Source organism: Clostridium pasteurianum DSM 525 = ATCC 6013, from assembly GCF_000807255.1.
Taxonomy (GTDB): Bacteria; Bacillota; Clostridia; order Clostridiales; family Clostridiaceae; genus Clostridium_I; species Clostridium_I pasteurianum.
The window spans coordinates 4,267,522-4,325,192 of sequence record NZ_CP009268.1 but is presented as its reverse complement, the minus strand read 5'-3'; the positions used below and the strand labels follow the sequence as shown (position 1 = coordinate 4,325,192).

Here is a 57,671-nt window from a genome sequence, read left to right as displayed (position 1 = left end):
ATCTACTAAAATAAAAGTGCTTATAGTTGAACAGTAGGGAGGATAAAATATTGAAGTTGCAGTTTGATTCCAATAGTAAAGATGAAAATAAAATAGATGATATGCAATTAGATACAGAAGTAAATATAATGTTAAAGACATTAAAAAGCGTATTTGATGAAAGTACAATTAATTCTAGAGTAGTTAAATATAAACTTGAAAAGTTTATGAAAAGTGATAAGTTATATGAAAAATTATATGCATTGAATAAAATAGTTTGTGATGATGATGGAGTAGATACTATTCCATCAGAGAAAAATGCTAAAGAAGTTTTAGAAACTACCAATAAACATATTTCTGAATATGTAGCAAAAAGGTATATAGAGAATAGATTACAAGCTGAAGTTGAACAAGTTTTAATGGATAAACAAGAAAAGTATATAGAAGAAGTAAAGATGGGTATAATTAAAAAAAAGAAGGGACCTGAAAATGCTAAGACTTTAGAAAGATTTGAGTATTTAAAAAAATTAGATTCAAAAAAGATTAATAAAAATATACAATCAATATTAAGGCCAGAAACATTTTCAGAAATCATAGGACAGGAGAGAGCAATAAAAGCTATATTATCAAAAATTGCTTCTAATTATCCTCAGCATATTATTCTATACGGGCCACCTGGAGTTGGTAAGACAACTGCAGCCAGAATTGCTCTTAATGAGGCAAAAAAGTTAAAATATACACCTTTTGGGGAAGATTCAAAATTTATAGAAGTTGATGGTACTACCTTAAGATGGGATCCAAGAGAAATTACCAATCCTCTTTTAGGATCAGTTCACGATCCAATATATCAAGGAAGTAAAAGAGAATTAGCTGAAATAGGTGTTCCAGAACCTAAGACCGGACTGGTTACAGATGCCCATGGAGGGGTATTATTTATAGATGAGATTGGAGAACTAGATAATATTCTTCAAAATAAATTGTTAAAGGTATTAGAAGATAAGAGAGTAGAATTTTCATCATCTTATTATGATCCAGACGATGAAAATGTACCTAAATATATAAAATATCTTTTTGAAAAAGGAGCTCCTGCAGATTTTGTTTTAATTGGAGCTACTACAAGACAGCCTTCTGAAATTAATCCTGCACTTAGATCAAGATGTACAGAAGTTTATTTTGAGCCTTTGTCTTCAAAAGATATACAGAATATAGTAATTAATGCTAGTAAAAAACTGAATGTAGATTTAGAAGAAGGAGTACCTGAACTTATAAGTACTTATACTATAGAGGGAAGAAGAGCAATTAATATCTTATCAGATGTATATGGTTATGTTTTATATAATAATAGAAATTTGGATTCAAAAGATAAAATAAATATAACTAAAAAGGATTTGGAAGAAGTAATATCTATAAGTAGACTTATTCCTTATGAGACTATCGATAAAAATAATAATTCTGAATTAGGTCATGTTTATGGCTTAGGAGTAAGTGGATATGTAGGGTCTACAATTGAAATAGAAGCATCAGTATTTTCAGCTAAGAAAAAAGGAAATGGTGTAGTTAGGTTTAATGATACTGCAGGAAGTATGGCGAAAGATTCTGTATTTAATGCAGCTTCTGTTATAAGAAAAATCACTAATAAAGATATAAAGGATTATGATATACATGTAAATTTTATTGGTGGTGGAAAAATAGACGGTCCATCAGCAGGTGCTGCTATTACTGTTTGTATAATAAGCGCTCTTTTAGAGAGACCTATAAGACAGGATATAGCAATAACTGGAGAAATATCATTAAGAGGCAAGATTAAGCCTGTAGGTGGAATATTCGAAAAGATATATGGTGCAAGAAGAAAAGGCGTAAAACTTGTTATAGTACCAAGTTGTAATTTTAAAGAAGTACCAAAAGGATTAAATGACATTGAAGTAAGACCGGTAGAAACTATAGAAGAACTTATGGATATAGTATTTTGAAAAATTTAGGAGAGATGAGATAAATGGCAGCACCTCTTAGAAGTTTACCACAGAATATAGAAGCAGAACAATCTGTACTAGGATCAATGATACTGGATAAAAACGCTATAGCTGAAGCAGCTGAAATTTTAAGAGGAGATGACTTTTATAGAGAAAATCATAAATTAATTTTTAATTCTATAATAGATCTTTATCAAAGAGATATACCTGTAGATATGATAACTCTTATTGAACATTTAAGGTCTACAGAAAAGCTAGAGGGGGCAGGTGGTATTACTTATATCACAGAAATTTGTAATTCAGTGCCTTCTACAGCAAATTTAACTTCGTATACCAATATCGTTAAGGAAAAATCAATTTTAAGAAGGCTCATTAAATCCTCAACAGAAATTATTGAGGAAAGTTATAATCAACAAGACGATGTTCCAAAGGTTTTAGATTCTGCTGAAAAGAGAATATTTGATATAGCACAAAATACAGTGAGCAGTGATTTTGAGTCATTAAGTACAGTTCTAGAAAGAGGATTTTTAGAAATTGAAAGACTTTATAATAATAAAGGAGAAGTAACAGGTGTGCCTTCTGGTTTTCCTGAATTGGATGCAAAGACATCAGGTTTTCAAAAGGGTGATATGATTCTTATTGCAGCGAGACCATCTATGGGAAAAACAACCTTTGCTCTTAATTTAGCTGAATATGCAGCGCTTAGAGCTTCAAAAAGTATAGTGGTATTTTCTCTTGAAATGTCAAAGGAACAATTAGCCTATAAACTTTTGTGTTCTGAGGCCAATGTGGATATGTTGAAACTTAGAACCGGAAATCTTGAAGATAGTGATTGGGATAATATAGCTAGGGCATCTGGACCTTTAGCGGAAGCAAAAGTTTATATAGATGATACTGCAGGTATATCTGTTATGGAAATGCGTTCTAAATGCAGAAGAATAAAAATAGAACATGGTATAGATATGATAATAATAGATTATCTTCAGCTTATGTCAGGAAGTGGTGAAAGCAGACAGCAGGAAGTATCAGAAATATCAAGATCTATTAAGGCATTAGCAAAAGAAATGCAGTGTCCTGTTATAGCACTTTCACAGCTTTCTCGTGCACCTGAACAGAGAACAGATCACAGGCCTATGTTGTCAGATCTTAGAGAATCTGGATCAATAGAGCAGGATGCAGATCTTGTTATGTTTTTATATAGAGATGAATATTATAATAAGGAAACCGAGGATAAAAATGTAGCAGAATGTATTATTGCAAAACAGAGAAATGGTCCTACTGGGACAGTGAAACTTGCTTGGCTTGGTCAATTTAGTAAATTTGGAAGACTTGATATTATCCACAGAGAGGAATAAGAAAAATTTTAGAACTATACACATATCAATGCTTTACGAGATTTTAAATTATAAAGCGTACCAAAAACGTACTAATATAGATCATCAAGTTTATTAGCAATATCTTTACCTTTATTAGGGTACAGGTGTGAATAAGTGTTCAGTGTTGTTTCTACTTTTTCATGCCCAAGTCTTTCAGCAATTAACAGTGGGGTAAAACCGAGTTCGATAAGTAAAGAGGCATGAGAGTGTCTTAAGTCATGCAATCGAATTCTTTTTACTTCACTTTTTTTACTTATTCTTCTCATTTCATATGTTAAAAAAGATTTTGTAAAATTGAAAATCCTATCTTCTTCCTTAATACCATATATGTTATCCTTATATTCTTTTATATCTTTACATAGAGATTCAGATATTGATATCTTGCGTTTACTCCTAGGGGTTTTGGGCTCGCTTATAATATCTTTTCTATTAAGCCTTGTACATGTCTTATTGATATTTATAGTTTTATTATTTAAATCCACATCTTTAAATGTAAGAGCCATAAGTTCACCGCTTCTCATTCCTGTCCAAAATAAAATTTTAAAAGCCAATTCAGAAGCTGATTTATCATCAAATTGAATAAACTTTTTGAATTCTTCTACTGTCCAAAATTTCATGCTTTCAGCATCTTTTTTCCCCATTGGTCCAGCCTTTAGAGCAGGACTACTATCTAAATTATAATATTTGATAGCAAAATTAAAAATCGCACGTATCTGATTGTTTATTGTTTTTAAATATGTTTGTGAATACCCTTTTTTTATCATCTCATTTTGCCACTTCCTTACACTATTAGGGGTTACCTCATTTACTTTTATTTTATTAAAATAGGGACTTATGATAGTATCTATTATAAATTTTTTAGTTTTCATAGTAGTTGGTCTTACTCTAGTTGTAACATCTTCTAGATATAAATCAGCAAGAGTTTCAAAGCTCATATCACAATTATTTTGTTGCTTTTCTAAAAACTTTCTTTCAAAAGCTTTTGCTTCACTTTCTTTTTTGAATCCTTCTTTCTTCTTTCTTTTTTTAGCTCCTGTCCAATCAGTGTAATAGAAAGAACAGTACCAGGTACCTCTTTTCTCATCTTTGTAGGTTGGCATAAAATCATCTCCTTAAAGCTCAATACAAACATATGTTCTGATAAAAAGTAAAAAAATATACATACTACATATGTACCACCTCCTTTTGTTATTATTTAAATGCTTTCATAATATATAAGCTTGGCTCAAAATAAACTATGTAATTATCTATCTCATAATACAGACCATATTTTTCCTTATAGTATAGGATAGCATTTTCTAAATAATCTTCTGTTACTTCTAGATATTCAGCTAATTCATATCTTCCCTGTATGCCTTTTTCAAATGCACTTATTAACTGAACTATTCCTGCTGAATTTTTATATCCCCAATTCCTAGCACGTTTTTCTTGTTTTCTATTTCTTATATCTTTTTGATCTGTTATATCCCCATAGGTAGTATAATAATGTCCAAGTTCTTCAAGTAGAACACAATATTTATGTTTATCCGACTTTAATCCTCTTCTTATAGCTATTCTATTTCCATAGCACATTCCATCTCTAGCTCTAAGATCTTTCTCTTTAACATTTAAATTTAAATTATCACATTTTTTAAGTAAGTTTTCATATTTCAAGTAACATCTTCCCTTCAAACGAACATATATATTTTACCACTCATTATCATTTTTCATGATATCTATATCATGTTGCTTGTCTTGTTCAGAGACTTTTATATCTTCTCTGTCATGTGCTGCAAGAGGGGTAGATTGGTCTTCTTTACATCTGTTATATTCCATATCTAAAATGGTGTTAACTGTATGTTTACCTTTGGTATCTAAAATTCTATATTTACTTATTATTGTATTTTCTTCAGGTGAAAATTTGGTTTTGATTGTATTAATTTTATTATTATCTAATCCTAATAAATGTGCAGGGGTTGTTTCTAAAATTATGGCCAAAGGCTCAAGTATGGTTATTGGTAAGTTTTCTATATCGTTGCTTTCATATCTATATATAGTAGCCCTATTTTTCCCTAGCTTACTTGCAATATCATCAACGGATAAATCCAGCTCTTTTCTTCTTTGTTTTATTCTATCGCCTATATTCATGTTTTTTCTCCTTTTTCTGTTATAAGTATATTATATATTATTTTCGCAAATATGCAACTATAAATATAATAAAAAATAAAAAAATCGCTTAAAATGCAAAAAAAGTATTGACTATTAAGAAAAGCAGATGTATTATTAAATCAATAAATCGCATTAAATGCGACAAAGAAAAGAGGTGTGAAGTATATGCCTAATATTAATAAATTAAAAGGCAAAATAGTAGAAAAGGGAAGAAATGTTGAAGATTTAGCAAAAGCTATTGGAGTAAACAAATCAACCTTATACAGAAAGTTTAGAAATGACGGAGAAAATATTTCCATTAAAGAAGCTATTCAGATAATTAATGAATTGAATTTATCCATAGAGGAAGCAAATGCAATTTTTTTTAATCACTTTGTCGCATATAATGCGAAAAAAATCAAAATGAGGAATTAGGAAAGGAGGACATTGAATGTCAAGCTTTTACAGAGTTGATGATGTTCAAAAGATTTTAGATGTATCTTCAACTAAAGCTTATAAAATTATCCAACAGCTAAACAAAGAACTTAAAGAAAAAGGCTATATTACTATCGCTGGGAGGGTGCCTATCAAGTATTTCAAAGAAAAATATTATTGCTAATTTTATTTAAGGCTGAAAAGCCTTTTATAAAAACTTCTTTTAAGACAGGCATAAACACTTCTCAATATATTCTATGTTCTATATGGAATATTATTACAAAAAATATTAAATTCATTTCTTAGAGTGCCGCCAATGGCAAAAAAGTAAAAGGAAGGTGAGAAATAAATGATAGATGTTTATAAAAATGAAGATAAAAAATGTGAGTGCTGGAAGTGTGAATTAAAAGATAAATGTAATTTTAAAGACAAGTATCAAAGACTTCCGAGAACAGCTCCAGGAGCATTGGGCTTGTGCAAAAAATTGTAGAAACCGTTAGTAAAAATGTAATGAGGTGATAACTTGAACAAATACCAAAAGGTTATTAATCAAATTGCTAAAGATGATCTTAAGGCAAGTTTTAGAAAAGTATCTTTCAAAGTAGTTAGACAAGAAATAAGAGCTTTTGCTAAAGAGCTTAATTACAACTTAAAGGAATTAATTGAGCACAAAAATTATTGTAAGGGCATTAATCAATTAATATTTACTCATAAAAAACAGATTATAGAATCCAATAGGCTACTAGATTCACTTGAAAGGAGGTGAGATTAATGAAATATGAGGTTGGTGAAGTAATAACTTTAGGCGCTGCAATGGTATTTAATGATGATGGTTTAGCTTTGGTTGTTACAGATGGAAGATATGTTGAACCTAGTTTAGATGAGGAGGATTAAATATGATTAATGAAAATTATGCAGATCACATTAGAAGCAGAGCTTTAGAAGTAGCAGAGTATATGCTTAAGTCAAAATCTACTATTAGAGAAGCTGCAAAGAAATTTTTTATAAGTAAAAGTACAGTACACAATGATCTTGTAAAAAGATTACCCGTAATAAACCCTAAAATTGCCGCTGAGGTACATGAGATTTTGGCTATAAATAAAGCAGAAAGGCATATAAGGGGGGGGTTAAGAACAAAGGAGAAATACAATGCCATGCACTAAGATGATTAAACTTACTACTAAAATTAGTAAACCTATGACATTAGAAGAAGTTTTCAAGCAGTATGAGAGGTTTCTTCACAGATTAGTGCAGAAATGGGATAACACCTATGAACATGAAGAGTTATTCCAGGTTGCTAGTGTAGGGCTTATTAAAACCTATAAAAGCTATGATATCAACAAAGGGTTTATCTTTATGACGTACCTTGGCAGAGTTGTTAATAATGAGATTCTAATGTTTAACCGTAGACAAAGAAAGTATAACAGTAATAAAAGTATGGAAACAGTTATACATGTTGATTTTGACGGTAATGATTTAACACTAAGTGAGGTTATAACTGATGAAATAAATTATGAAGAAATGATACTGGATAAGATTGATAGAGAGAATTTACCAGGAAAGATAAGAATACTTCTTAATTCTTTAAATGAAAGAGAAAAAGATGTAATAACTTGTATGTTTTTTAAAGGGTTAAATCAAGGACAGATTAGTAAAAGACTTGGAATATCTCAATCTTACATCAGCAGACTTATACAAAGAAGTCTTAAGAAAATGAAGAATAATTATGAACAAAAAAAGAGCTACAAAAGTAGCCAATAAATAAAAATCGTCAGACCTATCTTAATATAAAGTAGGTCAAAAGTCAAATTTTAATAGGGGGGTCAAAATTGAAAGATAAAGTAGCATTAATTAAATTTCAAGGCTACCAGGAATACATGGAATACTCATATTTCACTGATATAGAAGATTTAAAAGAAGGTGATGTATTAGTAGTACCAACTAACAAGTCCTATTCCATAGGTTATTTTTCAAGGTACTCAAATAATAAGCAACATGTTAAAAATGCATCTAAGTGAATTGTTCAGAAAGTAGATGTTGAAGCTTATGAGGAAAAATTATTTTTAGGAGGTTTTGATTAAATGAACACTACTGAAATACCATTAAAAAAGGTTACTGTAGCACAAGTTGTTAAGGCACACTATAGGGGTCTAAGAACAAAGATTAATGGCGTTAATTTTATAGGAACTGAATACCTCTTTCTAAAAGAAGTATTTGCAACCAAAGGTTTTAAAAATAGAATTAATAAGCTATCAGAAATCAAGGAAATAAAGGAAAATACTTTTGAACATTTGAAAGACTCAGACCAATATAAATGCTCTGATGATGGTGTGAAATATCAGCTATTAGCTAAAGATTCAATAATAGTTTTAAACACTAAAATAGGGGATATTGGTATTAACTATAACTATTACAGCTATTTTAAAAAGCTTGGGACAGAGTTGAGATTTACCAGTAATACTACACCCATAGGAATATTTAAAGATGATGAGTTTATAGGAGTAGTATTACCAATAAGAATAAAAAAGGATTTTACGTATTAAAGAGTTGTGTCCAATGGGGGAAAATTTAAAAATAGTTCAAGAAATTATGTTTAAGGGTATTAAAATTACAACTACCCAGGAACAAGATGTATCTTTTGAGTTTCTACCACTAACAACTAACTTAACAATATCAATTTATTTCAGTGGTAAAAGTGGTAGAAATAATGGATTAACCAAGAGCTGGTCCGTAGATGTAAAGGAAAGTGATCTTTTACATGAAGTATTAAAAGATTTACAGTCTATAGAAATTGTAGAGGATGATTTCTTAGGATAAAACAGAAAATTAAAAATTTAGGAGGAATAGAAAATATGAAAATTGTAGCAGAGTTCAATTCAAACGAGGAATTATTAAGCTTTATAAGTACTTTTGGTACTAAAACAGTATCACAAATAACTAAAGGTGCAGGATCACAGCAAGTTGGAGCTAGTAAAAAGGTAGAAAACAAAGTAGCTAATGATGATGTGGAATTAACTAATCCAGTTCAATTACATTCACCTGAAAAGGAAGATGATAAAAAAGATGTTACCCCAAAGGTAGATGCAAAAGAAGATAAAGCGCCTACAGAAAATACAAAAGAAGATTCTAAAGAGCCTAAGATTACAAAGGAAATGGTTAGGGGTATATTTGGAAAATTAGTTAAGTCTGGTAAAGCTAGTAAAGCTAAAGAATTAACTAAGAAGTATGGTGCTAGTAAAGTACCTGATATAAAAGAAGAAGATTATGCAGCAGTTTATAAAGAAGCGGAGGGATTATTATAATATGGCACAGCATGCAATATTAAGTGCAAGCTCTGCATCAAGGTGGATGGCATGTCCTCCTTGTGCGAGACTTGAACAGAAATTTGAAAATAGGACCAGTCCATATGCAGCAGAAGGAACTCTTGCACATGAACTTGGGGAAATTAATTTAAAGCACAGCTTAGGTGAAATAAATAAAAGGAAATTAAACTCAGAAATTAAAAAGATAGAATCACATGAACTTTATACAGCTGATATGCCTGACTATGTAGAAACTTATGTTAATACATGTTTAGAGAAGGTATCCGAAGCTAAGGCAAAGACAAAAGATGCATTATTTAAGATAGAACAAAGACTTGATTTTAGTGAATGGGTACCTGAAGGATTTGGAACTGGTGATTTTGTAATAATTGCAGATGGAACTATGGAAATATGTGACTTGAAGTATGGAAAAGGTGTTCCAGTATCAGCTATAGGGAATAAACAAATGAGATTATACGCTTTAGGAGCTATAGCAGAGTTTGGTTTCTTGTATGATATTGAGAATGTAAAAATGACTATTATCCAACCTAGACTTGATTCTATAAGTACTGATGAAATATCAGCAGATGAACTTATAGAATGGGCAGAAGAATTTGTAAAACCTACTGCACAACTTGCATTTAATGGTGAAGGAGAATTTTGTGCCGGAGAACACTGCGGATTTTGCAGAGCTAAAACAGTATGCAAGGCCAGAGCTGATAAGAACCTGGAATTAGCTAAGTATGAATTTAGAACTAGTGATACCTTAAGTGACAAAGATATTGCAGATATCTTAGGTAAAGCTGAAGAACTATCTAAGTGGGCAAAAGATATACAAGAATATGCTTTAGACCAAGCTTTACAGGGGGCCAATTATGAAGGCTGGAAGATAGTTGAGGGTAGAAGTAATAGAAAGTATACAGATACTGAAAAGGTAGCTGAAATACTTCTCAATAATGAGTATAAAGAAGATAAAATTTATAAACCAAAGGAACTTCAAGGACTAACCAATATGGAGAAATTAGTTGGTAAGAAAAAACTTACAGAGCTTGTAGGTGAGTTTATTGTAAAGCCACCAGGAAAACCAGTGCTTGTGAATGAAGACGATAAAAGACCAGTATTTAATTCTGCCAAGGCAGATTTTCAAGAAGTTAAAGAAAAGTGAAAGATTAATTTTAAAGCTTGTGAAGAATGTAATGACCCTACATGTTTCTTTTTTCACAATAACAGATGTACGTATATAGACTAAGAAGTTAAATAATTCAAATATAAAGGAGAAGATAATTATGTCAAATATTAAAGCAACTAGAAATGGAACAAAAGTAACTACAGGAAAGGTTAGATTAAGCTATGCACACCTATTTGAGCCTCATGCTATAGAAGGAAATGAACCAAAGTACAGTGTAAGTGTAATTATACCTAAGACTGATACAGAAACATTAAAAGCTATCAAGGAAGCTGTAGCAGAAGTTAAGGAGCAAGGAAAAGTTAAATGGGGAGGAAAAGTACCGCCTAATCTTAAAACACCTCTTAGAGATGGGGATAGTGAAAGACCTGATGATGAAGCTTATACAGGTTGCTACTTCTTAAATGCTAACAGCAAAAATAAACCGGGTGTAGTAGATGCAAGTGTACAACCAATACTTGATGCTACAGAAGTATATAGTGGCTGCTATGGTAGATTAACACTTAACTTTTACCCATACAGTGCTTCAGGAAATAAAGGGGTAGCTTGCGGACTTGGGAATGTTCAAAAATTAGCTGATGGAGATCCATTAGGAGGATTCACTAGAGCCGAAGATGATTTTGACGCTGTAGAATCTGCTGAAGATGATTTCTTAGGTTAATATGATGGATACGTTAGCTATAGACGTTGAAACATATAGTGATTTAGATATTAAGAATGTTGGGGCTTACAAATATTGTGAGTCCCCAGCTTTTGAAATAATGCTATTTGCTTATGCTTTCAATGATGAACCAGTTCAACTTGTAGATTTAATGAGTGGTGAAGATTTACCGGATAGGGTAATAGAAGCTCTTGAGAATCCGGATATTATAAAGACTGCTTTTAATGCTAATTTTGAAAGAAACGCTATTAGTAATGATTTTATACTAATAAATTGTCTGCCGGAGCAATGGCAATGTACTATGGTAAAAGCCTATACTATGGGATTACCTGGTTCACTTGATATGGTAGGTAAGGCAATGCATTTTCCAGAAGATAAGCAGAAAATGAAAGAAGGTAAAGCTTTAATACAATATTTCTGTAAACCATGTAAGCCAACTAAGTCTAATGGTGGAAGAACTAGAAACCTTCCAGAACATGCACCGGAGAAGTGGGAAACTTTTAAATTATATTGTAAACAAGACGTTGAAGTTGAAAGGGGTATAAGAAATAAACTATCTAGGTATAAAACACTAGATAAGGAACAGAAATTATGGGAACTGGACCAAAAGATTAATGACCGAGGTGTTGGCACTGATTTAGTATTGATAGAAAAAGCTATAGAATGTGACACAAAATACACTGAAAAACTTAAAATTGAAGCTATAGAATTAACAGGGCTTAGAAACCCCAATAGTGCAGCTCAATTAAAAAAATGGATTGGTGATAGAGTTGGCCATGAAATTACAAGTCTTACAAAAGACAGTATTCCAGGACTTTTAGAAGAATCTAATGATGAAAAAGTAAAGAGAATTTTAGAGTTAAGGCAGCTTATGGCCAAAACAAGTATTAAAAAATATGAAACTATGCAGAGAGCTAGGTGTAAAGATGGTAGAGCTCATGGTTTATTGCAATTTTATGGTGCTAATAGAACAGGAAGATGGGCAGGAAGATTAGTTCAAGTACAGAATCTACCGCAGAACCATTTACCGGATTTAGATGATGCCAGAAACTGCATAAGGGAAGGTAGATTTGATGATGTAGAGTTTTTATATGATAGTATTCCAGATACTCTTTCACAGCTTATAAGAACAGCTTTTGTGCCTAGAGAAGGAAATAGATTCATGGTAGCTGACTTTAGTGCTATTGAAGCTAGAGTTATAGCATGGCTTGCAGGAGAACAATGGAGACTTGAAGTTTTCAAAACTCATGGGAAGATATATGAAGCTTCAGCAAGTCAAATGTTTAAAGTACCCATAGATAGCATCAAGAAAGGTTCTGACCTTAGACAAAAGGGAAAAATAGCAGAACTTGCACTTGGGTATGGTGGAAGTGTAGGAGCTCTCACATCTATGGATAAGAAAAAGAGTATTCCTGAAGAAGAACTTCCAGAGCTTGTGCGGCATTGGAGAAATGCTAATACTCATATAACTACCTTTTGGTGGGATTGTGACAAAGCAGCTAAAAAGGCTATCAAAGAGAGAACTACAGTAACTTTACAGCATGGAATTAAGTTTATATATGATCCAGGGGTTTTATTTATACAGTTACCTTCTGGTAGAAGATTATCTTATATAAGACCTAAGATAGAACCTCATGAAAAGTTTAGTGGGGATAAGATAACTTATGAAGGTATGGAACAAACAAGTAAACAGTGGAAAAGAATAGATACCTATGGCCCTAAGTTAGTGGAAAATATAGTTCAGGCTACTGCAAGAGATTGTCTTGCTGAAGCTATGTTTAAAGTTGAAAAAGCAGGATATCCAATAGTAATGCATGTACATGATGAAATTATAATGGATGTACCTAAGGACTATGGAGCTATAGAAGAAGTCAATAAGATATTTGGAGAACCAATAGACTGGGCTCCAGGACTTCCACTTAAAGCTGATGGATATGAATGTAGTTATTATATGAAAGATTAAAAGGAGAGTGTAAAATGGATAAAATTAGAGATATAAGTATAAATGAAGCAGTGCTTCACGTGTTAGATAATAATGCAGATGAACCTATCTTGAATAATTATCAGCTGGATATTAATGAGGATTCATATAGATTTATTCTAAGTCATATAGAGAGAGTACTTAAAGATGATAATTTAAGATATGCTAAATTTATGGATAAAAAAAACATAATAAAAGATACATGTCAACGTTATTTAGACGGGAGAGTTAATATATTACCTTCATCATCTATTATAGCAAAAAGCTTATTTCATTTTATGAATCAAATAAATACTATTCCCTCATGTGACCTTTTAGTAGTTTCTTTTAGTACTGAATATGGCCCAATGATTGGGATACTAAAAATAGATTATATCAAACAATACACACATCATATTGATTTAGTAGATGATAATGTTGGAGTACAACTAACATCTATAAAAACAGTTCTTCCGGATAAAAAGAAGATACAAAAGGCTGCATTTATTAAACCTGTAAGAGAAAACCAGGAATATGATTTGTTAGTATTTGATAAAGAATACCTTAAGGATTCAGACGAATATGATAAAAATTATTTTGTAGATAAATTTCTAAAAGGCTATTTAGTTGAAAATGATAGAGATAAAACAAAGCAATTTTTAAATGCTGTAGAGATCTGGACCAGGAGTAACTTTAAAAATGAAGCAGTAAAAGCTGAAAAATTAAGAAGCAATATAAAGTTTGCATTAAACACTAATGATGAAATAGATATTTATGAATTGGCAAAGAAATTACTACCTTTTAAAGAAAATCAAGAAAACTTTATAGCTTATATGCAGGATAGGGACTTAGAAAATATTGAAATTGATAAAGAATACTTGGAGAAAAAGCTTAGTAAATTAAAAATCAAAGTAAGCAGTGATATAGATTTAAGCATAACAGATGATGCCTATAAGGATATCAATAAATTTGAAATCAAAGATAATGGTGATGGTAGCATTAATATGATAATCAAGAATATAGAAAATTACGTTGAAAAATAATTGATTATACCACAAATGAAATGGCGGAATGATTATGAAAGAATTTTACGGTGGTGTAAGTTTAGCCGCAAGAATTAGTTTTATGGTTAAATCTGAGAATGAAGAAAAAGCAACAGATATAGTATTTGATGATATCGAAGGTATGCAGCTTGTATTATAAGATGGTAGTAAATTAGAGATAACGGAAATAGATTGGGGCTTAATTGAAGAAGCAAACCGAGGCAATGTAAGTCAATCGCATATAAGTGATTTTGATATAGAAGAAGAAAGGTGAATGCCATGGAAACATTTTTTAATGCCGCAGTAATCAGTTTTATAATTATAGGACTTGATTTACAGGTTACTTATAAAGGAGAAGAAGTATTTAGACTATGCTGGGGCATTCAATGGATTATTAAAGGAGTATTGCCTAAATATAAAGATTAGCAAAATAAACACTCATGTGTGAGGGGGGGGTAATGTGGAATATAAAAAAGAAGATACACTAATAATTACAAAAATTAAACATGATGGATCTATTACTCTAGCCACCGGAAAAAGTAAAAAAGAAACCCATTGGAAGAACAAAACCATTATGTATTCTGACTTAATTAAAAAGCTTTCAACCACTACAAGAACACCTGAGACTTATGCAGAATATAAGAAGCTTCCTAAGACAGAGAGGGATAATCTTAAAGATGTTGGTGGCTTTGTAGGTGGAAGCTTAAAGAATGGCCGCAGAAAAGCTGAGAACGTTGCTAACAGAACTTTATTAACATTAGACTTGGATTATGTTAAAGGTGATATATGGAGCTCTATAGAGCTTCTATGGGACTTCTCGGTTACAATGTATTCAACTCATACACATGCACCGGATAATCAAAGATTAAGACTAGTTATTCCATTAAGTAGACCAGTACTTCCGGACGAATATCAGGCAGTAAGTAGAATGGTTGCAGATGATTTAGGAATAGATCAGTTTGACGATACAACTTATGAACCATCAAGACTTATGTATTGGCCATCAACTTCAAGTGATGGAGAATATGTTTTTAAAGTACAGGACCTGCAATGGCTTAATCCGGATGAAGTACTCGCAAGATATACTTTTGGTTGGCAAGATGTTAGTTATTGGCCAGAGAGTAGCAGAGCTAGGGCAAAGATTACAAGTGCAATAAAGAAGCAGGAAGATCCTTTAGAAAAGAAGGGGGTCATTGGTGCATTCTGCAGGACCTACACAATAACTGAAGCTATAGGAGAATTTTTAAATGAAATATATGTACCTGGTACTGATGAAACCAGATATACCTATTCAGAAGGAAGTACCACTGGTGGAGTTGTAGTTTATGAAGATAAATTTAGTTTTAGCCATCATGGTACGGATCCTACAAGCGGAATTTTGTGTAATGCCTTTGATTTAGTAAGAATTCATAAATTTAGTTCTTTAGATGATGAAGCCAAGGCAGATACACCAGTTAATAGACTACCGTCATTTACTAGAATGAGTGAGTTTGCAAGTAATAATGAAAAAGTAATGGAGACTCTAGGCAGAGAAAAGCTTGAAAAGGCCCAGGAGGATTTTGGAGTAGTTGAAACTGATGTAGATATAGACACGAAGTGGCTTAAAGAACTTACTTATACAGAACAGGGAAAGCTTAGAAGTACAATAAGCAACTTTTTATTAATAATAGAAAATGAACCACTGCTTAAAGGAAAGATAGCCTACAATGAATTTTCCAATAGAGCTGTAGTCATTGGCCAGCTTCCATGGAGAAGTAAAAATAATAAATCAGATTGGAATGATACTGATGATAGTGGACTTAGAGAATTTATTGAAAAATATTATAGCATTTCAAGTACTGCAAAATGTGCTGATGCTCTAGCATTAAGTTTTGAAAAGCATTCATTCCATCCAGTGAAAGAATATTTAAATAACTTAGTATGGGATGGTAAAGAGAGAGTAAGTACTTTATTTATAGACTATTTAGGTGCGGAAGATAATTCATATGTAAGAACTGTAACGAGAAAAATAATAGTTGCAGCAGTAGCAAGAATTTTTGTTCCTGGTATTAAATTTGATAACATGCCAGTACTCTCAGGTCCACAGGGCATATATAAAAGTACCATTATAAAAAAGCTTGGTATGGAGTGGTATTCTGATAGCTTAACAACTGTTAGTGGTAAAGAAGCATATGAACAGCTTCAAGGTGTATGGCTCCTGGAAATGGGAGAAATGATGGCCACAAAGAAAGCTGACATCGAAGCTACAAAACATTTCTTATCTAAGACTGAGGACATTTATAGAGTAGCTTATGGAAGAAGAACAAGTCGCTTTCCAAGGCAATGCATATTTATTGGTACCACTAATGATAGAGAATTTTTAAGAGATAAAACAGGTAATAGAAGATTTTGGCCAATAGATGTAGGAATCCAGAAAACTACTAAAAAAGTGTATGGGGACCTTGATAATGAAATAGATCAGATATGGGCTGAGGCTGTAGAGCTATGGAATAATAAAGAACCATTACATTTAAATAAAGAGGAATTAAAGGAAGCTGAAAGACAGCAAGATTCTCATTCAGAAGAAAGTGCAAAGGCTGGATTAATTGAAGAATATTTAAATAAGCCTATCACTGATAATTGGTATAATTTAAGCATTTCCGAGAAAAGAAGCTATATTCAGGGCTCGGATTTTGGGGACATTCCAGAGGGCAATATTAGGCGAGATAAAACTTGTGTTATGGAAATATGGGTAGAGCTTTTTAATGGTGATCCTAAACAGCTTAATCCTATGCAGTCAAGAGAAATTAATGATATTCTCAAAGGGATTGAAGGATGGAAAAGTTATGAGGGTAGATTACGATTTGGTAAAATTTATGGAACTCAAAGAGCTTTTATACGTGAATAAGTGTGAACAAAGTAATATTTTACAGTTTTTACCAACGTGAACAATGTGAACATAAAATTTTGCTTTGTTCACGCATTTGTTCACACTATAAAGCTAGTGATACCAAGGGTTTAAAGCCTAATGTGAACAATGTGAACAAAAAATAATATATAAGTAGTATTTATATAATTAGGCGTATACGTATATACATATACACGCCTAATACACGGATATATATATATATAGAAAAATTGTTCACAGTGTTCACACTTAAAATTAAGAAGGTGATATCTTGCAAGAAAGTAAAATTGAAAAAAGACTTAAAAATAAAATAGACCAGATAGGTGGAAAAGCATTAAAGTTCGTTAGCCCTGGTGTGACAGGAGTGCCAGACAGGATTGTTCTATTACCACATGGAAAGATAATATTTGTAGAGCTTAAAGCACCCGGTGAAAAATTGAGAAAAATCCAAGAGTTTAGAGCAAAAGAATTAAGATGTTTAGGTTTTGAAGTGAGAACTTTAGATACAGTAGAAAAAGTAGATATGTTTATAAGAGAGGTGAGAACATGAAATTCATACCTCATAGTTATCAGGAATATGCAGCTAATCACATTTTAAATAATCCAGCAGCAGGTCTTTTCCTAGATATGGGTTTAGGTAAAACCGTCACTACACTTACTGCAATAGATGACTTATTATTTCTTGGAGAAGTAAATAAAATTTTAGTTATAGCACCACTAAGAGTAGCAGAAGATACATGGAGTACTGAAATAGATAAATGGGACCATCTTAATTTAAAGATATCTAAGGTCTTAGGATCTGTAAAGGAAAGAACAATAGCTTTAAATATAGATGCAGATATCTATATAACTAATAGGGAAAATGTAGATTGGCTAGTAGAGAGATGTTTTAAGAACTGGACCTTTGATATGGTGGTCATAGATGAACTATCAAGCTTTAAATCTTCTAAAGCTAAAAGATTTAGAGCACTAAGAAAAGTTAGACCCTATTTTAAAAGAATAGTAGGACTTACTGGAACACCAGCACCTAATAGTTTAATAGATTTATGGTCACAGCTTTATTTACTTGATGGTGGGAAAAGGTTAGGTAAAACTATTTCAAGCTATAAGGAGCAGTATTTTACACCTGGTAATAGAAATCAATTTGTGGTTTATAATTGGAATCTTAAAGAAGGTGCAGAAGAAGCAATTCATAATAAAATATCTGATATTTGTATTTCTATGAAAGCAGAAGATTATTTAAATATGCCTGAAAGAATTGATAATGAAATAAATATAAATTTATCTGATAGAATAATTAATAAATATAAGCAGCTTGAAAAGGATCTTGTTTTAGAACTTGGAGAAGACGATATAACCGCAGCTAATGCAGCAGTACTTACTAACAAATTACTCCAAATGTCCAATGGAGCTATTTATTCAGAAAATCATGATGTTGTAGAAATTCATGAGGAAAAGTTAAAAGCTTTGTTAGATATTATTGAAGCAGCAAACGGAAAACCAGTATTAGTGTTTTATAGTTTTAAACATGACTTTGATAGAATTAAAAGCTTTCTAAAATCTAAAAAGGTATCTGCTACAGGACTTGAAGATTCTAAAGATATTAAGAAATGGAATGAGGGTAAAATACCAGTACTTTTAGTTCATCCAGCAGGAGCAGGACATGGACTTAATCTTCAGTATGGAGGAAATATTATTGTTTGGTTTGGGCTTGCATGGAGCTTGGAACTCTATCAACAGGCTAATGCAAGACTTTATAGACAGGGTCAAAAAGAGAATGTAATAATACATCACTTGATAAGCAAAGGGACAGTTGATGAAGATGTTATGAGAGCTTTAGGAAGTAAAGAAATAAATCAAAATACATTACTGGAAGCTGTGAAAGCTAGAATTCAAAAATATAAGAGCTAGGAGGTTGATAGCATGGAGCAGAATATAAGTTATGATGAAGCTGTTAAAATAGGTGTTCGAGAAGGAATTAAATATATAAAGGAGCAGGAATACTATAAAACCAAGAAGAGATATGACCGGAGACTTAGAAATACAAGACTACTGCTTAAGCATTATAGGGGGCTTAAGATTCATAATAAAATATCGGATAGTTCTACTAATGCCATTTACGAAAAGAATGCTGTAGATGTATTAGACGATATAGAAGCTATCAATGATGAAGAGCAGTACATTCAAGCTTTAAGCAGGACCAAGATAAGGACTTTAATTATAGTGGGGCATATTAACAAAGCCATGAAATATTATCAGGCGATATGTAAAAGCGAGGGTAAAATTAAAGAGAGAAGATATAGGATAATTAAATACATGTATATCGATCCATCTAAGGATGAAGTGGTACCAACGTATGAACAGGTGGCAGAGCATTTCAATGTTACTGTTAAAACGATTGGAAGAGATGTAAGAGGTGCGATTGAAGATTTAAGTATTTTATTTTTCGGAATAGATGGAATAAGGCTTTAAGAATGTCCTTGTCAAGATACCGTAATCCCAGTAATATAGCCAAAGTAGCCATAATTTAGCTGATAAAAAATGTCCTTTTGCGTGGAATTGACGTACCTTTTATAATATGAGAAAATGATATTGTGTAAAATTATAAAAATTTAAATATCTTGTGCAGGGAACGCCTTTAGTGGGCGTTCTTTTGCTATGTTTAGAATAGAAAGTGAGGTGAGTCTAGTGGCAAAATCAAAATGGGAAGATATCAAGGATAAATTGATTCTAATTGAAGGTTGGGCACGTGAAGGGCTCACTGATAAGCAGATAGCAAATAACTTAGGTATAGGATTGACTACTTTCTATAAACATAAGAAAGAACATTCCGAAGTTTCCGAAGCCCTAAAAAAGGGGAAAGAGATAATTGACTTTGAGGTTGAGAATGCACTCTTAAAAAGAGCATTAGGATATAAATATACAGAAGTTACCAAAGAGTTAATGCTAAAGAAGGATGCACGAGGTAGGCCTTTAGAAGATATACATGGATTTCCAGTGTATGAAATGGTAGTTACTAAAACAGTTAAAAAAGAAGTAGCACCAGATACTACAGCACAAATATTTTGGCTTAAGAATAGAAAGCAGCAGCAGTGGAGAGATAAGCAGGAATTACAGCACAGTGGTAATGTAACAATTAATAACCCATATAAAGATTTATCTACAGAAGAGCTTAAGAAGTTAGCAGCTTCTTGTGATGAAGATGGATAAAAAGGAAATAGCTTTAGGAGCAAAGTTAGAACTCGCAAGACGTGAGTTCTTTTCTTTTTGCAATTTAATGGCTCCTGACTTCTATAAGAGGAATAGAGAATATCTTGTGGAGCTTTGTGAGGGTTTTCAAAACTTCTATGAGGGTGAGGATGAAGTACTTGTATTAAATCTACCGCCAAGACATGGAAAATCAAGAACAGCTTCTAATTTTGTTGAATGGGTATTAGGAAAAAATCAGAATGAAAAGATTATGACAGGATCATACAATGAGACTTTATCCACTACATTCTCTAAAGCAGTAAGAAATGGCATATTAGAGGAAAAAGCAGATAAGGACAAAATAGTTTACTCTGATATATTCCCTAATACTAGGATAAAAAAAGGTGATGGAGCTATGAACCTGTGGTCCTTAGAAAATGGCTATAACAATTATCTGGCTACATCTCCTACAGGTACTGCGACAGGTTTTGGATGCTCTCTCATGATAATAGATGATTTAATCAAGAACTCCGAAGAAGCCAACAATGAAAATACTTTAGAAAAGCACTGGGAATGGTTTACTAATACAATGCTTTCAAGACTTGAAGAAGGTGGCAAAATCATTATCATCATGACTAGATGGTCCACCGGAGATTTAGCAGGAAGAGCATTGGAGCATTTCATTGAAGAAGGAAAGAAGATAAAGCATATAAGCATGAAAGCCCTTCAAGATGACGGAACTATGCTATGTGATGAAATACTATCACATAGAACTTATAAATCAAAAATCAGAGCTATGGGTGAGGATATTGCCAGTGCAAACTATCAGCAAATACCTATTGATTTAAAGGGTAAATTGTACGAGGATTTTAAAACTTATACTGAAATACCTAAAGATCATAGCGGTAATCCTTTATTTACTGAAATATTCAGCTACACAGATACAGCAGATGAAGGAGCTGACTATCTATGCAATATCATATGGGGTGCATACAATCATGAAGCCTATATTCTTGACATTATATACACTAAAAATCCTATGAGTGTAACTGAGAAGGCAGTTGCTGAAGCTCTTACAAAACATGAAGTAAACAGAAGCAGAGTAGAAGGTAATAACGGCGGGAGTGGTTTTGCCAGAGCTGTTATAAGAATAATGGAGGAAATCCTTAAGAACTTTAGAACTAGTGTTAAATGGTTTCATCAATCCAAGAATAAAAATGCAAGAATACTTTCACATAGCACCTGGGTAATGGACCACATTTATTATCCTGTGAATTGGCGAGACAGATGGCCTGATTATTATAAGGCTATGGCAACTTACCAAAGAGAAGGAGACAACAAACATGATGATGCTCCAGATGCAACTACAGGAGTAGCGGAAACAATGATTATGTTAGGAGGTTAAGAATGGGGTGGTTAAAGAATATGGCAACAAAAGTAATGAAACTATTAAATATAAGACCTGCACCTGATAAAACAATAAATATAATAGAGCCTTTAAGTTTTCAAGGGAATGTGCTTAAAAACAGAATATGGTACCGCGGTGATCCATCAGAGCTGGATCAATTTTTTAAACAGTCTGCAAGAGATTTAGTTAGCCAATCAAGGTTTTGGAGTGCAGTACCTAGCGATAAATTAAATATAAGAAAGATACATTCAGGAATTCCAGCTATGATAGCAGAGCGATTGGGAGATATTATCGTAGCGGATATTGAGGGTATAGATGTTGGTTCAGATGAATTAAATACTTTATTTGAAGAAATAAGCGACGATAATAATTTTAATAAAGTTATTGGTGAAGCTATAGTTGAAACTCTTGTAACTGGTGATGGAGCTTTCAAGATAACCGTAGATACAGATGTAACACCATATCCTATTATCGATTATTACGGCGGTGAAAGAGTTGAATACACCGTAAAACGGGGAAGGATTCAGGAGATAATATTCTATACTAACTATGCTAAGGAAAATAGAAACTATACTCTTCAAGAAACCTTTGGCAAAGGATATATAAAGTATATGCTCTATGATGATTCAGGAAAAGAAGTGGCCATTAATACTGTAGAAGAGACATCGGAATTAAAAGATACAACCTTTGATGGAAACTTTATTATGGCGGTACCTATGATGTTCTTTAAAAGCCAAAAATTTGATGGTAGAGGTAAAAGTATATTTGACAGTAAGAGCGATTCCTTTGACGCACTGGATGAAACTATAAGCCAATGGGTAGATGCAATTAGGGCAGGAAGAGTGCAGAAATATATTCCTAAGGAACTGCTTCCTATAAATCCTTCTACAGGTGAAGTTTTAGAGCCTAATCCTTTTGATAATCAATTTATTTCAAGAAAAACTGTTTTGAGTGAAAATGCAATTGATAAAATGGATGTAGTTCAAGCTGAGGTAAATTACAGTGCTTTTGTTGAAACTTATGCCAGTAACCTTGATATGTGCCTACAAGGAATAATAAGTCCTGCTACCCTTGGAATAGACCTTAAAAAGACAGATAATGCAGAAGCGCAAAGGGAAAAGGAAAAGACCACATTATACACCAGAGGGAAAATAATTGATGTACTTACGGAAGTTATCCCTGAGGTGGTTTCCATAGCATTACAGGTAAATGATTTACTGCACAGTAAGGCCCCTGGAGAATATGAAGCTACTATAAACTTTGGTGAATATGCAAGTCCTTCCTTTGATACTGTAGTGGATACCGTGGGCAAGGCTAAAATGAATGGAATTATGTCTATAGAGCAGTGCGTTGAAGAAATGTATGGAGATACCTGGACAGATGAAGAAAAGGCTGAGGAAGTTCAAAGAATAAAAGAACAATCCGGGATGACTACGTTAGATGAACCTGGAATTAACGGTCAAGATGACGACATAACAAATGAACTCAATAATGTAGGTGAATAGTTATGGCTGATGAAAATAAGAACCCATATAGCCTTAGAGAAATATTTCAAAGAATGGAACTGGACCTAATTTCTGCATTAAAAAGAACTTTTTTCAGACATAAGGAAGAGCAAATAAAAGAAGGTTTTGAGTGGGAACAGTGGCAGCTATCCAAACTTAGAAATATTGAGAAGTACAGAAAAGAAAATCAGAAAATCATTGGAGAATACAGCGCCCCTATACAGAAAACCATTGATGATGTGTTAGAGGAAAGTTTTAATGCTGGAGAAAACAGGGTAGAAAAAGCTGCAGAGAAGGCAAAAAAAGAGTATCCAGAAATTGATTTGCCAAAAGACTTAAAACCTATAAATACTGATAAAAAACTCTTGAAACTGGTATGGAGCCTTTATCTGATATATTGCCAAAAGTTATACCCGAAAAAGCACCTAAGAATAATCCACCTCCGCAGGAGAATAATTTCTTTGGCATGAATGATAAAAAGCTTAAAGCTCTTACAGATTCAGTTAAGAAGGATATTAATACAGCAGAACATTCCATACTTAGAAAAATGGATGATGTATACAGGCAGACAATATATAAAACCCATGTATATTTACAATCTGGAGCTACAAGCTTAAACCAGGCTATTGATATGGCTACTAAGGACTTCTTAGATAAAGGTGTAAATTCAATAGTGTATAAAGATGGTAAGAGAGTAAATATTGCTAGTTATGCGGAAATGGCTCTTAGAACAGCAAGTCAAAGAGCAACTTTCCTTGGAGAAGGAAAAAAGCGTGATGAATGGGGTATACATTTAGTTGTTGTATCAGCTCATGCAAATACCTGTAAATTGTGTTTACCCTGGCAAGGGAAAATACTCATAGATGATGTATTCAGTCATGGCACTAAAGCTGATGGAGATTATCCACTCTTAAGTGAAGCTATGGCCAAAGGATTATTACACCCTAATTGTAGGCATACATTAGCAACTTACTTTCCAGGCATAACAAAATTGCCTAAAGTACCTAAGGAAGATGTAATTAATGCTAATTATAAAGCAGAGCAAAGGCAGAGAGCTATTGAAAGGGAAATAAGAAGATGGAAAAGACGTGAAGCTGGTTCTTTAGATCCTAAAGATGAAAAGATGGCTAGTGATAAAGCTAAAGAATTACAAGCTAAACTAAGGCAGCACTTAAAGGATAATCCACAGCTTAGAAGAGATTACAGCAGGGAAAAACCTGGACCAGGAATAAACAATAAAGATGTAAAGGTAAATAAAGAACCATTGAAAACTAATGCTGAAAATGCTAAGATAAAAAGAGACGGTGCTGTTAGAGCAAAGGAATTCTCTAAGTATTGGAAAGAAGCAAGTTTAAAGGATTCAATAAATAGATTTGTTCCTAATCATACAGTTATTAAAAAATTAGAAAAAGGTAAGATATTATATATGAGTAATGATTCTAATATCCAAATAGTATATGATATTAAAGGTAATTATTTTAGAATACAGGATTTATCTATAAAAGGGAAAAGAAGTTATTTAGATTTGCAAGGAAATAATCCAACCAATAAGATTGTGGACGGTAAGCAAAAAGGTAGAAGCAAGGAAGAATATGAGCCACTAACACATTTTAAGAATAAGGATGGTGATAACTAATGGAAAAAATACGGTATATCTCGGTTCCTTTAAATTCTTTGGGAGCGGAAGAATATAATTATGGTGAAGAAGATTCAAAAAACATTACTGTGTTTGAGTTGACGAAAGAAGAGTTTGACAAAATATATTCTTCTGGAGTATTTGAAGAGATTAATGATAAATGTAATTTGTTAATTGACGATTATGAATCAGAAGAAATAAAAGGAGATAATTTAAACACAGCATTAAGTATAGCGGAAAAGAAAGAATTAAGTTGTAAAAAGTTAATAGATGCATTGAATTTAGCCATAGATAAAAATACTTTTATTGGGTTGGATTTTTAAAAAGCACTTACTAAGTAAAGATAGTAGGTGCTTTTATTATATCTAAAAATAACTGGAGGTTTTGAAAATGGATAAGAAAAATGAAAATAATGAAAAGAAAGATCCTTTACAAAGTTTTTTAGATCAGGCTGCTAACAGTATAGCTGTAGGTGCTGCTAAGTTAGAAATGGAAAAGTTTAAAGATTTTGTACCTGTTATAACAGATTGTACTAAATGTATGTATGATGATATGAAACAAAAGGGATTTACAGATAGGCAAGCTTTTGACTTTGCTAGTGAATATACAATGAGACAATTTATTCAAAATTAGAGAGGTGAGAATGATGGATTTATCAAATTTAAAGGGAGAATGTTGGAAAAACTTGAATGGTGAAAAGAAGTATTTGCCGCTATTTACAGAAAAGGAATTAAAAAAGGCTGAATCAATAGTTGAGACTTTGGAAGGTATGCCTATTGATTCAGCGAAAGAATTATTAAATAAAGTTTCTATAGCAATAGAACAATTAGCTGTTATTAGATGATTCTATTGAATCAATTATTTCATTACATGTTTTATTGAATGCCTTTACAAATTCATCTACTGACATTGTAGAAATATCATAATGCTTTTCCATGTAGAGCATAGCCAATTTATCAACACGCTCTTCAAAATAAGTATGATTATGCATAAGTAAACACCTCCTTTCAACAAAATTCTACCATATTTGAAAGAGGTTGTACTATAAGTCTTAGAAATAAGGCTTTTTTATTTTGTCCTGAATAAGACTATAAACTGTTTAAATTTATATGAAAGGATTGATTCATAAGTGAATAAAGAGCAATTTATAGCACTAGGACTTACAGAGGAACAGGCTAAAAAGGCGGCAGAAGCTTCACAGGAGGAGTTAAAGTCTTATGTTGAAAAACAAAAGTTTGATACTGTTAGTGAGGAAAATAAGAATCTCAAAACCACCGTAAAAGAAAATGCCGCTCAGCTTGAAAATCTTAAAAAGTCTGCAGGAGATAATGAAGAGCTTAAAACTCAGATAGCAAGCTTACAGACTGAGAATCAAGAGAAAGAAACAAAATACCAGGAGCAACTTAAGGATTTACAATTAAGCAATGCAATTAAGTTATCCATAGCTGGTAAGGTCCAGGATGAGGATATAGTTTCAGGACTTATAGATAAGACAAAACTTATCTTAGGTGATGATGGAAAGGTTACTGGTCTTGATGAACAACTTAAGGGATTGAAAGAATCTAAGGCTTTTTTATTTAAAGAAGAAAAACCAGCAGACCCTACTGACCCTAAACCAGGATTCCATGTTGGCGGAGATGGTAAAAGCAATCAACAGCAATTAAAACCAACAAATTTATTTGAAGCTGTAGCATCACATTTTCAAAATACAGCAAATTCACAAAAATAGAAAGGATGATGAATAATGCCTATAACATTAGCAGAAGCAAGTAAAAACGTACAAGATGATTTACAAACAGGGGTCATTGATGAATTTAGAAAAAATAACTTCTTACTTGACAATTTAACCTTTGATGATGTAGTTTCTCCTACTGGTGGAGGTGCAACTCTAACTTATGCATATACAAGATTACTTACTCAACCTACAGCAGGATTCAGAGAAGTAAATGAGGAATACAGCCCACAAACTGTTACTAAACAGAGATATTTTGCAGATTTAAAGATATTTGGTGGAAGCTTTGAGGTAGACAGAATTATAGCTGGTATGGGTGGAATAACCAATGAGGTTACTTTACAGATGGCACAAAAGATTAAAGCCGCACAAGCACTTTTTAATGACACTGTAATTAATGGCGATAGTGCTGTAGATGCAAAAGCTTTTGATGGATTAGAAAAGGCTCTTGCTGGGAGTTCAACTGAGTATGATCCAGGTACAGCAATAGACCTTTCAAGTTCTGCGACTGTAGATACTAACTGGAAACTATTCTTAGACCAACTAGACGAGTTCTTAATGGGGCTTGATGGTTCGCCAAGTTTTATAGCTGGAAATACTAAGCTTATTGCAAAATTAAGAGCATGTGCAAGAAGAGCAGGAATGTACCAAACTACTAAAAATGATTTTGGTATTCAAGTAGAAAGCTATGGTAATATTCCATGGATTGATCTTGGAGCTAAGTCCGGCACTAATGATCCAATTGTTCCTATATCATCAGTTGCAGGTTCAGAGGGGCATACCAGTTTATATGCTGCAAGATTAGGACTTGATGGATTCCATGGTATTTCTATGGCAGGTCAACCACCAGTAAGAACATGGCTACCAGATTATACTACAGCAGGAGCAGTTAAAAAGGGTGAAGTTGAAATGGTTGCAGGTGTGGCGCTTAAAGCTACAAAAGCAGCTGGAGTAATGAGAAAAATAAAAGTAGCATAGGAGGGATAGCATGTATAAGATAACAGCTCCAAATAATCAATACACTGGTTTATCTGCCGGTGTTAATTTTAGTAATGGTGTGGGATTAACAGGCAGAAAAGAACTAGTTAATTGGTTTAAAGAGCATAAATATAAAGTTGAAGAAATTAAGGATGAATCTAAAAGTGTAGATGATATGACAGTAGATGAATTAAAAGCTTATGCAGAGGGTAAAGGAATAGATCTTACTGGATTAACTAAAAAAGATGATATTCTGAAAAAGATAAAAGGTTCTACTCCTGATCCTGAGGGTAAATAATTATGGCTTATGTAGATTCAGATTATTATAAAAACACATACAAGGGTACTTTTATTCCAGATGCTGAACTTGATAGTAAATTAGAGCTTGCAAGTGACGATATAAATTCTCTTACGTATAACAGAATTATAGGCGCAGGTTTTGATAATCTTACTCCATTTCAGCAGGATAAAATAAAAAAAGCTGTATGTATTCAAGCTGAATTTAATTATCAGTATGGAGATTATTTAGACCTTCCAGTAGATAGTTATAGTGCTGGAAGTGTTAACGTAAGCTTTGGGAAAGAATCTAACGGAGTAAGGACTCCAAACTCTGTAGTAAATTATCTTAGTCAAACAGGCTTGACCTGTAGGATATTGTAGGTGGTACTATGAAAGGTAAATTACCATTTCCAAAGTGGATATTAAATACTGAGCTTAAGATTTTTGATATTGAAATAGGAGAAGATGGAGGACCAAATGAAACTATAATGTTTGAGGGGAAAGCTTTCTATGAAGAAAAGACAAGGCAGACACTGGATAAGGATAGAAGTCTTGTAACACTTTCAGGTAAGGTGATAGTCCCTGGTGATATTAATCCAGGTAAAATAATAAAAGGCTGTGTACAGATAGGAGAGGTCAAGAAGGATATATTTAAATCTTCTAGGCCCAAAAATCCTGATGGTACAGTCTTTTCTACTGAATTGGATTTGATGTAATGAAAGCTAGAGTAAAAATTAAACTCAATAATTCTGCTATAAAAACATTGGAGCAGGCTAAAAAGCAGGCTACAGAAATGACTGCCGAAGCTATCTTATCAGATATAAAAACAAGTGTGGTTGTGCCTAAACAGACTGGAGAACTTGAAAGAAGTGGTTTTATAGATCCTACAGGATTAAGCTGGGGAGCATGTAGAATTATTTTTGATACTCCATATGCACGTAGGCTTTACTGGCATCCTGAGTATGACTTTAGAAAAGATAAAAATCCAATGGCACAAGGTAAATGGATGCACGCTTATTTATATGGCAGAAAAAAGAATTATGCAAAAGATATTTATAAAAAGTTTCTTAAACAGTTAAGTAAGGGGCTGGTTAAATAATGTTACTCAGCGAAATAAAAGACTGGCTTAAAACTAAAATAGATTGCCCTAAGTGGTATGTAGGAAAGATAGATGGAAGTCAAGAGCAGTGTATTGGAATCTATAGTGTGGAAGGTGGTAAGCCCAATATAGCTGTAGGTGGATTAGATAACACAACTTATGCTACTAAGACTATATCAATCTTAATTCACTGGGGAAAAAATACTACTCCGGCGGAGCAAAAGGCACAAGAGGTATATGATGTACTCTTTGGTCAAAGTGCTGTTATAGCGGGTAAGAGGGTTATTCAATTTGATATGAGGACCAGCGAACCTATAGGAGTAGGAACAGATAACAACTGTATTTTTGAATTTGTAATTGAAACAACAATAATTTATGAAAGGTAGGTAATGAAATATGGCATTTACAGGTGGAGTTTATCCAGTATTTAATATCCAGTTCCAAATCGGTGTGTTAGGAAGAACTAGCTCCGAAACTGACATGAAAACTATAAAGGACATGGAAACTTTTTCTCCTAGTATTGATGGAAATATAGAAGAATGGACACCTATGGATACAGAGGGATGGGTCCGTAGACTTATGACTGGTAAAGGATTTACTATTGGTCTTAATGGTAAAAGGAATGTAGGAGACCCAGGAAATGATTATGTAGCAGGATTGGCTTGGAAGAGTGGACTTGATTGTTCTAGTAAATCTGCAATTATATTTCCAAATGGTGCAAAACTTGAATTTGATTGTATTGTTAATGTGACTACTCCTTTTGGTGGAGACAGTACAAATGTATCCGGATTAGAGCTAGAATTACAATCAGATGGTAAGCCAACATATACACCAGCACCAGCAATACCTTAAAATAGAGAGGAGATAATATAAATGGGAAGATTGTATGATATAGCAGGAAGGCTTGATAATTCAAAGCCAGAAGTAAAAATTGATGAAGAACACATTTTTAAAATAAACACAAGTAAAGCTGTAGGGCTTAAGATTGATGATATACACAAGGATGATAAATTGGGTGACTTTGAAAAAATAGATACAGTTATTAAGGTAGCTCTAGGTCCTGAAGCTTTTGATTATATAGAAAGCCTTGATTTAACTATTCCAAACTACACTACCATAATAAATACTATTATGGCAGCTTTAGGGGATACATCTTTAGAAGAAGTAGAAGAAGCAGCTAAGGATCAAAATAAAAAAAAGTAGAACAGTGGTATGATATATATGATGACTGGGGGCTTATTGAAGCCAGTTTTACCGCCCAATATGGTATTAGATTAAGAAATGAACCCGATATGTCCTGGGGTGAATTCTGTACTCTACTCGGTGGAATAATGCCTAAAACTCCACTAGGACAGATAGTTAGTATTCGTAGTGAAGAGGATAAGGATATGCTTAAGCACTTTACTAAAGAGCAACGTAGAATAAGAAATGAGTGGAGAAGTAGGCAGATAAGAAACATGTCTGATGAAGAGAAAGCAGCACAGGTTAAAGAAATTGAACAAATGTTTGCAAAAGCTTTTGGTTAATCTATACAAATACTCCTGAAAATATAGTATAATTGTGGTAAAAAGAGGGGGTAATTTTGTATGGGAATTAAAGATTTTATGAAAAAAATGGCTGATAAACAAGCAGAAACAAATAGAAAAATAGCTGAGAAAAGAGAAAAGCATGAAATTGAAATGCAAGAAATAAAAAGAAAAAGGGATGAAATGTTAGACGCTATGCATCCATTTAGTGGTTCTAAGAAAAGATTAGAAAAAGAATACCAAAAGGAAAGACTTGAACAGCTTAAAAAAGATCATGTACCTTTCTGTCCTAAATGCAGAAGTACGAATATAACTTTTGTAACTAAAAAGCTTAGTTTAGGTAGAGCTGTAGTTGGTGGAGCAATAGGGTCTGTTGCTGGTCCTTTAGGTACTGCCGCAGGAGCAACTATGGGAGGATTAAGTAGTAAAAAGGGTAAAGTTAAATGTCTTAATTGTGGTCATACATGGAAAATTAAATAATATTCTGGTAAACACTTAGTTATTACTAGGTGTTTTTATTTTGTCTAAAAAGGGAGGTGGAGTTGTGGCAGACAATAATTCTGTGGGTAAAATAAGTTTAGATTTAGAAGTTACCAGTGATTTAGGAAAACAAATAGAACAGGTTGCTAGCAAAATAGGGAATCAATTGGAATCTGCTTTAAAAAATATAGGCAGTGTAGATATTGGAAAGAGTATAACAAATTCTATTGAAAGTTCTATGAAAGCTATGCAGAAAATAATTGAAAAAAATATTAGCGAAGCTATTGAAAAAGGCTTAGCTAATCAAAAGAAGATAAAAGTTCCTGTGGAGTTTGATATGCCTAAAAACTTTAGTATGCCAAAACAAAATTTTAAGGTATCCACAGCACAGCCTAGAGCACCACCTATGCCCAAAATAAATACTGGTGTTAATATGGAAGCTCTAAAAGCTCAAATAGCTAATTTAGGCAAAAGTTTAGATATAACTAATGCTAAAATTGAGCAGCAACAGGCTAAACTTGCAAGCTTAAAAGAATCTTATAATATGGCTTTTGACGGCGCTAGGAAAAATAAGCTTTTAGAACAGATTTTAAAAACTGAAACTAGCATAAATAAGCTTATTGGTCAATCTGACAAGATGGGATTTAAGCTTGCTGACTTGGATAAGCAATTTGATATATTAGGCAGTGCTGCTAAAAATGCAGGCTCAGGCATGAGTGAAGCAGCTACTAAAATGATTGGAATGAGTAGCGCAGCATCTAAAGCTGATAAGCATATGCATAATATGAGTAACTCCACTAAAGATATGCATAGTAATATGAATAATGCCTACGGTGGTATAAGTATGTTCATAAGCAGCATGTTTACATGGGGCTTAATATTCCCTATGGTAATTGGGGGAATTACTTCTTTAGGTAAGTTTATAGGCTCTACACTAATGGTAAATGCCCAGTTTGCAAATAGCTTGAATCAGATTAAAAGCAACCTTTACACAGCATTTATGCCTATATACGAAGCTATATTGCCAGCACTTAATAGCTTAATGAGTGCATTAGCTACCGCCACAGCTTATCTTGCTAGTTTTATAAGTCAGCTTTTTGGTACTACCTATGAAGCTAGTTTTCAATCGGCGAAAGCTATGCAGAATCAAATAGGGGCTATGAACATAGCAGATAAGCAGGCACAAAAGGCAGCTAATAGTTTAGGCGGCGTTGGAAAATCTGCTAAGAAATCAGCGGACCAAACAAAAAAAGCCGCTAAAGAAGTGACAGGAGCTCTTGCAGGATTTGATGAAATTAATAAGTTAAGTCTAGGAAATAACAAAACTGATACTCCGGATACTCCTAAGGAAACTACTCCACCAGGAAGCGGTGTTATAACTCCAATAACTCCTATGGCAAATATGGCACCAATTGAGGCAACAACATCAAAGTGGGCTGATAAATTTAAAGATATATTAGCTAACATATGGAAGCCATTCCAAAATGCTTGGGCTAGAGAAGGGCAGAATACTATTAATGCTGCTAAACATGCACTTAATGGAATACTTGCTTTACTTGGGGCTATAGGAAAAAGTTTTTACACAGTATGGACTAATGGTACCGGAGAAACAACTCTTGTCTATATGCTGAAAATTCTCCAGGATATTTTAAATATTGTTGGAGATATAGGACATACCTTTGCCAATGCCTGGAATAATGGAAGCATAGGAACACAGGTAATACAATCCTTAGCTAATGCCCTTAACAATGTACTTTCTCTTATAGATAAAATGCTATTATCTGTTAGAAGAGTATGGGGTGAAGAAGGCCCCAAATTTGCAAATATATTTATGCAGGCTCTACTTGCTGGAAGTAAAGTTATAGAAAATGTAACTCAACAATTAGGTTGGATATGGGATCATGGAGGACAACATGCCTTTGAAGGTCTCGTAAAACTAGGTCTTAAGATTGGAGAACTGGCATTATTTATATTTACTAATTTTGTAGCACCTTTCGTAAATTGGTTTGTAAATATGGTAGCTCCAGCAATTAGTCCTGTCCTTGATGCAGTAGGAAAATTATTTGATGTATTAAGCAGCGTCATTGATTGGCTCATGAGTGACGGTAAGCCTGTACTGGATGTTATAATAATAGCTTTAGGAAGTTTTGCTCTAGCTTGGAATGGCGTAACTATAGCCTTAAAAACATTTTGGGGCGTCTTTAATACGGTTAAAAATTTTGGAACTATATTAAGTGGTGCCTTTAGTATATTATTATCGCCTATAGGATTAGTAGTATTGGGCATTGCTGCTGTAATTGCAATAGGAATTCTCTTATATAAAAATTGGGATACGGTTTCAGCATTTTTAGTAAAATGTTGGAATGCAATAAAAGATACTGCGGCTTATGTATGGAATGGAATTAAGGACTTTTTCTCTAAATTATGGGATGATCTTAAAGATTTCTTTGCTACATGGGGACCAGTACTACTTGTTATAATAGCTCCATTCATAGGCATACCACTTATTATAAAAAAACATTGGGAAGAGATAAAAGGCTTTTTTAGTGATATATGGAGTAATCTAAAAGCAACCGTAAATGATGGTGTTGCTAATATTAAAGATAAAATTGGAGAAATGAAACAGGATATCCAAGAAAAGTGGAGTTCTATAAAGCAAAATACCCAATCTACATGGGATAATATAAAGCAAACTACTTCATCAAAATGGAGCGATATGAAGAAAGGCGCTCAAACTACATGGAATAGTATAGGACAAAACATACAGAATTCTTGGAATAATATAAGACAAAATACATCAAACTCATTAAATAATTTAAAGCAAAACGCTTCAAACACATGGGGTGTAATGCGTAGCAATATTAGTAGTGCATGGGATGGCTTTAAAAACATCATCAGTAACAGTTCATCTAATACCGTAAACAATGCTAAAAACACATGGAATGGACTTATAAATTGGTTTCGTAACCTTCCTAGTACTTTTAGAAACCTTGGTAGAGATATGATTAACGCTCTCGGTGATGGTATTAGAAATACTATTAATAGTGTAGTTGATATTGCCAAAGATCTAGGTAATAAAATACTAAATAAAATAAAAGATATCTTTGGAATTCATTCACCTTCAAGAGAGATGTTCAAAGTTGGTAATTATTTTGTGCAAGGATTTACAAACGCCCTAAAAGGCAATGACATTGGGTCTATGGTAAAATCTGTTTTTGGAGATGTTACAAGTCTTGCAAAAGGTAGCTTAGGCGGCCCATTAGGTGTTATGCTTAAGCCTATGATTGATTCAGGTGCTTTTGGTAAGATAGGCGGATTTCTTAAAGGTATGACCGATAAGGGAGCATCTTTCTTAAGTAGCATGTTTGGTGGCTCTGGTGGTGCAAGCGGTAACATTAAAAGTTGGCTTTCAACCGCATTAGCTCTAACAGGGCAGTCAATGAGTGCTTTGCCAGCACTGGAGCAAATAGCAATGCATGAATCTGGTGGGAATCCCAAGGCTATTAATCTTTGGGACAGTAATGCCGCAGCAGGACACCCTTCCAAAGGATTAATGCAAACCATAGACAGCACATTTAACGCTTATAAGTTACCTGGTATGGATGATATTTGGAATCCAATTCATAATGCAGTAGCTTCCATAAGATACAGTATTGCTAGATACGGAAGTATATTAAATGTACCTGGTATAAAAAGTATGACAAATGGCGGTGGATATGTAGGATATGCTAAAGGTACTAATAGCGCTAAAAAAGGTCTTGCAATGACTGGTGAAGTAGGTCCAGAAATGATTGATTTTAGCGGTGGTGAAATGGTGCTTAATCTTAAAGACACTATATCCTTAATAAGCAGTGCTGTAAACACCATAGGTAATATAAAAAATGCTATTGCAGGAATATCAACTATACAGCAACCACAGCTTTCCATGACAGGTACTAGCAGCTCTGATACTTCAAATGAAATTAATAGCTTAATAGATGAAATTAAGGAGTTAATTGAAGCTATTAAGAAAATAAAAGGTGATTCTCCTGGAGGAAATAACCAACCTATTCCTGATATAAACTTAGATTTATTAATTAGAATAGGAGACACACCTTTGGGAAAAGCAGCAATAAAAGCTATAAATAAGCTTCAAAAACAAGCAGGAAAAACATTAATAGAAATATAGGAGTGGTGACATGGCTTTATTAATTGGAGGAGCGGCGGTTGCTGCTCCTAAATCATTTCAAGTAAATTTAATTGACCTTGATAGTGATAAGAGTAATAGAAACGCTAAAGGTGTTCTTATGCGTGACAGAATAAGGCAAATGAGAAAACTTGAATGCGAATGGGGTCCTTTAAAAAGCTCAGAGATAAAAGTAATATTGCAAGCTGTAAATCCAGTAGGTGTTCCTGTAACTTATCCGGATCCATACACAGGCAATGACCAGACGAGGACGTTTTATGCTGGAGATAGAACCGCACCTGCATATGATTTTAGTAATGAAACATGGTTAGGTTTAAAAATGGATTTAATAGAAGTGTAGATTAAGGAGGTAAGATTATGATAGAAAAATTAAATATATAGTAATGCACCAATATGTGATTTGTCTGCATCTACAGACAGAATTACAAGTGGCACAATAGATACTAGCCAAATAGAAAATATAGATGGTTAGGCTCTTTTTTAATAGAAAAAAATAATAAAAGGGAAAGGTGATTTTAAATGATGATTAATGAAACAGTAAATTTAAGTGCAAACATAACAGTGAAGGATGCTAATAACAACGATACAGTGGTAGCTAATTTAAGTGTAAATAGCTTAGATTCTAGCAACATGAATCTTTCTATTAATGTTAATACCTATAATAAGGCACTATTAACAGCAGAAGGTGCAGTGAATGCAGCAGGTGAAACTGTAGCAGAGCAGTATACGCAGTTTGAAACAGCAGTAAAAGCAAAGGCTAAAGCATTAGGATATGTTATATTTGGTTAATTAAAAGAGCTTAGAGATAGGCTCTTTTCTATTTTAAATATATAAATTAAAAGGATGGTTTTAAAATGAAAATAAGCAATCAAAAATTGTTAGAAGATATACAAAAATTAGGTGGAGTAGCACAGAAACAGCTCCCTGTAAAGGTAAGCTATGCTATAAGCAAAAATATAAGTAAGATAGAATCTGAGCTTAAGATTTATGATAAAGAAAGACAAAAGTTAATAGAAAAATATGGTGAAAAAGATGAACAGGGAAAAGTAGTTGCAGATGAAAAAGGACAAATTAAATTTAAGGATAAAGATAGCTGGGATAAGGATATAAAAGCTTTGTTAGATATAGAAAATGAAATTGATATTCATAAATTTTCCATAGATGAGCTTAATGGTTTTAATATATCAGCGGCAGAGTTACAAGTCATTGACTATATGATAGATGATAAATAAACCTCACTTTTGGAGGTGTAAGCTAGATGTATAATGTTTCAAATAACTTTTTAAATTTAATAAAACAAAGTGGAAGAGCTTTTAAAAGTACTGTTACCATAAGAGATACTGCCTTTACAGATGATAATATAATTTCTATAGATTTAGAGGAAAATGTTAATCCAGATGAAACTTTTATGCTTGGTGGAGTTGGTAGTTCTAAATTAGAGGTTACTATTGCTAATCCTCCAGGTAGTCTTATTATAGAAAATGCTCCGGTAACTGCTGCAATAAGTTTATTGGTTAATGGAGCATATGAAGATGTGCCCCTTGGTAAATTTACAGTAGATGATATAGACAAGGAAAAAAACACTGTTAAAATAACTTGCTTTGACAATATGATTAAGCTTGAAAAGGCTTATTTTAGCAATTTAAGCTATCCTAATAGTATTAATTCAGTGGCACAGGAAATATGCACAAAAGCAGGTGTAACACTTGCCACTACTCTTTCAAGTACACAAATAAATAAAATAGAAGGATATACCTATAGGGAAGCTATTGGATTTATAGCTTCTTTTTTAGGTGGATTTGCTAGATTTAACAGAGAAGGAAAACTGGAGATAATATCTTATGCAGATAGTGGATTTTCTGTTTCAGGTGATAATTATTTTTCCCTAACTACTAATGAAAAACCATTTACTATAGGTAGATTATCCTGTAAAGCTGGCCAAAAGAAAGATGCCGAGGGTAATGCCGTTGATAACATATTAACCGCAGGATCTAGCGGCAATGAAATACAGTTTGAAAATCCTATAATGACACAAGCACAATTAAACAGTATTTACAACGTGCTTAAGAATTTATCCTACATGCCTTATAGTATGGACTGGGTAGGTAATCCAGCATTACAAGCAGGAGATAAAATTACTATAACTGATATAGAGAACAATGTTTATAACACTTTAGTTATGTCCAACAGTATTAATTATACTGGTTCTATATCTGGGAGTTGTTCTGCTGTAGGTAAAACTGAAACAGCACAGGAATTTAGTTCTAGCGGTACTTTAAAAAATACCGTAGATAGAATGGTAGTAGAACAGGCCAATATAAATTATCTGATTGCCAATACAGCTACTATTGAGAACTTAACAGCTACAAATGCGAGGATTGATAATTTATATGCTACTTCTGCAACTATAGTAGATTTAAATGCTACAAATGCAAGGATAGGAACTTTAGAAGCTACAAGCGCTAAAATAACTGATTTAACTGCTATCAATGCTGATATTGTAAATTTGCACGCAGATAAAGCCAACATAACAGACCTAACTGCCACAAATGCAAAAATTACTACCTTAGAAGCTACAGCGGCGAGTATTCAAACACAGCTTTCTGATACTATAAGCACTGTTAATTTAAATGCAGAGAATATTACTGCAGTTAATGCAACTATTGAAGACCTACAAGCTGGCAAGGCTAACATTTCTGACCTTACTGCAGCTACAGCAAGAATTGGTAATCTTGAAGCAAATAGTGCTACCATAACGAACCTAAATGTAACTAATGCCAATATAACTAATCTGACCGCAGATGTGGCAGATATACAAGAACTTGTTGCCGGAAACATAACCAGTGCAAATATGGCGGTAGGAGCTATAGGAGTGGGGAATGCAGTTATAGCAAATGGTGCTATAGGTGATGCAATGATAGCAAACCTAAGTGTAAGTAAGTTATTAGCGGGGAATATTTCAACTACTAAATTTGTAGTAAAGAGTGATAGTGGAAACCTTAAAATACAGGATAATACCCTTCATGTTTGGGATTCAAATGGCAAAGAAAGAATCTCTCTAGGAAAGAATGGTACAGATTATAATTTGCTTATAAGGGGTACAGATGGAAATACTGTATTATTTGGAGTAGATGGAGTAACTCATGCTGGAATAACTACAGGGGCTATAGATGACAGCAATGTAGCAGTAGGTGCAAACATTAATGGTGGGAAGATTGAAAAGGAAAGTTTGATTAGTCAGATTAATGGGGCTACAACTCTTATGAAGGCTAGTAAAATTAAGCTTGATACAGAAGCACAAACTTTAGATATTGCTTTCACTAATTTAAAATCTACTGTAACAACTACTTCTAATACTGTAAGCAGCCAAGGTACTTCTATTAGTGCTATTCAGGGACAAATTACTAATAAAATATGGCAGACAGATATAACTACAGCAGTTGATAATTTACAGGTGGGTGGAACTAATTTATTGAAAGATAGTAATTTTGAACTGGGTACAGCTTTAATAGGTAATGTTAATGGAGCAGTAGTCAGTATTACATCGGAAGATAGTTACCTAGATAGTAAATGCCTAAAAATAATTTCAGCAGAAAGTAGTAATTCTAGTGGTGGTAGTATTATATGTTCTAAGTTGATTATTGGAATTAAATACACTGCATCATTATGGGTAAAATGTACAACAAATGATAATGTTAATTTTAGAATAATAAATACTTCAAATTGGGACACTGTAACATCTTACAGCAGAACTCTTGAAGCAAATATTTGGACTAAATTAGTTTTGTCTTTTGTTGCAAAAGAAACATCCCATAGGATTTGTATATTAAATGGAGTTACAAAGACCTTAAACTATTATGTTGATATAGTAAAAGTAGAATTAGGAGACAAAGCAACAGATTGGTCGCCAGCTCCAGAAGATACTCAGGGACAGATAACTACTATAAATAGTAATTATTCCACACTAACTCAAACTGTAAATGGAATAACATCTACAGTTGGAAGTTTATCATCTTCAATTGACACCACAAATAATAATGTAACTTCTGTAAATAATACAGTAAGTACATTAAGTCAAACTGTAGATAGTTTATCTTCTAGTATAACCAGTGTTAAATCTGATTATTTAAAAAAGGCAGATGCTTCAACTACTTATGCTACAAATACCAGTGTAAGTAGTTTATCTCAAACGGTTAATAGTTTAAGTTCTACCATAAGCAATGTACAGACAAATGTTGATAATATACAAGTTGGTGGAAGAAATCTTATTAAAAATAGTAATGGAGGTAGTAATTATACAAGTGCATGGAAGATATACAGTACCTTTGGTTCTGGTGCTGCGGTAACTTATGACATCACCAACGATGCATGGAAGTTTAGAAGTCCTGAGAACTACTCGGATTATTCAGATGCAACTGATATACAGTGGATATATACTTTTGATAATCTGGAAGTTGGAAAATCCTATATAGCAAGTATATGGATTAAATCGCCCTATAATTCAGGGGTTTCACTATGCACTTATGGAACTAATTTAAATAAATCTTCGCAATTTACCAATTCCAATTCTACTACATGGACAAAGATATCTTTAGTATTTACAGCTACAGCAGTAGATAATACTATAAGAGTTTTTTTAGGGAAGGCTTTTAATTATGTAGATTTATTCTTTAAATTAAAATGCGAAATTGGTAATAAGGCTACAGATTGGTCACCAGCGCCAGAAGATGTGCAAGGTCAAATTACTTCAACGAATACCAGTGTATCGACTTTAAGCCAGACTGTAGACAGCTTAAGTTCAACTATAAGCAATGTACAGACAACTTATTTAAAGAAAGCAGATGCAAGTACTACTTATGCTACTTCGAGTACAGTTTCTACTTTATCCCAGACTTTAAGTGGTTTAAGTTCTACTGTAACTAGTGTACAAAGTACAGTGAGTTCCCAGGGTTCAACTATAAGCTCTCATACTTCTAGCATAAGTTCACTTACCAGTAGTATAGCTTTAAAATTAGACAGCACTACTTTCAATAGTTATAAAACAACTAATGATACCAATATAACTTCTATAAATAATAAGCTTAATAGCCACAGCAGTTCTATTACTGTATTGCAGGATTCTATTACCAGCAAAGTTACACAAGCTGAAATTGATAATGCTGTAGGAGCTATCCAAGGTATGAACTTGATTCCAGATGGTAGTTTTGAAAATGGTGGAGTTGGATGGGGTAGTGGCGGTCAGCTTGTGGATGATGGCCACTCAGGAGTACATTGTATTAGATTTCAAAATAGTGGAGGCTCAAAAACCTTAAAAAATCCTATAGTTGTTTTCCCTGGACGAAAATACAGAATATCACTTTGGTACTCAACAAGTTCTGATAATAATGGAACAGATAATAACCAAAAATTAAGAATTGGTAAAGCTTCGGATGGATCATTAGCTACTACAATAGCGCTGGGTACTAACGCTACAAGCTGGACTAAGAAAAGTATAGAATGGACTATGCCGAGCGATATTTATGAGATAAGCGTAAGTATAGGAACTGATTTAACAACTGGATGGATACGCTATGATGATCTAGAAATGGTTGATATCACTGATATAAATGGATTAGATTCCAGAATAAGTACGGCTGAAAGTTCCATTACACAGTTACAAGATAGCATTGCTTTAAAAGTCTCAACAAGTACTTTTAATAATAGTGTGTCTACATTAAATAGTAGTATTGCCAATAAAGCTAATCAAAGTTCATTAGATACCACAAATAGTAATGTAAATTCCATAAGTAGTAGATTGACTACAGCAGAAAGCTCCATAAGCATATTAAATAACAGTATTACTACTAAGGTAACTCAAACAGACATAAATAATTCAATAAATAATCTGAATATTGGTAGTAATAATTTGATAAAAAATAGTGATTTTAGTAGTAATTTAAATTACTGGACAAATGCATCAAGTGGCTTAAGTGTATCTGCTACTTATGGTCCTTCTACTCCATCTGTATATAATAAGAAATGTATACTATTAAATAATACTACTGCATCTGAAAAGTATATATGGCAAACTGGAATTAAATTGAAGCCAAATACAAAATACACTCTAAGTTTCTACTATACACATAATCTAAGTGGAAATGACCACACCATTGATGTGTTTGTGCTTGGTCAAACTTCTAGTCAAGTTGATACTTATGGATATACTTATAATCATAATATACAGGGTTTGAGTAGTGCTGGATGGACTAGAAAAACTTTAACTTTTACAACAGCCAGTGATGAAGTTGGGTGCTGTATAAGATTAGACAATAACGGAAGTACATCAGGCACAGCGGCCTTTACTATGTTACAGTTAGAAGAAGGTGAGAAAGTAACAGCCTGGAAGCCAGCTTTAGAAGATATTTTATCTTACACTGATGGCAAGATAGATACAGTTAATGGCACTATATCTACTATGCAAACAAGCTTAAGTACTGCAACTTCTGATATTACTCAATTAAAAAATCAGATAACTCTTAAAGTTGAAACTAGCACTTTCAATAGTACGGTTACAACAATAAATAGTAATGTTAACTCTAAAGCCAGTCAGAGTTCTCTGAACACCACTAATAGTAATGTAACTTCCTTAACATCAAGATTAAGTACAGCAGAAAGCAGTATTTCTGTACTGCAAGGACAAATAACAACTAAGGTCACACAGACGGATATTGATAATGCTGTAGGAGCTATCCAAGGTATGAACTTGATTCCAGATGGTAGTTTTGAAAATGGTGGAGTTGGCTGGGGTAGTGGCGGTCAGCTTGTGGATGATGGTCATTCAGGAGTACATTGTATTAGATTTCAAAATAGTGGAGGCTCAAAAACCTTAAAAAATCCTATAGTTGTTTTCCCTGGACGAAAATACAGAATATCACTTTGGTACTCAACAAGTTCTGATAATAATGGAACAGATAATAACCAAAAATTAAGAATTGGTAAAGCTTCGGATGGATCATTAGCTACTACAATAGCGCTGGGTACTAACGCTACAAGCTGGACTAAGAAAAGTATAGAATGGACTGTTCCCGGTGGAGTTTATAGAATTACACTAAGTATAAATAGCGACTTAACCACAGGTTGGATACGATATGATGATTTAGAAATGGTAGATATTACTGATATAAATGGATTAGATTCCAGAATAAGTACGGCTGAAAGTTCTATAACCCAACTATCTACATCTATTACAAGTAAAGTAGATGTGGATGGCGTTAAATCTACTATAAAACAAAGTGCAGGTGAGGTCCAAACAGCTTTCAACGGTGCTACTGGTATGTTTACTATTAAGAATGGTAACTTACAAATAAAAAACGCTAGTAATATTAATGTGCTATGGGTTGATTCATCTACTGGAGATTTAACAATGCGTAATGGTTATTTTAAACTTGTTGATTCCAGCAACCATGCAGTATTTGGTTTTAGATTCGATGGTAATTCTAATGCTGGATTAGAAATGGGAGATACAACAAAAGATAATACGCCATATATAGATTTCCATTCAAGTGGTAATAACAATGACTATGATTCTAGAATATTAGCTGTAGAGGGAAACAGTGGATCTAATAGAACCGGTTCATTATTAATGCAGTGTAAGGAAGTTAGATTCACGAACGACGGTACTGTTACAGGAAAAGCTGTTATAGATTGCTCAAGTGGTACAATTTATGCTAATAATATAAAAAATATGGATGGACAGCATATATATCCAACATCCACTAAATTAACCTCGTTTAGTATGCCTTCCGACTATAGTTATGTTAATATATCGGCAGATAATGGGGATAACTATGGAATTAGTATTTATTCCTCAGATGAATCATTAAAGTACAATATAAATGGCAGCACTGAAAACGCACTAACTAGAATCAATATGATTGACCACATGGAGTTTTATTGGAAAACAGATAATAAATTTCAAGCATTGGGATTTACTTCACAGGGCTTAGAAAGGATAAATTCTAATTGGGTTATAACAATACCACAACCAGATGGTAGTACTAGAAAACAGCCTAATGTTCCAACCATTATTCCTTATTTGACTAAGTCTATACAGGAATTATCAGCACAGATTAATGAATTAAAACAAGAAATTGCAGAATTAAAAGCTAATCAAGCATCCTAATTTTAGGGTGCTTTTATTATATAGAAAGTTAGGGAGGTTATTATGAAAAGACGTATATTTAACGGTATAGCAGCAGGGATAGGAGGTGCATGTACGTATATTTTCGGTGGGTGGGACACTCCTTTAATTGTCTTAATTTTATTTATGGGCATAGACTATATAACTGGGCTTGTAGGAGCAGCATATCAAAATAAGCTTAATAGTAAAATTGGATATAAAGGTATAGCTAAAAAAGCGTCTATTTTAATAGTAATTATAGTTGCTGTCTTATTAGATAGATTAATAAATAATAATGTATGGGTTTTTCGTTCCCTTGTTTGTTATTTTTATATAGCAAATGAGGGTATTTCTATTTTAGAGAATGTAGGGAAAACAGGAGTGCCATATCCACCAAAATTATTAAATGTTTTAGAGCAATTAAAAAAGAAATAAGAGAGGATATGATTTTTAATGAAAATTGCAGTAAGATTTGGGCATCAATTAACTGGAGCAGATGGAGGAGCAGTAGGGATTGTAAAAGAAACAGATGTTAATAGAAGATATGGACCTAAAGTGATTTCTAAGTTACAAGCTCTAGGTCATACAATTATTAACGTAACTCCGCCAGAAGCACACAGGAGCTTAAGTGATAGCTTAAACTATGGAATAAATTTAGCTAACAGTAATAATGTAGATTTATTTGTTTCTTGTCATGTTAATGCTGCAGCATACACTAGTGTACCTAGAGGATGTGAAGTCGTATGCCTTGGTTCTGGGAAAGGATTAGACTATGCTACAAAAGTATCTAATGCATTGTCGGAATTAGGTTTTAAAAATCGTGGAGCTAAGGCAGATACTAGAGGATTGGCTGAAATTAGAAAAACAAATATGCCTTGTGTGATTATAGAACCTTTCTTTATGGATAGCTCCGCAGACGTAGCCATTTATAACAAGGTTGGGGATGAAGGTATTGCTAATGCTATCGTAAAAGGCATAACAGGGCAAACCGGTAATAATACAGCACCAGTAGTAAATAATGCTGTTGCCAGTGCTCCAGTGCAAAAGTCTTCTGTAAGTACAGGAGATTCTACGGTTAAAATAATTCAACAGCAGTTAAATGCTGTAACAAATGCAAGACTTGCCGTTGATGGTATTATGGATCCAAATACCATTGCCAAGATTAAAGAGCTACAAATAGTTGCTGGAATTGCTGTGGATGGGAAATGGGGACCTCAATCAGCTGGTGTTATTGGAGAAATTTATTCAAAACCTATAATAAGAATTGGAAGCCGTGGGATTGCGGTTAGAGTATTACAGTTCAGATTAGGAATTCAGTTTGATGGTATATTTGGAAATCAGACAGTTGGTAAATTAATTCAATATCAAAAAAATAACGGTCTTGCTGTAGATGCAATTTGCGGACCACAAACATGGAGTAAACTTTTAGGATTATAGGAAACTATGGTCCTTTTTTAATATAAAAAATAAATTATTTGGAGGAATGAAATTATGAGTAATGTTCAAACAATTATCGAAGGTACAAAATTAGCAATAGAAGGAGCAGCAGTGGCAGGAATACTTACAATAGTGAAGATTGCACTAGATGGTGTAATGGATATAGGAGTTGAATTTCTTAAAGCTAAGAAAGATAAGTTAGTTCAGCAATTGGGAGCTGATAAGTATAATCAGAAAAGACAATTAGCTGTAGATATATACAATAGAGTAGAACAAGAATTTAAAGGACAGATTGGAGTAGCGGAGGAAAAGCTAAAGGCTTTTGACAAGTATCTTGCAGAGAAGATTCCTGGTATTGACCAAGAGGATATCCAACACTTTAGAGAATCCATTACTGGAGATGCAAATTCAAAGTTGCTAGAGAGCGGAGTTGTTAAGCCTGCAGATACTCAAAAATCAGCACAAGTTACTACACTTACACAGGAAAATGCAGCTCTTAAGCAGAAACTTGCTAGTATTCAGAGTACTGCTGCAGTTCAGGAAGTTAAATAATATGTTATAATAAAAGTAACGAACCTGCCAAGCCTCTTAACAATGCGAAACTGGTGGGGCAAAGTAAAAGCCTAGGGTATAAATGCCTTGGGCTTTATTTTTTTTACATAAAAATAGATGCAGCCCTCAGGACTACATCCATAAAAGAAAGTTTTGGATTATGAAAAATTCATTTATAATTATTGACATATAATAGAGTTTTATTCATTAAAGGAGTAGCTTATATGGTTGCTCCTTTTTTGAAGAAAAACCTACATTAATATATATATATATATATATATATATATATATATAGGATAAAATATTTTATAAAAATTATCTATTAAAAGCGTACTAAAAACGTACCTATATTTATTAAAAACATTAAAATTAGTTATATAATACATATAATTAGTTTATTAGATATACGTAACATCAAGGTTTTATAATATATTCTAATTTAAATTTATCCACAGAGAATAATAAGAAAAATTATTATTAAAAATTATACACATATTTACTTAAAAATATGAAAGTTAAAAGTGGATATGTGTATAATTTTTTTTATATGTTGTTAGTAACTTTAATGTTATTATATTGTGTATAACTTTATACATAAAAAAATTAGCAGGAGTATTTACTCCTGCTAATTTTTAATGAATATCTATTCTTTTCTTTTCCATGCCTTTATCTATTTTTGGTAAAGTTATTTTTAAAATTCCATCTTTAAAAGAAGCATCTATAGCAGATTCATTAATATTATCAACATAGAAACCTCTTCTGAATTGACCATATCTTCTTTCACGTCTTACATAATTATTATCTTTGTTTTCTACTGTTTCATCACGTTTAGCAGAAATAGTCAAATAATTGTTTGCATAATCTAAATTAATATCATCTTTTTTTATTCCTGGTAAATCAGCTTCTAAAGTATAGGCATTTTCGTCTTCCTTTAAATCAACTTTGAAATTACCAGCGCTTGTTAAAGTTGGAGAGAAGAAATCATCTCCTAAAAATTTACTGAATAGATCATCGAAAGCAGATCCATTTCTTACAACACCATTATTTCTTCTAAATGGAATCATACCAAACATAATAAAACCTCCTTATATTTTTATTATACATTAATTAATGTAAACTTATTTATAGCTTCTCTTGTTTACAAGATAATAATACATCGTAAGTCAAAGAAAGTCAAAGTGTAAAAATTAAAGATTTATAATTATAAATAAAGAAAATACTAGCTGTAATAAGGTGAATCTATTTAATTGATTTATTTTACTGTATAAGATAATATTTATTATAATTTAATAAATATTATCTTATACAGTAATAAAGACTTATAAATTACAAAAAAATTATTTATTATATAAAATGAAATAAAGATTATTTAATATATTTCTATACAATAAATATAAAGTTGACAAGTAAATATATTATATTTATTGTATAGATGAAAGGACGTGGAGATATGCAAGAGGTAGTACAATCAGTAGATAGAACTTTGTCTATTTTAGAACTATTATCAGATTATGAAAATGGGTTAGGTATAACTGAAATTAGTGAGAAGGTAAATCTTCATAAGAGCACAGTTCATAGGCTTTTGAATACTTTAATGGTTAAAGGTTATGTTCAGCAAAGTGAAGATAGTAATAGATATAAATTGACTTTAAAGTTATTTGAACTCGGCAGTAAAAAAGTTGAAAAAATGAATATAGTTAACGTTGCAAGACCATTACTTAAAGAGCTTATGGAAAAAACTAATGAAGTAATACATTTAGTTGTTCGAGAAGGCATAGATATTGTATATGTAGCAAAGGTGGAGTCTCAAAATCCTATAAGAATGTATTCAAGAATTGGAAAGAAAAGTCCAATGTATTGTACTGCTGTTGGAAAATCAATGATGTCTCATATGAGTGAGGAAGAAGTTAATTTAATTTGGAAAAATAGTAATGTAGAAAAGTTAACGGAATATACAATTACAGATTTTCAAACTTTCAAAGACAATATAGATTTGATTAGAAATGAAGGTTATGCTATTGATGAGCAAGAAAATGAAATTGGAATTAGATGTATAGCAGCATCTGTTTTAGATTATAGTGGAAATATAGTTGGAGCCATTAGTATATCTGGATCTATAATAAGTTTTAAAGAAGAGAAAATACAAGAATTTTCAAAACTCATTATAGAGTATTCTAATAGAATATCACAAGAACTTGGATATAAGTGTAGTTAGATATTTGTATTTAATTCAATTTAAATTTAGGTAAAAATTTTTTTATGCTATATAGTGGTAGCTTATAAATAAATTATACAATATATGGTGATATAATCATAAAATCTATATTCATATAAATAAAATTATATTCATACAAAAAAAAGTTTTGATATATGAAACGTAATTTTGTATAATGGAATGAGAAGAGTTTGTTTAAATATATTTATCTTATATAAATTGAATTATGAGGAGGATTTCAGATGATTGAAAAATTTAATACATTAACAAGAATCGAAGAAGTAGGTGTGGTTGCAGTTGTTAGAGCGAAAAGTGAGGATGAAGCTATAAAAATTTCAAAAGCTTGTATAGAAGGTGGAATACCTGCAATTGAAGTTACTTTTACAGTTCCTGGAGCGGATAAAGTAATAACATCTCTAAAAAATAAATTTTCAAAAGATGAATTAATAGTTGGTGCTGGAACTGTACTTGACAGTGAAACAGCAAGAATAGCAATATTGGCTGGTGCACAATATATTGTTAGTCCTGGGTTTGATTTAGAATCTGCAAAGCTTTGCAATAGATACCAAATTCCTTATATGGCTGGATGTATGACAATAACTGAAATGATACAAGCTTTAGAAGCTGGTACAGATATTATAAAATTATTTCCAGGAAGTGCCTTTGGACCAAGTATGGTTAAAAATGTAAAAGCACCATTGCCACAGATTCCAATTATGCCTACTGGTGGAGTTAGTTTGGAGAATGTAGATCAATGGATTAAAAATGGATGCATTGCAGTTGGTGTAGGTGGTCAGCTTATAGAGGGAGCTAAGACAGGAAATTATGAATTAATAACGGAAACTGCAAAAAAATTTGTTGAAAAGGTAAAAGCGGCTAGAGCTTAATATTGAGGAGGGTTTCTTATGGCAAAAAAAGTAGTAACTATGGGGGAATTATTATTAAGACTTACTACACCCGGCCATAGCAGATTTGCTCAAGCTAGATCTTTTGATGCAATATATGGTGGTGCTGAAGCAAATGTAGCAGTTTTTTTAGCAAATATGGGTATGGATTCATATTTTCTAACTAGACTTCCTGATAATGAGATTGGGGATAGTGCTGTAAATTTTATAAGAAATTATGGGGTGAAAACTGATTATATTTTAAGAGGTGGGGACAGAGTAGGAATATATTTCTTAGAAAAAGGTACTTCTGTTAGACCATCTAAAGTTGTATATGATAGAAAAAATTCCTCAATGTGTGATATAGATGTAAATGATATAGATTTTGAAACAGTATTTAAAGATGCCGAGTGGTTTCATCTTTCTGGGATAACTCCAGCTCTTGGAGGAAAATGTATATTACTGGTAGAAAAGGCTGTAGAATATGCTAAGAAAAAGGGTGTACACATAAGTATGGATCTTAATTACAGAGCAAAAATGTGGAGTTATGATAAATTTGAAAGTGTAGTTTCAAAATTTATAAAGGATATTGATGTTTGCTTTGGATGGTTAAGCAGCGAAGAAGAAGGCGGAACTCATAAAATTGCTGATTTTGCAAAACAGGGAATAGATTTAAAAAAATTTGAAAATACGTTTTCAAATATGCAAAAAAGGTATAGAATAAAGTATATGGTAACTACTTTAAGAGAGAATTATTCGGCAGATAACAACGCACTTTCTGCTTTAATTTATGATGGAAAGGAATTATATCAGTCAAATAAATATAATTTCACCATAAAGGATAGAGTTGGAACAGGAGATGCTTTTGCTGCTGGATTAATATATAAACTTGCTAATGGAGCAGATTTTAGAGAAGCATTAGAGTTTGGAGTAGCATCAGGTGTATTTAAGCATACTATAGAAGGGGACTTCAATATTTGTACTGAAGATGAAATAATGACCCTTGTAAATGGGAATACATCTGGAAGTGTCCAAAGATAATTTATTTTTATAATAGGAGATTTTTATGAGAGATGGTAGAACTAGCGATAAGGTATTAGAAAAAATAGAAGAAAAAATATTTAGTGGTGAGTGGAAACCAGGGCAAAAAATTATGTCAGAAACTCAACTTTCAAAGGAACTAGATGTGAGTAGAGTTTCTGTAAGAGAGGCGCTAGAGAAGCTGGTAACATTAAACATTGTAACTAAAAAGCAAGGTGGAGGAACTTTTGTTAACGATTTGAGTCCTTTAGTTTATTTGAATAGTTTAATTCCTATGCTGGTTTTAGATATGGATAGTTATTTGGATATACTAGAATTTAGATTGATAACAGAACCTGAAGCAGCTAGATTATGTACTGAAAGATGCAGTGATTATTTAATAGATGAATTAGAAATTTGTTATAATAATATGGTTATGTATAAGGATAATATTGATAGGTTTACAGAAGAAGATTTGAAATTTCATAATAAAATTTCAGAAGGTACGGATAATTCATTAATTATTAAAGTAAATGAACTGCTTAGAAATGTACTTAAATACCATCAAAAGCTCTTATATAAAAGTTTAGGACCTACAGGTGGTGTATCTGAACATAAATTAATTTTAGATGCAATAAAGAATAGAGATCCGGAACTTGCATCCATATATGCAAGAAGGCATGCACTGAGAACTATAAATGATATAAAAAATAGTGGATTGTAATATAAATTTAAAACAACCCTACAGTATTTTTAATACTGTAGGGTTGTTTTGCTATATGAAACTATTTTTTGTAATATGAAAAAAATCTATTGACTAAAAATTATTAAAAGGTTATCATATATATAAAGTTGTAATACAAATTATCTGTTATATAACAATAATATGCATAATTATTACTATTTATAGCTTAAAATTATAAATTTATAATTGATATTACTATAAAGTTGTATTATAAGTAATGAATTAGAGGTGATTTATAAAATTTAAATTATTACAGAACAAAATATTAAAATAATATGCTGAATGTTAAATATTAACTTATCCAATTGTTTTACTATGAGTAAAATTAAGTATTTCTATAGTTTTGCAAAAGTATTTAGAATAAAAACTAATAATTTGTTTTGGAAGGAGAAATAAATATGCCGTTATTAATAGTAGTTCTGGGGATAGTTCTTTTATTACTGCTTATGATAAGGTTTAAATTGAATGCCTTTATAGCATTAATCATAGTGGCTTTGTTTGTTGGTGTTTTAGAGGGGATGCCTGTAACTAAAGTAATAGATTCCGTTCAAAATGGTGTAGGAAGTACTTTAGGACATTTGTCATTAGTTATAGGGTTTGGTGCTATGTTTGGAAAAATTATAGCTGATTCAGGTGCAGCACAGAGAATTTCTAGAAGTCTTATAAATAAATTTGGAATAAAGAGAATACAATGGGCAGTAGTTCTTACAGGTTTTATTATAGGAATAGCTATGTTCTATGAAGTAGGATTTGTATTGCTTATACCAATAGCTGTATCCATCGCAGGATTTGCTGAATTACCTTTATTATACATAGGACTGCCTATGGCAGTGTCATTATCAGTCACTTATGGATTTTTGCCTCCCAATCCTGGACCCATAGCAATAGGAACTATATATGGTGCAAGTGTAAGTTCAATTTTAATTTATGGATTTATAATAGCTATACCTACAGTTATAGTTGCTGGTCCTATTTTTACTAAATTTATAAAAATAAACAGTAGCAAATCAAGTAACGGTATATTTGAGGGTAAAATTGTTGATGAAGAGGACATGCCTAGCTTTTCCATTAGCGTTTTAACTGCTTTAATTCCACCTATACTAATGGCAGCCGCTGCTATAGGTGAGATTACTATACCTAGTACATGGCAATTAAAAAAATTATTAGAGTTTATAGGAAGTCCGGTTATGGCTATGCTTATATCTGTTATAGTTGCAATATTTACATTGGGACTAATGAGAGGTAAAAAAATGGAAAGCCTAATGAAAGACGTAGCAAAGTCTGCAAGCGGTATTGCTATGATACTTTTAATAATAGGTGGTGGTGGTGCACTAAAGCAAGTTCTTATAGATAGCGGAGTAGGTAATTATATAACAAGTCTAATGTCTGGAACAAATATATCTCCTTTAATATTAGCATGGACTATTGCAGCTGTATTACGACTGGCTTTGGGATCAGCTACGGTAGCTTCATTAACCACAGCTGGACTTGTATTACCACTTATAGCTACAACTCATGTAAATCCCTCATTAATGGTATTAGCAACGGGATCTGGAAGTGTTATATTTTCTCATGTAAACGATCCAGGATTTTGGATGTTTAAGGAGTATTTTGGTTTAAGTATAGGAGAGACCATAAAGTCTTGGTCGGTTGCTGAAACTTTAATTTCAGTTATGGGATTAGTTGGTGTATTAGTTATAAATGCTATAATATAAGACTTATAATACTCAATCCTATTTAATAAGTGTATTTACAAATTATATTTAAATTATAACTTTTTTATTATCCACAATATTTAATACATAATAAAAAAATTATTTAACATTTAATTTAAAAATCTATTGACTAAAAAACGTTTACAGAGTATTATAAAGTTGTAATACAAGTAAGTTATTCTAAACTTTAAATATAAAAAAATAATAAATTATTTTTTTAAGTTGTAATACAATTGATTCTATTAAATATGAGGTGATTTGAATGTTAAAAAGTCAAGAAATAAGACAGAAAGCTCCAGAAATTGATTCATTGAGACTTGGATCAGGTTGGAGGGTTGAAGATCTTGGAAAACCACAGATAATAGTTGAAAGTAGTTATGGACATAGCCATCCCGGTAGTGCACATTTAGATTCTTTAGTAAATGAAGTATTTGATAGTATATATGAAAATGGTGGTAGAGGTGCTAAATTCTTTGCAACAGATATATGTGATGGAGAGTCTCAAGGACATGATGGTATGAATTATTCACTTCCTTCTAGAGATATAATGGCAAGCTTAATTGAAATACATGTTCAAGCTACACCTTATGATGCTGGTGTATTTACAACAAGTTGTGATAAAGCCGTTCCCGCACATTTAATGGCAATTGCCAGATTAAATATGCCAGCTATATTTTTGCCAGGTGGATGTATGGGGCCTGGACCTAATCTTTTGACACTTGAGCAAATTGGTAAATATGATGCTCAATATAAAAGAGGAGAAATAACTGAAGAACAATATAGATACTATAAACATAATGCCTGTCCTACGTGCGGTGCTTGTTCATTTATGGGAACTGCAGCAACAATGCAGGTTATGTCAGAAGCATTAGGTATGGCTTTACCAGCAACAGCATTAATTCCAACTGTTTTTGATAATTTAAAAGAAGCTGCAAAAGAAGCAGGGAAACAAGTATTTAAATTAATAGAAAAGGATATAAAACCTTCAGATATAATGACTAAAGATGCTTTTGAAAATGCAATCATGGTACATGCGGCTATTGCAGGCTCAAGTAATGCATTAATTCATATTCCAGCTATAGCTCATGAATTAGGAATAGATATAGAACCAGAACTATTTGATGAAATTCATAAAAAAATTCCATACATTCTTGATGTAAGACCAAGTGGTTTTTATCCAGGATCATATTTCTGGAATGCTGGTGGAGTACCTGCAATAATGGAAGAAATAAAAGAGTTCTTACATTTAGATGTAATGACTGTTACAGGTAAAACTTTAGGTGAAAATTTAGAGGATATAAAGAAAAGCGGATATTATGAAAAACACAAAGAGCTTATTGAAAAACTTGGAGTTAAAAAAGAAGATGTAATAAAGACTAAGGAAAATCCAATACAAAAACAAGGTGCAATAGCTATACTTAAAGGAAATTTAGCACCTGGCGGAGCAGTAGTAAAACATTCTGCTGTATCTAAAAAATTAATGAAAGTAACTTTAAAAGCTAGAGTTTTTGATTGTGAAGAGGATGCTATAAATGCAGTATTAACTAAAAAAGTAAAACCTGGAGATGCAGTATTTGTAAGATATGAAGGCCCTAAGGGATCTGGAATGCCAGAGATGTTTTACACTACAGAGGCTATAGCATCAGATGAAGAATTAGTAGAATCTATAGCATTAATTACAGATGGAAGATTTTCTGGAGCAACTAGAGGACCAGCTATAGGACATGTTTCACCAGAAGCAAGTGAAGGTGGCCCAATAGCTTTTGTTGAAGAAGGAGATCTTATAAAAATAGATATACCTGAAAGAAGTCTTGATATAATAGGGGTAGCTGGTGAAGAAAAAACACCACAGGAGATTGATATTATATTAAAAGGAAGAAAAGAAAAATGGGTAAAACCTTCACCTAGATTTACTAAAGGTGTACTAGGTATATATACAAAATGTGCTGTATCACCAATGAAGGGTGGATATATGGAGTAATTATATAATAAAGTTTAATTGATATACAAATTAGATAAATTCGGTAAGTAAATTTTTATAATTAATATTTGATAATTTTTTCTAAAGTTTTTAGATAATAATTTTCCTTAATTAATGATTGAATTTCTTGCCGAATTTAAAACAACATTTACTGAAAATGTTTACTTATAGTAAATTAAGTGTCAATATTTAATTTTATAATTAAATATTGATAATAAATAGCTTATTTAAATTATAGTTTAATTGCGATATCTATATCTTGATATTTTTATTTCCTATAGCAATGAGTATCAATGTTGTCATTTCATATAACTATTCTTTTATTCGTTTTAGAAAAATAATGTGGTAAAAAACAGAAATATAAAATTAGTTATTTACCTAAAATTAAAAAATGTTTGGGAGGGATTTTTATGCCATTATTTATTGTCCTCATGGGTGTTATATTGTTACTAATACTTATGATTAAGTTCAAGTTAAACGGTTTTATATCATTGATTTTTGTAGCACTAGTGGTTGGGCTTGCTGAAGGAATGACACCAGCTAAGACTATAACCTCTATACAAAATGGTGTGGGAGGTACATTAGGTAGTTTAGCATTAATTTTAGGTTTTGGAGCTATGTTTGGAGAGCTTATAGCAGATTCTGGAGCAGCTCAAAGAATTTCCAGAAGCCTTATTAATAAGTTTGGTATAAAAAGAATACAGTGGGCAGTGGTTCTTACAGGTTTTATTGTTGGTATAGCTATGTTCTATGAAGTTGGTTTTGTGCTTCTTATACCATTAGTTTTTACTATTGCTGAATTTGCTGAATTGCCATTACTTTATATAGGAATTCCCATGGCAGCAGCATTATCAGTTACTCATGGATTTTTACCACCTCATCCAGGGCCTGTAGCTATAGCCACAATATATGGGGCAAGCGTTAGTATGACTTTAATTTATGGCATTATAATAGCTATACCTACAGTAATAGTAGCTGGGCCAGTTTTGACCAAATTTACAAAGAAATTTGATCATAAGGCAAATAAAAATTTATTTAAAACAGAAATTGTTAGTGAAGAAGAAATGCCGAGTTTTTCAGCAAGCGTTTTGACAGCTATAATTCCACCTATATTAATGGCTTTTTCTGCTATATGTGAAATGACATTGGCAAAGACCTCTCAATTAAGACAGTTTGCAGAATTTATCGGTAGTCCTTTAATGGCGATGTTTATATCTGTTGTAGTGGCCATATTTACCTTAGGAATAATGCGAGGTAAAAAGATGGAAGATGTAATGAAAAGTGTAGCTAAAGCAGCCAGTGGGATAGCTATGATATTATTGATAGTAGCTGGCGGCGGTGCTTTAAAACAGGTTCTTATTGATAGTGGAGTTGGTAAATATATAGCAACAATTATGTCAGGAACAAATATATCACCTTTAATTTTAGCATGGACAATAGCAGCTATATTACGCTTATCTTTGGGATCAGCTACAGTTGCTGCTATGACTACTGCAGGAATAGTTTTACCAATGATTTCTTCTTCAAGTGTAAATCCAGCTTTAATGGTACTGGCAACGGGAGCAGGAAGTCTTATATTTTCACATGTAAACGATCCTGGTTTTTGGATGTTTAAAGAATATTTTGGACTTAGCATTAGTGAGACAATGAAATCTTGGTCAACATTAGAAACAATAATTTCAGTTATGGGATTAATAGGGGTGTTGGTTATAAATGCATTAATATAAAGATAGATAAAACTTGGAATAGTAATATTTTCAAGTTTTATTATTCTGATTATTCAAATAAAGTTTATTTGAGTTTTATTTTGTAGTATAATATATTGGTAAAATAGTGAATATATGCTTCCGTAGCACAGCTGGTAGTGCAACTGATTCGTAATCAGTAGGTCGAGTGTTCAAATCACTTCGGAAGCACCAGTAAAACCTTGTAATGTCAACGTGTTACAAGGTTTTTATTTTTATCATAAACCTATAAAAATGGCACTTGGGAACAAAGTTGGGAACACAAATGCCTAAAAAGGTATAAAAACCTCAAAAATCAACCTCATTTTTCATCATTCTTAAATAAAATTTTCTCCATTTCTTCGGCCGCTTTTTTGTCTGAGGATCTATCAGTATGAGTATAGATATTTAATGTCGTAGTTGTGTTACTGTGTCCTAATCTTTTTGAAACAGATTTTATTTCTTGTCCACTAGAAATTAACAAAGTAGCATATGTATGCTTAAGCTGGTGAAATGTTATTTTTTTAAGTTATACCTTTTTTACATTTTGCTAAACCATTTGCCTGGTGTTTCAGGATGTATATGCAGTCCATTCCATTTAGTAAATATATAATTAGTATCTTCCCATAAATCTCCATGCTTTTCTTGTTTATTTTCATATTCAGTTTGATAAACAGATAATAGATCCATAACATGTTCAGGCACAGATATAATTCTTTCTGATGTTTCATTTTTTAGGATCCTTCTCAAATACATCTTCATGGGGAGGTATTGGGTAGCCTTATTTATCTTAATTGTATTCTCTTTAAAATTTATATCATCCCATTTAAGTCCAGTTAATTCTCCAGCTCTTAATCCACAGGATAAAGTAAGTAAAACCATAAGCCTATATTTAAGCGGCTCACTCTCCAAAGCATCTACTAATAATGCTACCTCAGATACTTCATAGTGATCTGCTTCTTTTCTTTTATATTTTGGAGGTTCAACATCTTTCACAGGGTTATAGGGAATAAGCTTTCACTTATAAGCTGTTTCAAACATGACACTTAATAATCTAATAATAATGCATTAGAGTATTACTTGATAGCTTTTTCTTAGTTTTCTTTAAACTCATGCCTTCTTCATTTAGATTGGCCATGAATTTAACTAAATGAATAGGCTTAAATTTGTTTAATTTTAAATGACCCAAAGAAGGTATTATTCTTAGCTCTAAAAGGCGCTTGTATTCAAAGACAGTTTTAGGTGCAAGTTCTTTATTTTTTGTATAAGTTTTGATCCACATTTTTGAATATGATTCTAATGTAAGTCTTGAAGGTTCTGTATAATTATTATTTTCTATATCTGTTATGAACTTAGCTAGGTCCTTTTCAGCTTTTTTATATCTTTCAGTCTCAGTTTTACCTTCGATTTTTATAGTCTTTTTATATACTTTTCTATTACCATCAGCACCAATGGTAATGGGGTTCACAGGTCCCAAGGCTTTAGAATGGAAGATTAGATATATAAACGCATTTAATGAAATGGAAAAAGAATTAAAACGCTTATATGACGAACGTAAAAGATGGGAAATTGAAAGAGAAAAATGTGTTTTAGTAAGGCACATACTTACAGATACAATTAAAACTAAAGTTAAAGAAAGTCCAAACAAGAAATTTACTATATTAGAAATCGGAAGAAGGCAGGTTAAAGCTTTTTTAGATTCTAAGCAGGAGCTAATTAATAAACAGAAAGAAGCTCTTAAACAGACCATGGGTATAGAGCTTTACAATAAGGATGTAGATGTAGTTAAAAATGCAGTTAAAACGGTAGAGCAGTTAGGTAAAGAATTTAACTGGGAAGGTGCTATTAAGCACAGCAAAGTACTTGAACTAATAGAAGGTAAAACTGCTCTGGGCTTTATTTTTTTTGTGAAAATTTATATATTTTAGGAGGGAATATAGTATAAATGTAGAACATGTAATATTATACAGATAAATTATTTTCTGTATAATATCATTTTTAAGGAGATGGGACATATGAAAAAGAAAAGAGTTTTAACATTTGTATTATCATTACTAATGGTACTTGGTATTGTATCTGCTACTGTAGGAGCAACAACAAAGGGACAAGCTGTAGTAAGCTATGCTAAAAAGTTTATAGGCGTCAATTATGTATATGGAGGAGAAAGTCCTAAAGGTTTTGATTGTTTTTTCACTTACATAACCAGTCTTACTTTTTCTTTTTATTATTCTATTTACTGTTAGCTTCTTATTATTTTTGCAAGTATAATAATCACCAAATTCATCATAGTCCATGT

The 57,671-nt window shown here is 32.4% G+C and carries 67 protein-coding genes, 1 tRNA gene and 1 pseudogene (2 of these 69 only partly in view); 60 read left to right on the top strand and 9 right to left on the bottom strand.

The genetic code is table 11. The features are described 5' to 3' along the window. The 3 genes from rplI to CLPA_RS19785 all read left to right on the top strand — a co-directional run. Positions 1–37, top strand: partial view of a 50S ribosomal protein L9 gene (gene rplI / locus CLPA_RS19795; RefSeq protein WP_003444910.1) — the 3' end only. The gene continues 407 nt to the left of window position 1, outside the view; the window shows 37 of its 444 coding nt (coding positions 408–444); the start codon falls outside the window, past its left edge; its stop codon occupies positions 35–37. A gap of 64 nt (positions 38–101) precedes the next feature. Further along, positions 102–1,949 carry a Lon family ATP-dependent protease gene (lonC, locus tag CLPA_RS19790; RefSeq protein ID WP_371877736.1) on the top strand — a complete coding sequence of 616 codons (1,848 nt, stop codon included), beginning with the start codon at positions 102–104 and terminating at the stop codon, positions 1,947–1,949. Positions 1,950–1,972: 23 nt separating this feature from the next. Continuing rightward, on the top strand, positions 1,973–3,304 hold the full coding sequence (locus CLPA_RS19785; protein ID WP_003444912.1) for a replicative DNA helicase: 1,332 nt from the start codon (positions 1,973–1,975) through the stop codon (positions 3,302–3,304). A gap of 71 nt (positions 3,305–3,375) precedes the next feature. Here the strand turns inward: CLPA_RS19785 and CLPA_RS19780 are convergent, their stop codons facing one another. The 3 genes from CLPA_RS19780 to CLPA_RS19770 form a co-directional block, all read right to left on the bottom strand. Beyond that, entirely contained in the window at positions 3,376–4,425 is a 1,050-nt protein-coding gene (locus CLPA_RS19780) for a tyrosine-type recombinase/integrase (RefSeq protein ID WP_003444913.1), read from the bottom strand. A 91-nt stretch (positions 4,426–4,516) separates the two neighbouring features. After that, on the bottom strand, positions 4,517–4,978 hold the full coding sequence (locus tag CLPA_RS19775; RefSeq protein ID WP_003444914.1) for a hypothetical protein: 462 nt from the start codon (positions 4,976–4,978) through the stop codon (positions 4,517–4,519). 33 nt (positions 4,979–5,011) lie between these two features. Beyond that, positions 5,012–5,452, bottom strand: coding sequence for a helix-turn-helix domain-containing protein (locus tag CLPA_RS19770; protein ID WP_003444915.1), 441 nt, complete (start codon positions 5,450–5,452; stop codon positions 5,012–5,014). A 186-nt stretch (positions 5,453–5,638) separates the two neighbouring features. Here CLPA_RS19770 and CLPA_RS19765 point away from each other — a divergent pair, with 186 nt between their 5' ends. The 29 genes from CLPA_RS19765 (at position 5,639) to CLPA_RS19645 (ending at position 25,508) form a co-directional block, all read left to right on the top strand. Next, a complete protein-coding gene (locus CLPA_RS19765; RefSeq protein WP_003444916.1) occupies positions 5,639–5,887 on the top strand; it encodes a helix-turn-helix domain-containing protein in 249 nt (82 codons plus the stop codon). Between the two features lie 16 nt (positions 5,888–5,903). Beyond that, a complete protein-coding gene (locus CLPA_RS19760) occupies positions 5,904–6,071 on the top strand; it encodes a hypothetical protein (RefSeq protein ID WP_003444918.1) in 168 nt (55 codons plus the stop codon). A 165-nt stretch (positions 6,072–6,236) separates the two neighbouring features. Next, the gene (locus tag CLPA_RS21300) at positions 6,237–6,377 is read left to right on the top strand and encodes a hypothetical protein (protein WP_003444920.1); all 141 of its coding nucleotides are present in this window, start codon (positions 6,237–6,239) and stop codon (positions 6,375–6,377) included. A gap of 33 nt (positions 6,378–6,410) precedes the next feature. After that, on the top strand, positions 6,411–6,653 hold the full coding sequence (locus CLPA_RS19755) for a hypothetical protein (RefSeq protein WP_003444922.1): 243 nt from the start codon (positions 6,411–6,413) through the stop codon (positions 6,651–6,653). 5 nt (positions 6,654–6,658) lie between these two features. Further along, positions 6,659–6,781, top strand: a complete 123-nt coding sequence (locus CLPA_RS21965; protein ID WP_257786225.1) for a hypothetical protein — start codon at positions 6,659–6,661, stop codon at positions 6,779–6,781. 2 nt (positions 6,782–6,783) lie between these two features. Then, positions 6,784–7,050, top strand: coding sequence for a sporulation transcriptional regulator SpoIIID (spoIIID, locus tag CLPA_RS19750; protein WP_003444924.1), 267 nt, complete (start codon positions 6,784–6,786; stop codon positions 7,048–7,050). Beyond that, the gene (locus CLPA_RS19745; protein WP_003444925.1) at positions 7,037–7,648 is read left to right on the top strand and encodes a sigma-70 family RNA polymerase sigma factor; all 612 of its coding nucleotides are present in this window, start codon (positions 7,037–7,039) and stop codon (positions 7,646–7,648) included. The genes spoIIID and CLPA_RS19745 overlap by 14 nt, the downstream gene beginning before the upstream one ends. Before the next feature lie 68 nt (positions 7,649–7,716). Further along, positions 7,717–7,905: a hypothetical protein gene (locus tag CLPA_RS19740; RefSeq protein ID WP_003444926.1), complete on the top strand. Its 189-nt coding sequence runs from the start codon at positions 7,717–7,719 to the stop codon at positions 7,903–7,905. A 63-nt stretch (positions 7,906–7,968) separates the two neighbouring features. Next, positions 7,969–8,430, top strand: coding sequence for a hypothetical protein (locus tag CLPA_RS19735; RefSeq protein ID WP_003444927.1), 462 nt, complete (start codon positions 7,969–7,971; stop codon positions 8,428–8,430). Positions 8,431–8,443: 13 nt separating this feature from the next. Further along, positions 8,444–8,704: a hypothetical protein gene (locus CLPA_RS19730; protein WP_003444928.1), complete on the top strand. Its 261-nt coding sequence runs from the start codon at positions 8,444–8,446 to the stop codon at positions 8,702–8,704. 35 nt (positions 8,705–8,739) lie between these two features. Beyond that, positions 8,740–9,189 (top strand): hypothetical protein, encoded by a 450-nt coding sequence (locus CLPA_RS19725; RefSeq protein ID WP_003444929.1) that lies wholly within the window; start codon positions 8,740–8,742, stop codon positions 9,187–9,189. A gap of 1 nt (position 9,190) precedes the next feature. Next, complete coding sequence (locus CLPA_RS19720; RefSeq protein WP_003444930.1) at positions 9,191–10,354, top strand: DUF2800 domain-containing protein; 1,164 nt, start codon at positions 9,191–9,193, stop codon at positions 10,352–10,354. 121 nt (positions 10,355–10,475) lie between these two features. Then, on the top strand, positions 10,476–11,036 hold the full coding sequence (locus tag CLPA_RS19715; protein ID WP_003444931.1) for a DUF2815 family protein: 561 nt from the start codon (positions 10,476–10,478) through the stop codon (positions 11,034–11,036). A gap of 4 nt (positions 11,037–11,040) precedes the next feature. Then, positions 11,041–12,999 carry a DNA polymerase gene (locus CLPA_RS19710; protein WP_003444932.1) on the top strand — a complete coding sequence of 653 codons (1,959 nt, stop codon included), beginning with the start codon at positions 11,041–11,043 and terminating at the stop codon, positions 12,997–12,999. A gap of 14 nt (positions 13,000–13,013) precedes the next feature. Then, a complete protein-coding gene (locus tag CLPA_RS19705) occupies positions 13,014–14,039 on the top strand; it encodes a nucleoid-associated protein (protein ID WP_003444933.1) in 1,026 nt (341 codons plus the stop codon). 34 nt (positions 14,040–14,073) lie between these two features. Beyond that, positions 14,074–14,199, top strand: a complete 126-nt coding sequence (locus CLPA_RS21960) for a hypothetical protein (protein ID WP_257786224.1) — start codon at positions 14,074–14,076, stop codon at positions 14,197–14,199. 119 nt (positions 14,200–14,318) lie between these two features. Continuing rightward, positions 14,319–14,465, top strand: coding sequence for a hypothetical protein (locus CLPA_RS21295; RefSeq protein WP_155760405.1), 147 nt, complete (start codon positions 14,319–14,321; stop codon positions 14,463–14,465). 34 nt (positions 14,466–14,499) lie between these two features. Continuing rightward, entirely contained in the window at positions 14,500–16,926 is a 2,427-nt protein-coding gene (locus CLPA_RS19700) for a virulence-associated E family protein (RefSeq protein ID WP_003444935.1), read from the top strand. A gap of 271 nt (positions 16,927–17,197) precedes the next feature. Then, complete coding sequence (locus CLPA_RS19695) at positions 17,198–17,476, top strand: VRR-NUC domain-containing protein (protein WP_003444938.1); 279 nt, start codon at positions 17,198–17,200, stop codon at positions 17,474–17,476. Beyond that, complete coding sequence (locus CLPA_RS19690; protein ID WP_003444939.1) at positions 17,473–18,837, top strand: SNF2-related protein; 1,365 nt, start codon at positions 17,473–17,475, stop codon at positions 18,835–18,837. Before CLPA_RS19695 ends, CLPA_RS19690 begins: the two co-directional genes overlap by 4 nt. A gap of 12 nt (positions 18,838–18,849) precedes the next feature. Beyond that, entirely contained in the window at positions 18,850–19,398 is a 549-nt protein-coding gene (locus CLPA_RS19685; protein WP_003444940.1) for a hypothetical protein, read from the top strand. Positions 19,399–19,614: 216 nt separating this feature from the next. Beyond that, entirely contained in the window at positions 19,615–20,136 is a 522-nt protein-coding gene (locus CLPA_RS19680; RefSeq protein ID WP_034830628.1) for a transposase, read from the top strand. After that, positions 20,129–21,520 carry a phage terminase large subunit gene (gene terL / locus CLPA_RS19675; protein WP_034830630.1) on the top strand — a complete coding sequence of 464 codons (1,392 nt, stop codon included), beginning with the start codon at positions 20,129–20,131 and terminating at the stop codon, positions 21,518–21,520. The genes CLPA_RS19680 and terL overlap by 8 nt, the downstream gene beginning before the upstream one ends. Positions 21,521–21,522: 2 nt before the next feature. Next, positions 21,523–23,028, top strand: a complete 1,506-nt coding sequence (locus CLPA_RS19670; protein WP_003444943.1) for a hypothetical protein — start codon at positions 21,523–21,525, stop codon at positions 23,026–23,028. A 2-nt stretch (positions 23,029–23,030) separates the two neighbouring features. Next, entirely contained in the window at positions 23,031–23,498 is a 468-nt protein-coding gene (locus tag CLPA_RS21955) for a phage minor capsid protein (protein WP_034830549.1), read from the top strand. Continuing rightward, the gene (locus CLPA_RS20190; RefSeq protein ID WP_071167539.1) at positions 23,495–24,664 is read left to right on the top strand and encodes a phage minor capsid protein; all 1,170 of its coding nucleotides are present in this window, start codon (positions 23,495–23,497) and stop codon (positions 24,662–24,664) included. Before CLPA_RS21955 ends, CLPA_RS20190 begins: the two co-directional genes overlap by 4 nt. Continuing rightward, on the top strand, positions 24,664–24,987 hold the full coding sequence (locus tag CLPA_RS19655; protein ID WP_003444945.1) for a hypothetical protein: 324 nt from the start codon (positions 24,664–24,666) through the stop codon (positions 24,985–24,987). Before CLPA_RS20190 ends, CLPA_RS19655 begins: the two co-directional genes overlap by 1 nt. A 67-nt stretch (positions 24,988–25,054) precedes the next feature. Continuing rightward, entirely contained in the window at positions 25,055–25,297 is a 243-nt protein-coding gene (locus tag CLPA_RS19650; protein ID WP_003444947.1) for a hypothetical protein, read from the top strand. A 10-nt stretch (positions 25,298–25,307) separates the two neighbouring features. After that, positions 25,308–25,508, top strand: a complete 201-nt coding sequence (locus CLPA_RS19645) for a hypothetical protein (RefSeq protein WP_143756604.1) — start codon at positions 25,308–25,310, stop codon at positions 25,506–25,508. On the opposite strand, the gene CLPA_RS21405 is transcribed toward CLPA_RS19645, so the two are convergent. Continuing rightward, positions 25,491–25,655: a hypothetical protein gene (locus CLPA_RS21405; protein ID WP_003444951.1), complete on the bottom strand. Its 165-nt coding sequence runs from the start codon at positions 25,653–25,655 to the stop codon at positions 25,491–25,493. The genes CLPA_RS19645 and CLPA_RS21405 overlap by 18 nt on opposite strands. A 138-nt stretch (positions 25,656–25,793) precedes the next feature. On the opposite strand from CLPA_RS21405, the gene CLPA_RS19640 reads away from it, so the two are divergent. From CLPA_RS19640 to CLPA_RS19545, 19 genes are all read left to right on the top strand, one after another. Beyond that, positions 25,794–26,393 (top strand): phage scaffolding protein, encoded by a 600-nt coding sequence (locus tag CLPA_RS19640; RefSeq protein WP_003444953.1) that lies wholly within the window; start codon positions 25,794–25,796, stop codon positions 26,391–26,393. Positions 26,394–26,408: 15 nt separating this feature from the next. Next, positions 26,409–27,374, top strand: coding sequence for a major capsid protein (locus CLPA_RS19635; RefSeq protein WP_003444955.1), 966 nt, complete (start codon positions 26,409–26,411; stop codon positions 27,372–27,374). 10 nt (positions 27,375–27,384) lie between these two features. Next, on the top strand, positions 27,385–27,672 hold the full coding sequence (locus CLPA_RS19630) for a hypothetical protein (RefSeq protein ID WP_003444957.1): 288 nt from the start codon (positions 27,385–27,387) through the stop codon (positions 27,670–27,672). A gap of 2 nt (positions 27,673–27,674) precedes the next feature. Then, positions 27,675–28,034: a head-tail connector protein gene (locus tag CLPA_RS19625; RefSeq protein ID WP_003444966.1), complete on the top strand. Its 360-nt coding sequence runs from the start codon at positions 27,675–27,677 to the stop codon at positions 28,032–28,034. Between the two features lie 8 nt (positions 28,035–28,042). Beyond that, positions 28,043–28,369 carry a hypothetical protein gene (locus tag CLPA_RS19620; protein ID WP_003444983.1) on the top strand — a complete coding sequence of 109 codons (327 nt, stop codon included), beginning with the start codon at positions 28,043–28,045 and terminating at the stop codon, positions 28,367–28,369. Continuing rightward, on the top strand, positions 28,369–28,752 hold the full coding sequence (locus CLPA_RS19615) for a minor capsid protein (RefSeq protein WP_003444984.1): 384 nt from the start codon (positions 28,369–28,371) through the stop codon (positions 28,750–28,752). The genes CLPA_RS19620 and CLPA_RS19615 overlap by 1 nt, the downstream gene beginning before the upstream one ends. Continuing rightward, positions 28,752–29,138 (top strand): phage tail terminator protein, encoded by a 387-nt coding sequence (locus CLPA_RS19610; RefSeq protein WP_003444985.1) that lies wholly within the window; start codon positions 28,752–28,754, stop codon positions 29,136–29,138. Before CLPA_RS19615 ends, CLPA_RS19610 begins: the two co-directional genes overlap by 1 nt. A gap of 10 nt (positions 29,139–29,148) precedes the next feature. Beyond that, positions 29,149–29,604 carry a phage tail tube protein gene (locus tag CLPA_RS19605; RefSeq protein WP_003444986.1) on the top strand — a complete coding sequence of 152 codons (456 nt, stop codon included), beginning with the start codon at positions 29,149–29,151 and terminating at the stop codon, positions 29,602–29,604. Positions 29,605–29,625: 21 nt separating this feature from the next. Beyond that, positions 29,626–29,955: a hypothetical protein gene (locus CLPA_RS19600; RefSeq protein WP_003444987.1), complete on the top strand. Its 330-nt coding sequence runs from the start codon at positions 29,626–29,628 to the stop codon at positions 29,953–29,955. A gap of 14 nt (positions 29,956–29,969) precedes the next feature. Next, positions 29,970–30,278 (top strand): Gp15 family bacteriophage protein, encoded by a 309-nt coding sequence (locus CLPA_RS19595; RefSeq protein ID WP_034830554.1) that lies wholly within the window; start codon positions 29,970–29,972, stop codon positions 30,276–30,278. A 60-nt stretch (positions 30,279–30,338) separates the two neighbouring features. Continuing rightward, positions 30,339–30,758 carry a hypothetical protein gene (locus tag CLPA_RS19590; RefSeq protein WP_003444989.1) on the top strand — a complete coding sequence of 140 codons (420 nt, stop codon included), beginning with the start codon at positions 30,339–30,341 and terminating at the stop codon, positions 30,756–30,758. Positions 30,759–30,798: 40 nt separating this feature from the next. Then, on the top strand, positions 30,799–34,926 hold the full coding sequence (locus CLPA_RS20185; RefSeq protein WP_003444992.1) for a transglycosylase SLT domain-containing protein: 4,128 nt from the start codon (positions 30,799–30,801) through the stop codon (positions 34,924–34,926). A gap of 10 nt (positions 34,927–34,936) precedes the next feature. Continuing rightward, on the top strand, positions 34,937–35,284 hold the full coding sequence (locus CLPA_RS19575; RefSeq protein WP_003444994.1) for a DUF6711 family protein: 348 nt from the start codon (positions 34,937–34,939) through the stop codon (positions 35,282–35,284). A gap of 179 nt (positions 35,285–35,463) precedes the next feature. After that, a complete protein-coding gene (locus tag CLPA_RS19570; RefSeq protein ID WP_034830556.1) occupies positions 35,464–35,733 on the top strand; it encodes a hypothetical protein in 270 nt (89 codons plus the stop codon). Positions 35,734–35,798: 65 nt separating this feature from the next. Next, the gene (locus CLPA_RS19565; protein ID WP_003444998.1) at positions 35,799–36,176 is read left to right on the top strand and encodes a hypothetical protein; all 378 of its coding nucleotides are present in this window, start codon (positions 35,799–35,801) and stop codon (positions 36,174–36,176) included. Between the two features lie 26 nt (positions 36,177–36,202). Continuing rightward, complete coding sequence (locus CLPA_RS19560) at positions 36,203–43,105, top strand: carbohydrate binding domain-containing protein (RefSeq protein ID WP_003445000.1); 6,903 nt, start codon at positions 36,203–36,205, stop codon at positions 43,103–43,105. Positions 43,106–43,147: 42 nt separating this feature from the next. Further along, positions 43,148–43,537, top strand: a complete 390-nt coding sequence (locus CLPA_RS19555; RefSeq protein WP_003445002.1) for a phage holin family protein — start codon at positions 43,148–43,150, stop codon at positions 43,535–43,537. A gap of 18 nt (positions 43,538–43,555) precedes the next feature. Continuing rightward, positions 43,556–44,539, top strand: coding sequence for an N-acetylmuramoyl-L-alanine amidase (locus CLPA_RS19550; RefSeq protein WP_003445009.1), 984 nt, complete (start codon positions 43,556–43,558; stop codon positions 44,537–44,539). Positions 44,540–44,593: 54 nt separating this feature from the next. Beyond that, positions 44,594–45,091, top strand: coding sequence for a hypothetical protein (locus CLPA_RS19545; RefSeq protein ID WP_003445010.1), 498 nt, complete (start codon positions 44,594–44,596; stop codon positions 45,089–45,091). A 632-nt stretch (positions 45,092–45,723) separates the two neighbouring features. Here CLPA_RS19545 and hsp18 read toward each other — a convergent pair. Further along, positions 45,724–46,164, bottom strand: coding sequence for a heat shock protein Hsp18 (gene hsp18 / locus CLPA_RS19540; RefSeq protein ID WP_003445011.1), 441 nt, complete (start codon positions 46,162–46,164; stop codon positions 45,724–45,726). Between the two features lie 377 nt (positions 46,165–46,541). On the opposite strand from hsp18, the gene CLPA_RS19535 reads away from it, so the two are divergent. The 8 genes from CLPA_RS19535 to CLPA_RS19500 all read left to right on the top strand — a co-directional run bounded on the left by CLPA_RS19535 (position 46,542) and on the right by CLPA_RS19500 (position 55,570). Further along, positions 46,542–47,306, top strand: coding sequence for an IclR family transcriptional regulator (locus CLPA_RS19535; protein ID WP_003445012.1), 765 nt, complete (start codon positions 46,542–46,544; stop codon positions 47,304–47,306). A 242-nt stretch (positions 47,307–47,548) separates the two neighbouring features. Further along, on the top strand, positions 47,549–48,193 hold the full coding sequence (locus CLPA_RS19530; protein WP_003445013.1) for a bifunctional 2-keto-4-hydroxyglutarate aldolase/2-keto-3-deoxy-6-phosphogluconate aldolase: 645 nt from the start codon (positions 47,549–47,551) through the stop codon (positions 48,191–48,193). An 18-nt stretch (positions 48,194–48,211) separates the two neighbouring features. Then, a complete protein-coding gene (locus CLPA_RS19525) occupies positions 48,212–49,231 on the top strand; it encodes a sugar kinase (RefSeq protein ID WP_003445014.1) in 1,020 nt (339 codons plus the stop codon). Between the two features lie 25 nt (positions 49,232–49,256). Beyond that, complete coding sequence (locus CLPA_RS19520) at positions 49,257–49,934, top strand: FadR/GntR family transcriptional regulator (protein ID WP_003445015.1); 678 nt, start codon at positions 49,257–49,259, stop codon at positions 49,932–49,934. Between the two features lie 419 nt (positions 49,935–50,353). Continuing rightward, positions 50,354–51,670: a gluconate:H+ symporter gene (locus CLPA_RS19515; protein ID WP_003445017.1), complete on the top strand. Its 1,317-nt coding sequence runs from the start codon at positions 50,354–50,356 to the stop codon at positions 51,668–51,670. A 262-nt stretch (positions 51,671–51,932) separates the two neighbouring features. After that, entirely contained in the window at positions 51,933–53,651 is a 1,719-nt protein-coding gene (gene ilvD, locus CLPA_RS19510; protein ID WP_003445018.1) for a dihydroxy-acid dehydratase, read from the top strand. Positions 53,652–54,061: 410 nt separating this feature from the next. Then, positions 54,062–55,378 carry a gluconate:H+ symporter gene (locus tag CLPA_RS19505; protein WP_003445019.1) on the top strand — a complete coding sequence of 439 codons (1,317 nt, stop codon included), beginning with the start codon at positions 54,062–54,064 and terminating at the stop codon, positions 55,376–55,378. Between the two features lie 116 nt (positions 55,379–55,494). Continuing rightward, positions 55,495–55,570 (top strand) — tRNA-Thr (locus tag CLPA_RS19500). A gap of 127 nt (positions 55,571–55,697) precedes the next feature. On the opposite strand, the gene CLPA_RS21950 is transcribed toward CLPA_RS19500, so the two are convergent. From CLPA_RS21950 to CLPA_RS21805, 3 genes are read right to left on the bottom strand one after another with little or no spacing between them, the layout of a single operon-like run. Beyond that, complete coding sequence (locus tag CLPA_RS21950; protein WP_080751543.1) at positions 55,698–55,895, bottom strand: tyrosine-type recombinase/integrase; 198 nt, start codon at positions 55,893–55,895, stop codon at positions 55,698–55,700. Positions 55,896–55,915: 20 nt separating this feature from the next. Continuing rightward, positions 55,916–56,371, bottom strand: a complete 456-nt coding sequence (locus CLPA_RS21945; RefSeq protein ID WP_051035257.1) for a site-specific integrase — start codon at positions 56,369–56,371, stop codon at positions 55,916–55,918. Positions 56,372–56,429: 58 nt separating this feature from the next. After that, positions 56,430–56,843 (bottom strand): tyrosine-type recombinase/integrase, encoded by a 414-nt coding sequence (locus CLPA_RS21805; RefSeq protein ID WP_051035258.1) that lies wholly within the window; start codon positions 56,841–56,843, stop codon positions 56,430–56,432. Positions 56,844–56,895: 52 nt separating this feature from the next. Here CLPA_RS21805 and CLPA_RS19490 point away from each other — a divergent pair, with 52 nt between their 5' ends. Beyond that, a complete protein-coding gene (locus CLPA_RS19490) occupies positions 56,896–57,303 on the top strand; it encodes a hypothetical protein (protein ID WP_236900429.1) in 408 nt (135 codons plus the stop codon). Between the two features lie 246 nt (positions 57,304–57,549). On the opposite strand, the pseudogene CLPA_RS19485 reads toward CLPA_RS19490, so the two are convergent. Then, a pseudogene (locus CLPA_RS19485) lies at positions 57,550–57,671 on the bottom strand (transposase); its annotated part runs 1,135 nt beyond the window's last position; the annotation flags it as partial.

What these genes read in the sequence shown, in the direction of transcription:
- lonC (WP_371877736.1), top strand. Translation starts at nt 102, where the DNA reads ATGCAATTAGATACAGAAGTAAATATAATGTTAAAGACATTAAAAAGC.
- CLPA_RS19785 (WP_003444912.1), top strand. Translation starts at nt 1,973, where the DNA reads ATGGCAGCACCTCTTAGAAGTTTACCACAGAATATAGAAGCAGAACAA.
- CLPA_RS19780 (WP_003444913.1), bottom strand. Translation starts at nt 4,425, where the DNA reads ATGCCAACCTACAAAGATGAGAAAAGAGGTACCTGGTACTGTTCTTTC.
- CLPA_RS19770 (WP_003444915.1), bottom strand. Translation starts at nt 5,452, where the DNA reads ATGAATATAGGCGATAGAATAAAACAAAGAAGAAAAGAGCTGGATTTA.
- CLPA_RS19765 (WP_003444916.1), top strand. Translation starts at nt 5,639, where the DNA reads ATGCCTAATATTAATAAATTAAAAGGCAAAATAGTAGAAAAGGGAAGA.
- CLPA_RS19760 (WP_003444918.1), top strand. Translation starts at nt 5,904, where the DNA reads ATGTCAAGCTTTTACAGAGTTGATGATGTTCAAAAGATTTTAGATGTA.
- CLPA_RS21300 (WP_003444920.1), top strand. Translation starts at nt 6,237, where the DNA reads ATGATAGATGTTTATAAAAATGAAGATAAAAAATGTGAGTGCTGGAAG.
- CLPA_RS21965 (WP_257786225.1), top strand. Translation starts at nt 6,659, where the DNA reads ATGAAATATGAGGTTGGTGAAGTAATAACTTTAGGCGCTGCAATGGTA.
- spoIIID (WP_003444924.1), top strand. Translation starts at nt 6,784, where the DNA reads ATGATTAATGAAAATTATGCAGATCACATTAGAAGCAGAGCTTTAGAA.
- CLPA_RS19745 (WP_003444925.1), top strand. Translation starts at nt 7,037, where the DNA reads ATGCCATGCACTAAGATGATTAAACTTACTACTAAAATTAGTAAACCT.
- CLPA_RS19735 (WP_003444927.1), top strand. Translation starts at nt 7,969, where the DNA reads ATGAACACTACTGAAATACCATTAAAAAAGGTTACTGTAGCACAAGTT.
- CLPA_RS19730 (WP_003444928.1), top strand. Translation starts at nt 8,444, where the DNA reads ATGGGGGAAAATTTAAAAATAGTTCAAGAAATTATGTTTAAGGGTATT.
- CLPA_RS19725 (WP_003444929.1), top strand. Translation starts at nt 8,740, where the DNA reads ATGAAAATTGTAGCAGAGTTCAATTCAAACGAGGAATTATTAAGCTTT.
- CLPA_RS19720 (WP_003444930.1), top strand. Translation starts at nt 9,191, where the DNA reads ATGGCACAGCATGCAATATTAAGTGCAAGCTCTGCATCAAGGTGGATG.
- CLPA_RS19715 (WP_003444931.1), top strand. Translation starts at nt 10,476, where the DNA reads ATGTCAAATATTAAAGCAACTAGAAATGGAACAAAAGTAACTACAGGA.
- CLPA_RS19710 (WP_003444932.1), top strand. Translation starts at nt 11,041, where the DNA reads ATGGATACGTTAGCTATAGACGTTGAAACATATAGTGATTTAGATATT.
- CLPA_RS19705 (WP_003444933.1), top strand. Translation starts at nt 13,014, where the DNA reads ATGGATAAAATTAGAGATATAAGTATAAATGAAGCAGTGCTTCACGTG.
- CLPA_RS21960 (WP_257786224.1), top strand. Translation starts at nt 14,074, where the DNA reads ATGAAAGAATTTTACGGTGGTGTAAGTTTAGCCGCAAGAATTAGTTTT.
- CLPA_RS21295 (WP_155760405.1), top strand. Translation starts at nt 14,319, where the DNA reads ATGGAAACATTTTTTAATGCCGCAGTAATCAGTTTTATAATTATAGGA.
- CLPA_RS19690 (WP_003444939.1), top strand. Translation starts at nt 17,473, where the DNA reads ATGAAATTCATACCTCATAGTTATCAGGAATATGCAGCTAATCACATT.
- CLPA_RS19685 (WP_003444940.1), top strand. Translation starts at nt 18,850, where the DNA reads ATGGAGCAGAATATAAGTTATGATGAAGCTGTTAAAATAGGTGTTCGA.
- terL (WP_034830630.1), top strand. Translation starts at nt 20,129, where the DNA reads ATGGATAAAAAGGAAATAGCTTTAGGAGCAAAGTTAGAACTCGCAAGA.
- CLPA_RS19670 (WP_003444943.1), top strand. Translation starts at nt 21,523, where the DNA reads ATGGGGTGGTTAAAGAATATGGCAACAAAAGTAATGAAACTATTAAAT.
- CLPA_RS21955 (WP_034830549.1), top strand. Translation starts at nt 23,031, where the DNA reads ATGGCTGATGAAAATAAGAACCCATATAGCCTTAGAGAAATATTTCAA.
- CLPA_RS20190 (WP_071167539.1), top strand. Translation starts at nt 23,495, where the DNA reads ATGAATGATAAAAAGCTTAAAGCTCTTACAGATTCAGTTAAGAAGGAT.
- CLPA_RS19655 (WP_003444945.1), top strand. Translation starts at nt 24,664, where the DNA reads ATGGAAAAAATACGGTATATCTCGGTTCCTTTAAATTCTTTGGGAGCG.
- CLPA_RS19650 (WP_003444947.1), top strand. Translation starts at nt 25,055, where the DNA reads ATGGATAAGAAAAATGAAAATAATGAAAAGAAAGATCCTTTACAAAGT.
- CLPA_RS19645 (WP_143756604.1), top strand. Translation starts at nt 25,308, where the DNA reads ATGATGGATTTATCAAATTTAAAGGGAGAATGTTGGAAAAACTTGAAT.
- CLPA_RS21405 (WP_003444951.1), bottom strand. Translation starts at nt 25,655, where the DNA reads ATGCATAATCATACTTATTTTGAAGAGCGTGTTGATAAATTGGCTATG.
- CLPA_RS19635 (WP_003444955.1), top strand. Translation starts at nt 26,409, where the DNA reads ATGCCTATAACATTAGCAGAAGCAAGTAAAAACGTACAAGATGATTTA.
- CLPA_RS19630 (WP_003444957.1), top strand. Translation starts at nt 27,385, where the DNA reads ATGTATAAGATAACAGCTCCAAATAATCAATACACTGGTTTATCTGCC.
- CLPA_RS19625 (WP_003444966.1), top strand. Translation starts at nt 27,675, where the DNA reads ATGGCTTATGTAGATTCAGATTATTATAAAAACACATACAAGGGTACT.
- CLPA_RS19620 (WP_003444983.1), top strand. Translation starts at nt 28,043, where the DNA reads ATGAAAGGTAAATTACCATTTCCAAAGTGGATATTAAATACTGAGCTT.
- CLPA_RS19615 (WP_003444984.1), top strand. Translation starts at nt 28,369, where the DNA reads ATGAAAGCTAGAGTAAAAATTAAACTCAATAATTCTGCTATAAAAACA.
- CLPA_RS19610 (WP_003444985.1), top strand. Translation starts at nt 28,752, where the DNA reads ATGTTACTCAGCGAAATAAAAGACTGGCTTAAAACTAAAATAGATTGC.
- CLPA_RS19605 (WP_003444986.1), top strand. Translation starts at nt 29,149, where the DNA reads ATGGCATTTACAGGTGGAGTTTATCCAGTATTTAATATCCAGTTCCAA.
- CLPA_RS19600 (WP_003444987.1), top strand. Translation starts at nt 29,626, where the DNA reads ATGGGAAGATTGTATGATATAGCAGGAAGGCTTGATAATTCAAAGCCA.
- CLPA_RS19590 (WP_003444989.1), top strand. Translation starts at nt 30,339, where the DNA reads ATGGGAATTAAAGATTTTATGAAAAAAATGGCTGATAAACAAGCAGAA.
- CLPA_RS19575 (WP_003444994.1), top strand. Translation starts at nt 34,937, where the DNA reads ATGGCTTTATTAATTGGAGGAGCGGCGGTTGCTGCTCCTAAATCATTT.
- CLPA_RS19570 (WP_034830556.1), top strand. Translation starts at nt 35,464, where the DNA reads ATGATGATTAATGAAACAGTAAATTTAAGTGCAAACATAACAGTGAAG.
- CLPA_RS19565 (WP_003444998.1), top strand. Translation starts at nt 35,799, where the DNA reads ATGAAAATAAGCAATCAAAAATTGTTAGAAGATATACAAAAATTAGGT.
- CLPA_RS19560 (WP_003445000.1), top strand. Translation starts at nt 36,203, where the DNA reads ATGTATAATGTTTCAAATAACTTTTTAAATTTAATAAAACAAAGTGGA.
- CLPA_RS19555 (WP_003445002.1), top strand. Translation starts at nt 43,148, where the DNA reads ATGAAAAGACGTATATTTAACGGTATAGCAGCAGGGATAGGAGGTGCA.
- CLPA_RS19550 (WP_003445009.1), top strand. Translation starts at nt 43,556, where the DNA reads ATGAAAATTGCAGTAAGATTTGGGCATCAATTAACTGGAGCAGATGGA.
- CLPA_RS19545 (WP_003445010.1), top strand. Translation starts at nt 44,594, where the DNA reads ATGAGTAATGTTCAAACAATTATCGAAGGTACAAAATTAGCAATAGAA.
- hsp18 (WP_003445011.1), bottom strand. Translation starts at nt 46,164, where the DNA reads ATGTTTGGTATGATTCCATTTAGAAGAAATAATGGTGTTGTAAGAAAT.
- CLPA_RS19535 (WP_003445012.1), top strand. Translation starts at nt 46,542, where the DNA reads ATGCAAGAGGTAGTACAATCAGTAGATAGAACTTTGTCTATTTTAGAA.
- CLPA_RS19530 (WP_003445013.1), top strand. Translation starts at nt 47,549, where the DNA reads ATGATTGAAAAATTTAATACATTAACAAGAATCGAAGAAGTAGGTGTG.
- CLPA_RS19525 (WP_003445014.1), top strand. Translation starts at nt 48,212, where the DNA reads ATGGCAAAAAAAGTAGTAACTATGGGGGAATTATTATTAAGACTTACT.
- CLPA_RS19520 (WP_003445015.1), top strand. Translation starts at nt 49,257, where the DNA reads ATGAGAGATGGTAGAACTAGCGATAAGGTATTAGAAAAAATAGAAGAA.
- CLPA_RS19515 (WP_003445017.1), top strand. Translation starts at nt 50,354, where the DNA reads ATGCCGTTATTAATAGTAGTTCTGGGGATAGTTCTTTTATTACTGCTT.
- ilvD (WP_003445018.1), top strand. Translation starts at nt 51,933, where the DNA reads ATGTTAAAAAGTCAAGAAATAAGACAGAAAGCTCCAGAAATTGATTCA.
- CLPA_RS19505 (WP_003445019.1), top strand. Translation starts at nt 54,062, where the DNA reads ATGCCATTATTTATTGTCCTCATGGGTGTTATATTGTTACTAATACTT.
- CLPA_RS19490 (WP_236900429.1), top strand. Translation starts at nt 56,896, where the DNA reads ATGGAAAAAGAATTAAAACGCTTATATGACGAACGTAAAAGATGGGAA.